The sequence below is a fragment of the Citreicella sp. C3M06 genome, assembly GCF_018860705.1.
In the GTDB taxonomy this organism is placed as follows: domain Bacteria; phylum Pseudomonadota; class Alphaproteobacteria; order Rhodobacterales; family Rhodobacteraceae; genus Salipiger.
Map to the genome: position 1 here is coordinate 5,504 of NZ_JAHKQA010000081.1, position 56,856 is coordinate 62,359.

Annotated in this window: 51 protein-coding genes and 3 pseudogenes; 27 read left to right on the top strand and 27 right to left on the bottom strand. The window is 64.1% G+C overall.

Annotated elements, in window-relative coordinates:
• The coding region (locus KO516_RS19575) for a calcium-binding protein (protein WP_371742116.1) at positions 1-1,436 on the top strand (1,436 nt) is incomplete at its 5' end.
• Here the strand turns inward: KO516_RS19575 and KO516_RS24420 are convergent.
• Positions 1,433-2,425 (bottom strand): annotated as a pseudogene (locus tag KO516_RS24420) (IS481 family transposase); the annotation flags it as partial. The gene KO516_RS19575 and the pseudogene KO516_RS24420 sit on opposite strands and share 4 nt — an antisense overlap.
• Before the next feature lie 197 nt (positions 2,426-2,622).
• On the opposite strand from KO516_RS24420, the pseudogene KO516_RS19580 reads away from it, so the two are divergent.
• Positions 2,623-2,953 (top strand): annotated as a pseudogene (locus KO516_RS19580) (transposase); the annotation flags it as partial.
• 301 nt (positions 2,954-3,254) lie between these two features.
• On the opposite strand, the gene KO516_RS19585 reads toward KO516_RS19580, so the two are convergent.
• From KO516_RS19585 to KO516_RS19595, 3 genes are all read right to left on the bottom strand, one after another.
• Entirely contained in the window at positions 3,255-3,623 is a 369-nt protein-coding gene (locus tag KO516_RS19585; RefSeq protein WP_216005482.1) for a hypothetical protein, read from the bottom strand.
• A 286-nt stretch (positions 3,624-3,909) separates the two neighbouring features.
• Positions 3,910-5,358, bottom strand: a complete 1,449-nt coding sequence (locus KO516_RS19590; RefSeq protein ID WP_216005483.1) for a carnitine 3-dehydrogenase — start codon at positions 5,356-5,358, stop codon at positions 3,910-3,912.
• Complete coding sequence (locus KO516_RS19595; RefSeq protein WP_216005484.1) at positions 5,355-6,278, bottom strand: 3-keto-5-aminohexanoate cleavage protein; 924 nt, start codon at positions 6,276-6,278, stop codon at positions 5,355-5,357. The genes KO516_RS19590 and KO516_RS19595 overlap by 4 nt, the downstream gene beginning before the upstream one ends.
• Positions 6,279-6,443: 165 nt before the next feature.
• Here KO516_RS19595 and KO516_RS19600 point away from each other — a divergent pair, with 165 nt between their 5' ends.
• Positions 6,444-7,379 (top strand): GlxA family transcriptional regulator, encoded by a 936-nt coding sequence (locus KO516_RS19600; RefSeq protein ID WP_216005485.1) that lies wholly within the window; start codon positions 6,444-6,446, stop codon positions 7,377-7,379.
• A 7-nt stretch (positions 7,380-7,386) separates the two neighbouring features.
• Here KO516_RS19600 and KO516_RS19605 read toward each other — a convergent pair whose 3' ends face one another.
• Positions 7,387-8,061, bottom strand: a complete 675-nt coding sequence (locus tag KO516_RS19605) for an alpha/beta hydrolase (protein ID WP_216005486.1) — start codon at positions 8,059-8,061, stop codon at positions 7,387-7,389.
• Between the two features lie 509 nt (positions 8,062-8,570).
• On the opposite strand from KO516_RS19605, the pseudogene KO516_RS19610 reads away from it, so the two are divergent.
• Positions 8,571-8,820, top strand: a pseudogene (locus KO516_RS19610) (transposase); the annotation flags it as partial.
• A gap of 303 nt (positions 8,821-9,123) precedes the next feature.
• Here KO516_RS19610 and KO516_RS19615 read toward each other — a convergent pair.
• On the bottom strand, positions 9,124-10,581 hold the full coding sequence (locus tag KO516_RS19615; RefSeq protein ID WP_216005487.1) for a calcium-binding protein: 1,458 nt from the start codon (positions 10,579-10,581) through the stop codon (positions 9,124-9,126).
• A 132-nt stretch (positions 10,582-10,713) separates the two neighbouring features.
• Between KO516_RS19615 and KO516_RS19620 the strand changes: the two genes are divergently transcribed.
• Positions 10,714-10,905 carry a hypothetical protein gene (locus KO516_RS19620; protein ID WP_216005488.1) on the top strand — a complete coding sequence of 64 codons (192 nt, stop codon included), beginning with the start codon at positions 10,714-10,716 and terminating at the stop codon, positions 10,903-10,905.
• 298 nt (positions 10,906-11,203) lie between these two features.
• Here KO516_RS19620 and KO516_RS19625 read toward each other — a convergent pair whose 3' ends face one another.
• Positions 11,204-11,833: a J domain-containing protein gene (locus KO516_RS19625; protein WP_216005489.1), complete on the bottom strand. Its 630-nt coding sequence runs from the start codon at positions 11,831-11,833 to the stop codon at positions 11,204-11,206.
• Positions 11,834-11,907: 74 nt separating this feature from the next.
• On the opposite strand from KO516_RS19625, the gene KO516_RS19630 reads away from it, so the two are divergent.
• Entirely contained in the window at positions 11,908-12,171 is a 264-nt protein-coding gene (locus KO516_RS19630; protein WP_216005490.1) for a BolA family transcriptional regulator, read from the top strand.
• Positions 12,172-12,199: 28 nt separating this feature from the next.
• Here KO516_RS19630 and KO516_RS19635 read toward each other — a convergent pair whose 3' ends face one another.
• The 6 genes from KO516_RS19635 to KO516_RS19660 form a co-directional block, all read right to left on the bottom strand.
• Positions 12,200-12,616 carry a DUF4177 domain-containing protein gene (locus KO516_RS19635; protein WP_216005491.1) on the bottom strand — a complete coding sequence of 139 codons (417 nt, stop codon included), beginning with the start codon at positions 12,614-12,616 and terminating at the stop codon, positions 12,200-12,202.
• Positions 12,617-12,861: 245 nt separating this feature from the next.
• Complete coding sequence (locus KO516_RS19640; protein ID WP_216005492.1) at positions 12,862-14,085, bottom strand: acetate/propionate family kinase; 1,224 nt, start codon at positions 14,083-14,085, stop codon at positions 12,862-12,864.
• A 14-nt stretch (positions 14,086-14,099) separates the two neighbouring features.
• Complete coding sequence (gene fabI, locus KO516_RS19645) at positions 14,100-14,864, bottom strand: enoyl-ACP reductase FabI (RefSeq protein WP_216005493.1); 765 nt, start codon at positions 14,862-14,864, stop codon at positions 14,100-14,102.
• Between the two features lie 129 nt (positions 14,865-14,993).
• Positions 14,994-15,692 (bottom strand): NYN domain-containing protein, encoded by a 699-nt coding sequence (locus KO516_RS19650; protein WP_216005494.1) that lies wholly within the window; start codon positions 15,690-15,692, stop codon positions 14,994-14,996.
• Positions 15,693-15,812: 120 nt separating this feature from the next.
• A complete protein-coding gene (locus tag KO516_RS19655; protein ID WP_216005495.1) occupies positions 15,813-15,977 on the bottom strand; it encodes a hypothetical protein in 165 nt (54 codons plus the stop codon).
• A gap of 15 nt (positions 15,978-15,992) precedes the next feature.
• On the bottom strand, positions 15,993-17,348 hold the full coding sequence (locus tag KO516_RS19660; RefSeq protein ID WP_216005496.1) for an ammonium transporter: 1,356 nt from the start codon (positions 17,346-17,348) through the stop codon (positions 15,993-15,995).
• Between the two features lie 330 nt (positions 17,349-17,678).
• Here KO516_RS19660 and KO516_RS19665 point away from each other — a divergent pair, with 330 nt between their 5' ends.
• Entirely contained in the window at positions 17,679-19,148 is a 1,470-nt protein-coding gene (locus KO516_RS19665) for a glutamine synthetase family protein (RefSeq protein ID WP_216005497.1), read from the top strand.
• A complete protein-coding gene (locus KO516_RS19670) occupies positions 19,145-20,347 on the top strand; it encodes a cytochrome P450 (protein ID WP_216005498.1) in 1,203 nt (400 codons plus the stop codon). The genes KO516_RS19665 and KO516_RS19670 overlap by 4 nt, the downstream gene beginning before the upstream one ends.
• 140 nt (positions 20,348-20,487) lie before the next feature.
• Here KO516_RS19670 and KO516_RS19675 read toward each other — a convergent pair whose 3' ends face one another.
• Together KO516_RS19675 and KO516_RS19680 are read right to left on the bottom strand one after the other, a co-directional pair.
• On the bottom strand, positions 20,488-22,017 hold the full coding sequence (locus KO516_RS19675) for a GMC family oxidoreductase (protein ID WP_216005499.1): 1,530 nt from the start codon (positions 22,015-22,017) through the stop codon (positions 20,488-20,490).
• Complete coding sequence (locus KO516_RS19680; protein WP_216005500.1) at positions 22,014-23,033, bottom strand: alpha/beta fold hydrolase; 1,020 nt, start codon at positions 23,031-23,033, stop codon at positions 22,014-22,016. The genes KO516_RS19675 and KO516_RS19680 overlap by 4 nt, the downstream gene beginning before the upstream one ends.
• Positions 23,034-23,085: 52 nt before the next feature.
• On the opposite strand from KO516_RS19680, the gene KO516_RS19685 reads away from it, so the two are divergent.
• The 15 genes from KO516_RS19685 to purU all read left to right on the top strand — a co-directional run bounded on the left by KO516_RS19685 (position 23,086) and on the right by purU (position 41,891).
• A complete protein-coding gene (locus tag KO516_RS19685; RefSeq protein WP_216005501.1) occupies positions 23,086-23,379 on the top strand; it encodes a hypothetical protein in 294 nt (97 codons plus the stop codon).
• A gap of 66 nt (positions 23,380-23,445) precedes the next feature.
• Positions 23,446-24,798, top strand: coding sequence for an NAD(P)-binding domain-containing protein (locus tag KO516_RS19690; protein ID WP_216005528.1), 1,353 nt, complete (start codon positions 23,446-23,448; stop codon positions 24,796-24,798).
• Positions 24,798-27,146: a DUF1989 domain-containing protein gene (locus tag KO516_RS19695; RefSeq protein WP_216005529.1), complete on the top strand. Its 2,349-nt coding sequence runs from the start codon at positions 24,798-24,800 to the stop codon at positions 27,144-27,146. Before KO516_RS19690 ends, KO516_RS19695 begins: the two co-directional genes overlap by 1 nt.
• Positions 27,143-28,015, top strand: coding sequence for a choline/ethanolamine kinase family protein (locus tag KO516_RS19700; protein ID WP_216005502.1), 873 nt, complete (start codon positions 27,143-27,145; stop codon positions 28,013-28,015). Before KO516_RS19695 ends, KO516_RS19700 begins: the two co-directional genes overlap by 4 nt.
• Positions 28,012-30,438 carry an FAD-dependent oxidoreductase gene (locus KO516_RS19705; protein ID WP_216005503.1) on the top strand — a complete coding sequence of 809 codons (2,427 nt, stop codon included), beginning with the start codon at positions 28,012-28,014 and terminating at the stop codon, positions 30,436-30,438. The genes KO516_RS19700 and KO516_RS19705 overlap by 4 nt, the downstream gene beginning before the upstream one ends.
• A 69-nt stretch (positions 30,439-30,507) precedes the next feature.
• Complete coding sequence (locus KO516_RS19710) at positions 30,508-31,146, top strand: XRE family transcriptional regulator (RefSeq protein ID WP_216005504.1); 639 nt, start codon at positions 30,508-30,510, stop codon at positions 31,144-31,146.
• A gap of 351 nt (positions 31,147-31,497) precedes the next feature.
• The gene (locus KO516_RS19715; protein WP_216005505.1) at positions 31,498-32,385 is read left to right on the top strand and encodes a glutamine amidotransferase family protein; all 888 of its coding nucleotides are present in this window, start codon (positions 31,498-31,500) and stop codon (positions 32,383-32,385) included.
• Positions 32,386-32,388: 3 nt separating this feature from the next.
• Complete coding sequence (locus KO516_RS19720) at positions 32,389-33,099, top strand: GXGXG domain-containing protein (RefSeq protein WP_252737723.1); 711 nt, start codon at positions 32,389-32,391, stop codon at positions 33,097-33,099.
• An 11-nt stretch (positions 33,100-33,110) separates the two neighbouring features.
• Positions 33,111-34,436 (top strand): FMN-binding glutamate synthase family protein, encoded by a 1,326-nt coding sequence (locus tag KO516_RS19725; RefSeq protein ID WP_216005506.1) that lies wholly within the window; start codon positions 33,111-33,113, stop codon positions 34,434-34,436.
• A gap of 135 nt (positions 34,437-34,571) precedes the next feature.
• Positions 34,572-35,876, top strand: a complete 1,305-nt coding sequence (glnT, locus tag KO516_RS19730) for a type III glutamate--ammonia ligase (RefSeq protein WP_216005507.1) — start codon at positions 34,572-34,574, stop codon at positions 35,874-35,876.
• Between the two features lie 118 nt (positions 35,877-35,994).
• Positions 35,995-37,245, top strand: coding sequence for a sarcosine oxidase subunit beta family protein (locus tag KO516_RS19735; protein WP_216005508.1), 1,251 nt, complete (start codon positions 35,995-35,997; stop codon positions 37,243-37,245).
• Between the two features lie 9 nt (positions 37,246-37,254).
• The gene (locus tag KO516_RS19740) at positions 37,255-37,533 is read left to right on the top strand and encodes a sarcosine oxidase subunit delta (RefSeq protein WP_216005509.1); all 279 of its coding nucleotides are present in this window, start codon (positions 37,255-37,257) and stop codon (positions 37,531-37,533) included.
• Positions 37,530-40,451, top strand: coding sequence for a sarcosine oxidase subunit alpha family protein (locus KO516_RS19745; protein ID WP_216005510.1), 2,922 nt, complete (start codon positions 37,530-37,532; stop codon positions 40,449-40,451). The genes KO516_RS19740 and KO516_RS19745 overlap by 4 nt, the downstream gene beginning before the upstream one ends.
• Positions 40,444-41,007 carry a sarcosine oxidase subunit gamma gene (locus KO516_RS19750; protein WP_216005511.1) on the top strand — a complete coding sequence of 188 codons (564 nt, stop codon included), beginning with the start codon at positions 40,444-40,446 and terminating at the stop codon, positions 41,005-41,007. Before KO516_RS19745 ends, KO516_RS19750 begins: the two co-directional genes overlap by 8 nt.
• Entirely contained in the window at positions 41,004-41,891 is an 888-nt protein-coding gene (gene purU, locus KO516_RS19755) for a formyltetrahydrofolate deformylase (protein WP_216005512.1), read from the top strand. The genes KO516_RS19750 and purU overlap by 4 nt, the downstream gene beginning before the upstream one ends.
• A gap of 470 nt (positions 41,892-42,361) precedes the next feature.
• On the opposite strand, the gene KO516_RS19760 is transcribed toward purU, so the two are convergent.
• Both KO516_RS19760 and KO516_RS19765 read right to left on the bottom strand, forming a co-directional pair.
• The gene (locus KO516_RS19760) at positions 42,362-42,562 is read right to left on the bottom strand and encodes a hypothetical protein (RefSeq protein ID WP_216005513.1); all 201 of its coding nucleotides are present in this window, start codon (positions 42,560-42,562) and stop codon (positions 42,362-42,364) included.
• Positions 42,552-42,884 carry a hypothetical protein gene (locus KO516_RS19765; RefSeq protein ID WP_216005514.1) on the bottom strand — a complete coding sequence of 111 codons (333 nt, stop codon included), beginning with the start codon at positions 42,882-42,884 and terminating at the stop codon, positions 42,552-42,554. The genes KO516_RS19760 and KO516_RS19765 overlap by 11 nt, the downstream gene beginning before the upstream one ends.
• A gap of 534 nt (positions 42,885-43,418) precedes the next feature.
• On the opposite strand from KO516_RS19765, the gene KO516_RS19770 reads away from it, so the two are divergent.
• Entirely contained in the window at positions 43,419-43,646 is a 228-nt protein-coding gene (locus KO516_RS19770) for a hypothetical protein (RefSeq protein ID WP_216005515.1), read from the top strand.
• 245 nt (positions 43,647-43,891) lie between these two features.
• Here the strand turns inward: KO516_RS19770 and KO516_RS19775 are convergent, their stop codons facing one another.
• A complete protein-coding gene (locus KO516_RS19775; RefSeq protein WP_216005516.1) occupies positions 43,892-44,845 on the bottom strand; it encodes a hydrogen peroxide-inducible genes activator in 954 nt (317 codons plus the stop codon).
• Between the two features lie 141 nt (positions 44,846-44,986).
• On the opposite strand from KO516_RS19775, the gene katG reads away from it, so the two are divergent.
• Complete coding sequence (gene katG, locus KO516_RS19780) at positions 44,987-47,188, top strand: catalase/peroxidase HPI (RefSeq protein ID WP_216005517.1); 2,202 nt, start codon at positions 44,987-44,989, stop codon at positions 47,186-47,188.
• A gap of 263 nt (positions 47,189-47,451) precedes the next feature.
• On the opposite strand, the gene KO516_RS19785 is transcribed toward katG, so the two are convergent.
• The 4 genes from KO516_RS19785 to ectA all read right to left on the bottom strand — a co-directional run bounded on the left by KO516_RS19785 (position 47,452) and on the right by ectA (position 51,174).
• The gene (locus KO516_RS19785; protein ID WP_216005518.1) at positions 47,452-48,876 is read right to left on the bottom strand and encodes an aspartate kinase; all 1,425 of its coding nucleotides are present in this window, start codon (positions 48,874-48,876) and stop codon (positions 47,452-47,454) included.
• Positions 48,877-48,879: 3 nt separating this feature from the next.
• On the bottom strand, positions 48,880-49,272 hold the full coding sequence (locus tag KO516_RS19790) for an ectoine synthase (protein WP_216005519.1): 393 nt from the start codon (positions 49,270-49,272) through the stop codon (positions 48,880-48,882).
• Between the two features lie 6 nt (positions 49,273-49,278).
• Complete coding sequence (gene ectB, locus KO516_RS19795; RefSeq protein WP_216005520.1) at positions 49,279-50,553, bottom strand: diaminobutyrate--2-oxoglutarate transaminase; 1,275 nt, start codon at positions 50,551-50,553, stop codon at positions 49,279-49,281.
• Positions 50,554-50,637: 84 nt separating this feature from the next.
• Positions 50,638-51,174: a diaminobutyrate acetyltransferase gene (gene ectA, locus KO516_RS19800; RefSeq protein WP_216005521.1), complete on the bottom strand. Its 537-nt coding sequence runs from the start codon at positions 51,172-51,174 to the stop codon at positions 50,638-50,640.
• Positions 51,175-51,452: 278 nt separating this feature from the next.
• Between ectA and KO516_RS19805 the strand changes: the two genes are divergently transcribed.
• On the top strand, positions 51,453-51,929 hold the full coding sequence (locus tag KO516_RS19805) for a MarR family winged helix-turn-helix transcriptional regulator (protein WP_216005522.1): 477 nt from the start codon (positions 51,453-51,455) through the stop codon (positions 51,927-51,929).
• Here KO516_RS19805 and KO516_RS19810 read toward each other — a convergent pair.
• Positions 51,926-53,527 carry a transcriptional regulator gene (locus tag KO516_RS19810; RefSeq protein ID WP_216005523.1) on the bottom strand — a complete coding sequence of 534 codons (1,602 nt, stop codon included), beginning with the start codon at positions 53,525-53,527 and terminating at the stop codon, positions 51,926-51,928. The two genes, KO516_RS19805 and KO516_RS19810, sit on opposite strands and share 4 nt — an antisense overlap.
• A 459-nt stretch (positions 53,528-53,986) precedes the next feature.
• Here KO516_RS19810 and KO516_RS19815 point away from each other — a divergent pair, with 459 nt between their 5' ends.
• Entirely contained in the window at positions 53,987-54,397 is a 411-nt protein-coding gene (locus KO516_RS19815; RefSeq protein WP_252737724.1) for a cytochrome c, read from the top strand.
• A gap of 1 nt (position 54,398) precedes the next feature.
• Here KO516_RS19815 and KO516_RS19820 read toward each other — a convergent pair whose 3' ends face one another.
• The 4 genes from KO516_RS19820 to KO516_RS19835 all read right to left on the bottom strand — a co-directional run.
• Positions 54,399-55,079, bottom strand: coding sequence for a hypothetical protein (locus KO516_RS19820; RefSeq protein WP_216005524.1), 681 nt, complete (start codon positions 55,077-55,079; stop codon positions 54,399-54,401).
• 36 nt (positions 55,080-55,115) lie between these two features.
• Positions 55,116-55,826, bottom strand: coding sequence for a DUF1194 domain-containing protein (locus tag KO516_RS19825; protein WP_216005525.1), 711 nt, complete (start codon positions 55,824-55,826; stop codon positions 55,116-55,118).
• A gap of 96 nt (positions 55,827-55,922) precedes the next feature.
• Positions 55,923-56,558, bottom strand: a complete 636-nt coding sequence (locus tag KO516_RS19830; RefSeq protein WP_216005526.1) for an adenosylcobinamide amidohydrolase — start codon at positions 56,556-56,558, stop codon at positions 55,923-55,925.
• A gap of 118 nt (positions 56,559-56,676) precedes the next feature.
• Positions 56,677-56,856, bottom strand: a 180-nt coding sequence (locus KO516_RS19835) for a hypothetical protein (protein WP_216005527.1), incomplete at its 5' end; no start/stop codon positions are given.

Genomic DNA, 56,856 nt, shown 5'->3' on the forward strand with positions numbered 1-56,856 from the left:
CTGCGATGTCTGTGCGGGTCAGCTATACCGACGGGTTCAACACCGCCGAGAGCCTTACCAGCGCGGCCACCGGAGCTGTGCAAAACGTCAACGATGCCCCGACCGGGGCCGTGACCATCAGCGGCACCCCGGAGCTGAACGAAATCCTCACCGCGCGAACCGGGACCATCGCCGATGCCGATGGGCTTGGCAGTTTCAGCTTTCAATGGCTTCGCGACGGCGCGCCGATCATCGGCGAAACGGCGCAGACCTACACGACCACGGCCTCAGATGCCGACGCCCAGCTGTCGGTCAGGGTGCAATATACCGATGGAGGCGGCACGGTTGAATCTCTGGTCAGCGCCGATGTCGCGGTGATCTCGAACAGGCCCACACCGGGCCCAGACGATCTGATCGGGACGGCTGGCGATGATTCAGTCGATCTGCTGGGTGGCGACGACAATTTCGTGGGGCTTGCCGGCAATGACACCGTCTTTGGGCGCGGCGGGAACGACACGATCGCTGGCAGCGAGGGCGACGATTCCCTGCGCGGAGACGGCCAGAACGATTCCCTGATCGGTGGCGCTGGCAATGACACGCTCGGCGGCGGCGGCGGGGCCGACACGATCCTCGGCGGCAACGGCAATGATCTGGCCTTTGGCGGCGGTCTGGGCGACCGGATCTTCGGCAATGGCGGCGGGGACACCTTAAGCGGCAATGGCGGCGACGACAGCGTGTTTGGCGGAAACGGTAATGACAGGGTCAACGGTCAGATCGGCAACGACCGGCTTCTTGGTGGCGCCGGCTCCGATATCCTTCGTGGCGGCACCGGGGATGACAATCTTTTCGGCGGTACGCAAAACGACCGGCTGTTCGGCGAGGCCGACAATGACACGCTGCAGGGCGAAGGCGGCAATGACAGCCTGTTCGGCGGCAACGGAGCCGACCTTCTGCTTGGCCTGATTGGCAATGACATTCTTGGCGGCGGGGCTGGCGCGGACACCCTGCGCGGCGGCACCGGCACAGACACCCTGGACGGCGGCACTCAGGCAGACCGGCTCTTTGGTGAAGGCGGCAATGATGTCATACGGGGCGGCGCCGGGAATGACCTTCTTGGCGGAGGCGTAGGCAATGACGAGCTTCGAGGTCAGGCCGGCAATGACACCCTGACGGGCGCGGGGGGAAACGACACGGTCCATGGTGGCTTTGGCGACGACACGCTGAATGGCGGGCAGGGCGAGGATACGTTCATCTACAATGCCGTGGATGGGCATGACATCATCCGGGATTTTCAGGACGACATCGACAGCATCCAGTTGGGCAATCGCGGATACACCCTGTCGCTCGACAACGGCAATGCCGTGCTGAGCTTTAGCGATGACAACAGCCTGACGATCGAGGGAAGTTTCACCAGCATCGCCCAAATCGAAACCGCGCTAGAGAACGATATCATCTAACTGTTCAGACCCGGCATTTGGTGGATCGGATCGCGAGTGAAACGATCTGACTCTGATGTCCGGATTTTGCAGATGTATTCGTAAGGCGTGAGCCCGTTGAGGGTCTTGTTCTGCGGGCAAAATTAGACGTCGGTGAGGTGCGTGCGCGGCTGGCCGAGTCTGGTCATGGCTGGCGTAATGATATCGTTTAACGGTCGTGTCTTTGTTCGTGCGGTTCATCCGCTCAACCTGGCCGCCCCTCGGGCAAACAGTCGCCGGGACTGTTTCCTGTTGCTCGCGGCTCCACGGATGGGTCGGCTTGGTGAGCCGATGCTCGATCCCGTTTGGCTTGCAGATCATATCAAACCGCAGCTGCCTGGATGATGCTGTGTTCCGATTGTGGGGCTGCTGTTCGAATTGGCTGCCGTTATCCATTGCCCGGCAGTTTATTGCGTAGCAATCAATGAGAGGGGGTGAGGATCGTATGGATGCGATAGGGAATGACCTTCAGCAGGTGCTCCAAGACCTGCCACGCTGTCTTGCGATCCGCTTTGTGCACCAGTTGCATGACCGCGAATTCGCTGGTCCTATCAATGCCTATGAAGAGATGAAGCTTACCCTCCACCGTCTGAACTTCTGCGATGCCTCCTCTCGTGCATGTGGAAGAAGCCGATGGGGTAACGCTTGAACCTTTGCCGCTTTGGCTTTTCCCCGTCGGCCTCCGGCAGGCGCGAGATCCCATGTCGCTGAAGACTGCGATGCAGCCCTGACCGTGTCTGATGCGGGATAGACGGCTGTAGGGCATACCGGCAATCATCCAGCGGCAGCAGCGTGTGCTGCGCGAATGCAACGATCATCGCTTCTTCTGTCGCAGTCAGGACAGGTGCGCGCGGCTCCTTCGGCCAGCGCTTGCGATCCTCGAGCGACTGCCGCTTCCGCCACTGCGCGACCGTCTTGGGTTTGATCCCAGGCTCTTCGCTCCGTTGGGCGAGCGACGCTTGCCCCTCTCGGGATCATGCTTGCGCATAACCCTGCCGGGCAGTGGATCGCTGTATAGCAGCTCTGACGGCGTGCGTGCCCTCTCATGGTTTGCTGTGCAAACCACTGCCGGGTGACAGTGCGTGGCGCTCCCGTGACGAACTTGTCCCATAATGCTTCCTTCCAAGCCTGAAAAAGGATCACACCATCAAACCGCGGGATCAAACAGGTCGTGGCAGAGGCCTTCCGCGAGAAGCAACCCAAGCTTGAGCCCTTGTCGGATGACTCGCGTGATGATGTTATGGCCCACATGTCGTTCGCGAGAGCACTGGACCCAGTTCGCCTCGACCAATCCGCTGGAAACGGTGAACCGAGAGGTGAAGCTGCGCGCCGCGGTCATTGGGATCTTTCCCAACGATGCTGCCATCGTCCGTTTGCTCGGCGCCCTAATGCTGGAGAGCAACGACGAATGGGCTGTGGCACGCCGATACATGAGCCTTGAAACCCTGGCTCGCGTCACGGACAATCCCACAGTCAGCTTGCCCGCCTTGGCTGCCTGAGAGACCCTGACCTCTCAGAAGGTCGGCGCTCCTACACCAAGCAGCGGGACGTCACCAAAGGCTCATCCGCCTTGCTTCTATCAGGAGGCTGGGACCAGGCCGCAGATACATAAATTCGGGAACTCTCGGCGGTGAAAGCGATTATTGTGGCCACCGGCGCGATCCGCCCACCCTCACGCAGTTTCTGACAAGGGGCGTCGTGCCAGACATGCGGCCAAGCCCGCAGCCCTTGTCATGCCAGTCTTGCGCAGAGCGATTTTAAGGGTGATTTGCGGCCACAGGGGCTTTCAGAGCCGTGGCCTCAGATCGCAGGCCCCTTGCTTGCGGCGATGTGGCTGGGCGCGCGGTGTCGCCAGATCGATGATATGTCCCGCTGCATACAGGCCTTCAGATATTTCCTCACGTTGACACGTTGACACGTCGCCGCGATGCGCTCCTCGCGTAGTCGATCCGCCGGGACAAAGCGGATGGTCTCCTGCGCCGCACTGGTCAGACGGGCTTGCGGCGGACGGAGTTGACCAGCGTGTCCGCCGTGTCCTTCGATGTTGCGGATGTCTTGGTCGTCCTCGCGCCCTGAAGGTTGCGAACAACCAGACATGTTCGATTTTTCAGATCCTCGAACCTGCCGCGCCCCTGTTGACTTCAGCTGCTCAACACGACGCTTGTTCATACGGATCCTCGGGACATTGTCGGGCATTGCGTTGCCGCGCGGTGCTCAGACGCGGCTGTGTCGCGGTGTCGCCGGGATCAGCGTGGGGGCAGACCAAGCATCTTGCAGACGAAAACTTTTGCCGGCGATCCCCGGCGCTTCAGCGCCGCGGTAACGTTCGATCAAGCCGTGGTTTTTTGCCTTGCCGGGGCGACTGCGCATATCGGCCAGCTGTCATGCTAAGGCAAATGCTGCCGGCGGTGCCATCGGCGTCGGATCACGGCGGCCGCGACCGCCGTGATCTGCATTAGGCGGTGGGGCGCTGCCCGACGAACCGTCCAGCGCCTTCGGCGGGCAGGGCGGCGTGATCGGCTGCAAGTTTCGAGAGGGCATCGGCAACATGCGCTTCGGGCTCGCAGGCACGGCGCGCCTCAAGATCAGTGTGCAGCAGCAAGGTCTCAATCGTCGCAGCCAGAGTGCCATCCCCCCGCCAGATCCGATGCAGCAGGTGAAGCTTCTTGCCAGCCCCGTTGAGCACCTGACTGGTGATGGTGATCCGGTCCCCTGCATGCACCTCTTCAAGATAGCGGACATGGGATTCGACGGTGAAATAGCTTTTGCCGCCCGCCACATAGGCGGCATCCGCGCCGATCAGTTCCATGAAGCGGTCAGTGGCCTTGGATGCGGCTTCCAGATAATGCGTCTCGTTCATATGGCCGTTGTAATCGGTCCAGCTGGAGGGCACCTGACGGCACGCCGTCACCGGCAGGCCTTCGCGCCGCTTCGGCGCGGCCAATGCCGCCTCATGCGCGCAGATCACCCCGGCGGCACCAGACCCCGAGCGTTTGAGCGCCCGCACCATGCCGACGATATTGTCATCGCGCAGGCGTTCCAGTTCCCGGATCGAAAGATGCCCCGATTGCGCATCCGATTGCCCCGCGATCAGGTCCACCAGCTCGGGGGTGAATTCGGGGACATCCATCAGCTTGGTCCAGGGCCAGCTGAGCGCGGGACCGAACTGCTTCATGAAATGCTTCATCCCGGCCTCGCCGCCCGCGATGCGGTAGGTCTCGAACAGGCCCATCTGCGCCCAGCGGATGCCAAAGCCCATGCGGATCGCTTCGTCGATCTCCTCGGTGGTTGCGACGCCGTCTTTCACCAGCCAGAGGCTCTCGCGCCACACCGCTTCGAGCAGACGATCTGCGATATGCGCATCGATTTCCTTGCGCAGGACAAGCGGGAACATCCCGATGCTGCGCAGGATCTCTGCCGCGGGCGCGGTGCGCTCCGCCGCACCAACCAGTTCCACCAGCGGCAAGAGATACACCGGATTGAACGGATGGGCGACGATTGCGCGCGCACCTTGCGCGTTCAGTTCCGAGGGCTTGAAACCCGATGTCGAGGAGGCAATCACCGCGTCTGCGGGCGCTGCCTCGGACAAGGCACCCAGAACCTTGTGCTTGAGTTCAAGCTGTTCCGGCACGCTTTCCTGCACCCAGTCGACATCCGCGAGTGCGTCGGCCAGATCGCTGTGGAAGGTCAACGTTCCTTCGCTGGGCAAGGCCTTGTCATACAGCGCCGGCAGGGCGATGCGGGCATTGGCGATCACCTCGTTGATCTTGCGCGTGGCGTCGGGGTCGGGGTCGAACACCGCCACATCCCAGCCGTTGAGCAAGAACCGCGCCGCCCAGCCGCCGCCGATCACGCCGCCGCCGACAATCGCCGCTTTCAGCCTCCGGCTCACCGGGGCGCTCATGCAGTCACCGCCTTCGGGGCGCGTTTGGTCAGGCCCAGTTTCGCGCGCACCTCTGCCGGGCCGATCACCTTGGCGCCAAGCGCCTCGATGATCCCGACAGAGCGCTCGACAAGCTGCGCATTGGTCGCGAGCTGCCCTTTGCCGAGCCAAAGGTTGTCCTCAAGCCCGACGCGCACATTGCCACCCGCCAGCACCGACGCTGCCACAAACGGCATCTGATCGCGGCCAAGGCTGAAGGCAGACCATGTCCAGTCGCCGGGCACCGCGTTCACCATCGCAAGGAAGGTGTTGAGATCATTGGGCGCGCCCCACGGCACCCCCATGCAAAGCTGCACCAGCGCCGGGGCGTCCAGCGTGCCTTCCTCGACCAGTTGCTTGGCGAACCACAGATGGCCGGTGTCAAACGCCTCGATTTCCGGTTTGACGCCCAGCTGCGTCATCATCGCGCCCATGGCCCGCAACATGCCGGGGGTGTTGGTCATCACGTAATCGGCTTCGGCGAAGTTCATCGTGCCGCAATCAAGCGTGCAGATCTCGGGCAGGCAGTCGGCAATATGCACCATCCGCTCACTCGCGCCGATCATGTCGGTTCCCGCCGCATTGACGGGAAGGGGCGCTTCGGTCGGGCCGAAAACAATATCGCCGCCCATGCCCGCCGTGAGGTTGAGGACCACATCGACCTCGGCGTCGCGGATCCGCTCGGTCACTTCCCGATACAGCGCCGGATCGCGCGAGGGGGCGCCGGTTTCAGGGTCGCGCACATGGCAATGCACGACAGCCGCGCCGGCTTTTGCCGCGTCAATCGCGCTGTCGGCGATCTGCTTGGGGCTGCGGGGCACATGCGGGGAGCGCTCTTGCGTCGCGCCCGAGCCGGTCACCGCGCAGGTGATGAAAACCTCTTTGTTCAATGTCAGTGGCATGGGGTCTCCTATGTCGCGGCGCCTGTTGTCTCAGCCTGTCGCGATGGCGGGCTGCGGCGGTTCCAGTGGTGTTCAAGGGTCAGGGTTTGCGGTGAACCTATGCTGGCCATCCCCACAATGATGGTTCTATCATGACGGCAGATTGCCAGATCAGGACAAAATTTGATGACCAATGTGACCTTTCTGCTGTTTGACGGGTTCTCGAACATGGTGCTGTCCTGCCTGCTCGAGCCGCTGCGCGCGGTGCGTGATCAGGGGCAGGCCGATCTGCACTGGCAGATCCTGAGCCCGGACAACGGGCCGGCTTGCAGTTCGAGCGGGCTGAGCATCACCCCTGATGGCCGCACCCACGCGCCGCAAGCCGGCGATCTGCTGATCGTTCTTGCGGGCTACGGGTTTCGCGCCCATGCCCAAGGCGACGGGCCAGCGGTGATCCGGCGCTTGTCGCGGCACGCGCAAGTGGTTGTGGGGGCCGATACCGGGGCATGGTTGCTGGCCAGCGCCGAGTTGATTTCGGACCACCCCGTCACGCTGCATTGGGCGGTGCTGAACGAATTCGCCGAGGCCTTCCCGCAGGCGCAGCTGCGCTATGAACGCTACCTGAAAACCGGCCGGATATGGAGCTGCGGCGGCGCATCGAGCGCGCTGGACCTGATGCTGGCCTTCATCGCCGAGAGGTTCGGCCCCGCGAGCGCCTTTTTCGCATCGACGATGTTCCTGCATGACGCCGAGCGCCAGCAAACCCATGGCCGCGGCCCGGGGCGATTGGCGGGTAAGGGCACGGCCAAGCTGCGCCAGACCGTCAATCTCATGGTGGAAACCATGGAAACACCGCTGACTCTCAAAGCCCTCGCAGACAAGGCGGGGCTGACTGTGCGGTCCTTGGACAGGTTGTTTCAGGCCGAATTGGGCATGGCGCCGGGGCGCTATTACCAGCTGATGCGCCTGTCACATGCGCGGGATCTGGCGGCGAGCACCGAGTTCGACCTGCGGGAGATCGCTTTGCGTTGCGGGTATTCGGATGCGTCGGCGCTGAGCAAGGCCTTCAGCCGCGCCTTCGGTCATCCGATCCGCAAATCGCGCGGCAATCGTCCGCGATAGGGGCGCGTTATCGGGCCAGATCGCGGATCGCCTCGACAATCTCGGTGAATTGCGCCGCCAGCTCCGGCGATCTGGCGCGCGCGCGCAGCCAGCCATGCACCGTGCCGATCTGCGTCACGCAGAGCACATCAGCGCCCGCCGTCTTTGCCGCCTCGGCATAGCGCGTCGCATCATCGCAGAGCGGATCGCATTGCGACGCAAACAGACGCGTCGAGGGCAGGGCGCGTAAATCGCCGCTTGCCGGCGTGGCGCGCGGATCGTCAGGATCGCCGCCCCGAGCCGCCGCGCAGACCGCCAGATCGTCACGACTGAGAAGCGGCGCGTCGGCATGAATGTCAAAGCTGCCGCCGCGCGGTTCATAGCCAAGCAGCGGATAGATCAGGACTTGGCCGCGTATCTGTGTCGCATCGATCGGCCAATCGGCGAGCGTTCCCAAAAGCGCGGCGCAAAGAGTGGCTCCGGCGCTGTCTCCGGCCAGAACGACAGGGCCTTGCGCGCAAACCGCCTGCACGACCGCAGCCAGATCGTTGTAGGCCGCAGGGTGCTGATGTTCTGGCGCAAGGCGGTAGTCGACTGAAATGACCCGCAATGCCGTCCGATCGGAAATCTCGGCACAGAGGTCATCGTGGCTGTCCAGATCCCCGACAACAAACCCGCCGCCATGGGCGTAAATCACCGTCACGGGCCGCACATCGGTCGGGGCATCCCCGTAAACGCGTACGCCAACGCCTGATATTTGCGTGTCGAAAACAACTAGATCCTTCGGCCGCCCCAAGTGCATCTGCGCTGCCATTCGATCATATGCGGCCCGCACGGCGGCCCAGTCGTCCGCAGCGAGCCCAGACGGCGTCAATGCTTCGGACTCTGCGATAAACGCGCGAAGTTCGGGGGATAACACCGCCGCATATTCCATTGAGGTCTCCTTTGGTATTTTCCGCGTGTCTAGCGTGGCCCAACCGGCGTGTTGAGGTGGCTGTTTTCGGTTTCATATCGGGGGTCCTGTCGCCGATACAGGGGCCGCACCCGTCATGCCGAACGATTTGCGCTTGATGGAGTCATTTTGTCGGGACCATGGTCAAGGAAAAACGGGTCGACAAGCGGCCTGTCCGGCGGTGTTGCACAAAGGCTGGCCGGGATTCAGATCACGAATCCCGTAGGTTAGATCGGTGGCCTTTCGAATCCGTCTTCCCCCGCTATCGAACCACGCACTGGTCCAGCTGCAACAAGTCGCCTCGGAGCCGGGGTTCGCTGCTGGTCTGACGGCGACATGACGTGGCTGGCGAAACGGGCCGACAAATGCGGGCGACCAAAGACAGACTCTGATGCTGCCATCCAGTTCTGCCTGAGCGTGAAGGTGTTTTTTGGTCTGCCATTGCGGCAAATATCGGGGCTGGTTGTCAGCCTGTTGGAAATGGCGGGGCTTGATGGATCGGTGCCAGACTAGAGCACGCTGCGTCGGCGCCAGAACCTTTCGGTTTGTGGAACTCCAGTCCGGGGAATGTGCTGTTTTGCCTGCGGGCTCGACTCCGGCCGTAGCGGCCCGGTGTCGTCTGCGATTATGAGGGCGCAGGGCATGGGGGGCGATGTTGCGGAACGGCACGGCGAAACGGGTCATCCCATCGGTGTTGGCTGATCGACGATGCCGCGTCGGGCAGGGCATACGCCGCCTAGCGCCGCCGCAGTCATGCAGGGCTGTGGCGGCGCCCGCACGCCGGATCTGAGCAGCTAAGTTGCGGCAGTCTCGTCAGGACGTCCATATCCATGACGTATCCTCGGGTGTGAGGCCGACAAGCAGTATGGAAAACTGATCCGTCACCAGCGTAACCCCAAGTTCACCCGGTATCTCGGAAATCTCGGAGAGGGGCGTGCCGTAGATCTCGATCGTGTCCTCATGAATGCTAAAATCCCGGATGGTATCGGATCCGCTGCCGCTGGAAAACACGAACCGATCGGCCCCTGTCCCACCCCAGAGCAGGTCGTCTCCGGCACCTCCGACAAGCATGTCCTCACCAGAGCTGCCATGCAGGGTGTCGTCGCCGCCGCCTCCGAAAATCGAGTCGTTCCCCGCGCCGCCCCAGACATAATCGGCGCCCTCAGGGCCAGGCTGGGCGCTGTCGGTGTACAAATCGTCGCCGCTGCCCAGCCATGCACGATCCGCGCCCTCGCCGCCGCGGAGGCTATCGTCGCCGTCGCCGCCCCAGAGCTCATCGTTTCCGACGCCCCCCATGATGCTGTCGTCGCCGTGATCGCCATAAAGCGTATCATCGCCTCCGCCCCCGTGCAGGGTGTCGTCTCCAGCCCCGCCCCAAGCCATGTCAGCCCCGTAAACGCCGCCCTGCTGCGTGTCGCTATAGAGATCGTCCCCATCTCCGAGCCAACTGCGATCTGCGCCGTTGCCCCCGCGCAGGGTGTCATCGCCAAGGCCTCCGTAAAGGCGATCCGATTGCGTGTTTCCCAAAAGCAGGTCGCGACCGGCGTTGCCAAGAAGGCTGTCCGCGCCTTCGCCGCCGACAAGGGTGTCATCGCCTTCGTTGCCCCAGACGAGGTCTGCGCCGGCCCCGGCCTCGACGAGGTCTGCCCTTGGGCCGCCGACAATGTGGTCGGCCGTATCGCTGGGCAGCGCCGCCTCGTACCAGCCGCGATCCGCCAGATCCTGCAGGATCAGCCGGGCCACAGACTCGGCGGCGGACTGGCTGATATGCCAAAGGTCCATCGGTGCGGCAACGTAGGTCTCTGCTGGCAACCTCTCTGCGTCCAGCGGCAGGGCTTGCGTCCAATCGATCACATGGCCGGGCCAGCGCGCAGCCATCTGCGAGGCGATGGTCGCAGCAAGACTGCCGGTCCCGGAGGATGTCGGGGAACCGTAGGGCAGGATCGGCGGCAGAATGACAAACCTGCTGTGCCCGATCGCATCAATCGCGCTCTGAAGTTCAGCCAGATAGCCATCAATATCATAGGCACCATTGCTGAAGCGCAGACCATTCCAGCTGCCATCCCAGATCACCGTCACACCCGACAGCAGGTCGCTGTCTTCGGGGCTGGTGATACGATCCGCGACGCCTTGCATGGTCGATGATCCCACGGCGGTGCTTACCACCCCGTAGGGTCCGACCAAGGCTGAAATCTCTGCGGCAAGGCTTACGCCGCTGGCCCCCGCCATCAGACTGTCGCCCTCTAGCCTGAGAAACTGTTGTGAGGGCATCGGCCATGTCCAAGCAATTCAAACCGTTGCGAGGAAATGTTTTTCGACGCGAGCTGTCAAGCAAAACAATGCCCTGCTGAATCGCGCTGGCGTGCCCCGAGGGCCGTCGCCTGTGCGAAAGACGCCGGGCGGATGATTGCCGATGAGGGGCTGGCGACTCGACGTCGAGTCCCTGATCGTTGCCAGCGTGGCCTGACGCCCGATGCCATCGACAGCCCCGGCCAGCAGGCCGAAGCCGCGCAGAGCCTTCATCAGGCGTTCAATGAAGAGGAAGTTTTCAGCGTTAAGAGGGCGGGGCAGCCACGCCCAGACATGATGCCGTGACCGGGCTGACCCCGGATGCGGCGGCTGGCTGCCTCATATCGACGCTTTTGATACAAGCCAGTCTTGCGATCTGACGCGGGGCAAACGTCGGGGCGGGACCCATCGCAACGTGACGCGGCGAAATGGCCTGTGCGTCCAGGGGAAAGACGCACAGGCCTCGTCGGTCCGTGAGTGCCGGAATTGCGAGGGACGGGTATGTCGCAGCATCACGATCCCGCCGTATCCAAACGCTAGCACAACCAATAAGAGTGTGACTATGGTAATTTTCGCGCATACGCGGATTTCCGCGCGGCGCAATTTACTTGAAGCTGCGGCTGTCCTTGATCTGATCCCAAGCCCAGACCACCTCTTGCAACTGTTCTTCCTGACTGCGATCGCCGCCGTTCATGTCCGGGTGCAGCACCTTGATCAGCGCCTTGTAGGCCTTGCGCACATCGGCCTTGGTCTCGGCCCGTTCGACATCGAGGATCTCCAGCGCCCTCTTTTCGGTCGGGGGCAGGCGGCGGCCACCGCCGGTCGGCGCATTGCGCCCCGGGTTGCGCGTGGCGTTGTCGCCCAGCACCTGATGCGGGTCTTCGATGCCAAGCCGGGCCCAGGCGCGGGCCTCGGGGTCGCGGTAATCCTTGGTCTTGCGCTCCCACACCTTGTCGGAGCTTTGCTGCGCGTTCATCTCGGCTTCGGTCTTGCCGTCAAAGAAGCTCCAGCGCGCGTTATACTCGCGCACGTGGTCCTTGCAGAACCAGAAGAAGTCATCCAGCACGTCGGGCGCCTTGGGGGCACGGAATTTGCCCGGCTCGTTGCAACCGTCATGGTCGCAGATGCGGGTAGAGGTCTCCTGCTCGCCGGTCATCCCGCGGCGGCCCCGCGGGTTCTTCTTCTTAGAAGACTTCACCGACATATCGAAACCGAAGGGGTCGCTTTTGCTCATGGTCTTACCTTTTCGACTCGGACGAGGGAGTTTAGACAATTGGACGACGGATTGAAGAGGGCAGGAGCCGAAAAGTGACGCGAGCCGAAGAAATCGAAACCCGCCTGCGGGCGGCGTTCACCCCGACAGAGCTGGTCATCCGCAACGACAGCGCGCAACACGCCGGACATGCCGGGGCGGATGGCGATCCCACCGGCGAAAGCCATTTCCACGTGCGCATGCGCGCCCCGGCCATGGCTGATCTGAACCGGCTGGCGCGCCATCGGGCGGTGCATGGCGCGCTTGGCCCGGATCTGACCCGAGATATCCACGCGCTGTCGCTCGATCTCGACGCCTGAAATACGGGGCATCGGTTCGCCCGCACATTCAGCTTGCGGGCGGGCGCTCTTCGGTTTTGGGCTCTGCGGGGGGCTCGCGCGATTGATCCTCGTCGGTGGACGGCGGGGTCGGCTCCAGCCGCAGCGGCCCGCTGACCGGCGGCGCATTTTCCGAGCCGCGCGCAAGGTCGGCGGCAGAGGCCAGCCTGCGCCCTTCAAGCGAGGCGGGCGCGGCGCGGGCGCGGCGGAACACCAGCAGATTGCGCCAGACGTTTGCGGTCGAGGTCAGGCCGCTGCGTTCCTCGCTGGGCAGGGTTTCGGCGCGCAGATATTCCCAGCCCTGCGCCGCCATGTCGTTCATCGCCCGTTCGATGGCATGGGCGAAGCGTCCTTCGGCGGATTTCACACCGCGCGCCTTCTCGCCCTTCTGGGGGGCGGGGACGACCTTGTACTCGTAGCTTGTCATGCTGGACCGCTCTTGTTTCGTCGCGCGCACCCTATCAGGGCCGCGCGGGGGCGTCACCCATGCGCCGCGCAAAAAGCGGGAAACGGCTTATGGGCCGCTTCCCGCCGAAGGTCTGAAATGTCATGGCAGCTAAGCAGTTTCGACCGCGCCCGATCAATTCTGGATGCGGCGCCGAGCGTCTCACGGACCCGGTAACACAAGCCTAACACCGGCGTGAGGCGCGGCGCAGTCAGGTTTTCCCTACGTCAGCGCTGATCGGGGCCCGGTATACCCGACCCGCCTTGGCGCATCTCGACAAAGGTCTTGGCGGCGCGGGCGATCACCAGCTCTTCGTTGGTGGGGATCACCATGATCCGCGCGCGGCTCAGATCGGTCGAGATCATCGTATCGCCCGCCGCGTTGCGCTCGCGGTCAAGCTCGAGCCCGATCCAGCCCATGCCCTCGCAGACGCGTTCGCGGATCAGGCGTGAATTTTCGCCGATGCCGCCGCAGAACACCAGCGCGTCAAGCCCGCCAAGCGCCGCCGCAAGCCCGCCCAGCTCGCGCCGGATGCGAAAGACGAAATAGTCGATGGCCTCGTTGGCCTGCGCCGTTCCAGCGGCTTCAAGCGCGCGCATGTCGTTGCTCAGCCCCGACAGGCCAAGCAGGCCGGATTTGCTGTAGAACATCTCGCGCACCTCGTCGATGCTCATGCCTTCCTGCTGCACGAGGTAAAAGATGACGCCGGGGTCGATCTGCCCGGTGCGCGTGCCCATCGGCAGCCCGTCCAGCGCGGTAAAGCCCATGGTCGAGGCCACCGAGCGGCCATTGATCATGCCGCACATCGACGCGCCATTGCCCAGATGGGCAACGATCACCCGCCCGTCGTGGATCAGCGGGGCGATGCGTTTCAGCTCGCCGCCGATGTAGTCATAGGACAGCCCGTGAAAGCCGTAACGGCGCACGCCCTTGTCGTAATACGCGCGGGGCAGGGCAAAGACGTCGTTGACCTTGGGGTGGGTGCGGTGAAAGGCGGTGTCGAAACAGGCGACCTGAAGCGCGTCGGGGAAGGCCTCGATGGCGGCCTCGATGCCCGCAAGGTTGTGTGGCTGGTGAATCGGCGCAAAGGGGGACAGGCGGCGCAGCTCTTCCATCACCTCGGGGGTGAGCCGCATCGGGCGGTCATAGCTTGGCCCGCCATGCACCACGCGGTGACCGACGGCCGTGGCCTTTGCCTCGGGGAAATGCTGGCGCAGCACGGCCAGCGCGGTGGCCAGCGCCGATTTGTGATCGCGGGCCTCGGCCGGGGTCAGATCGCGGCTGAGGGGCGGCATGCCGGGGCCGAAACTGGCCTTCAGCTTCGGGGTCTTGCCGATGGACTCGATCAGCCCGACGGCCATTTCGACCGGCGCGGCGCCAATCGAGAACAGCCCGAACTTGAGCGAGGAAGATCCGGCGTTGAGGGTCAGCGCCACGGGGGTGTTGGTCATCTGTCTGGCTCCGGTCAGGCGGTGATGGAATAGCCACCATCGATTTCGTGCACGCCGCCGGTGAGGTGGCTGGCCTCGGGCGCGGCGAGGAAGGCGGCCATGGCGCCGACGTCTTCGATGCTGGCAAGCAGGTGCATCGGGGCGCGGTCTGTGGCGTCGGCCAGCATCCGGTCGAATTCGCCGATGCCCGATGCGGCGCGCGTCTTCAGCGGCCCCGGCGACAGGGCGTGCACCGAAATGCCCTTGTCGCCCAGTTCGGCGGCGGCGTAGCGTACGGCGGATTCAAGCGCGGCCTTCACCGGCCCCATGATGTTGTAATTCTTGACCACCCGTGTCGAGCCGGAAAACGACACGGTCAGGCAGGTGCTCCCCCGGCCCATCAGCGGCTCGGCCAGCCGGATCATCCGCAGGAAACTGTGCACCGACACATCCATCGCCATGCCGAAGCCATCGGCGCTGGCGTCGATGACGCGCCCGTGCAGGTCGTCCATCGGGGCGAAGGCGATGGAATGCAGCAGCGTGTCGAGCTTGCCCCATTTTTCTGTAATCTGTGCCATCACCGCTTCGAGCTCGCCTGGTGCGCTGACGTTCATCGGCGCGATGATCTGCGCGCCAAGCTCTTCGGCCAGAGGGCGGACAAAGCGTTCGGCCTTGTCGTTGAGATAGGTGATGGCAAGGTCGGCGCCCTGCGCACGCAGCGCCTTGGCGCAGCCGTAGGCGATGGAATGCTCGTTGGCGATGCCGACGATCAGGGCCTTTTGCCCGGCAAGTGAGAACATCTGTCGATCCCTTTGAGTCGTTAGGCCGTTTTGTCCTCCCCAACGTGGCCCTTAGACCCGGCGCGTGGCGATTCTGCATTGCGACAAATCAAGTGAGACCGCTGATCGGGACCAATAATCAGGCACAGGTCAGGCGGAGGCGAAGCCAGACCGCAAAAACCGCACCCTTGCGCCCGTGCCTTTGGGGTCGATCCCGAACAGGCTTGGTCGTGCCTCGAAATAGCCGCGCCACGACCCTTCTGGCAGGTCCTTGAGCACGGTTCCCTGCAGGTGGTGAATCCGTCCGCCGAATTCTGACAAAAGCATACCTTTGCCTTGTTCACTGTGCTTGGCGATGAGCAGTTTTATGGCTTCGTCAAGTTGCGAGGGGCGTCGCGTCGGCGGCACCGGCTTTGCGCTCGCGTCAATTGCCGGCTGTGCTTCGGTCGGGAGCTCGAAGAAATCCGAGCAGGCCGCGCGAAACTGTTCCGGTGCCTTTCGCTCTCCGACACCGACGACCTTGGCGCCGCGCTCTCGCAGGCGCTGCGCAACATGGGTGAAATCGCTGTCCGATGTGGCAAGCACAAATGTCTCGATGCCGAGGGCCAGAGCCAGTTCCATCGCATCGATGCTCATCAGCAGATCGGTGGCGTTCTTGCCGCCGCCCGCATGGACGAACCGCCAGCCGGGGGCTTTCAGCCAATCCGAACCGCCAGCCATCACGCCATAGACCCGGGCAACGTCAAGCTGTCCGATGCTGCGGGCGGCCCGCAGAATGCGCGCGGCATGTTTCGGTGAGATATTATCGCCGTCGACAAGCGCGGCGGCGCGGGATGGAAGGGTGTTCATGACGAACATCTGATGCAGGGTTGCGGCGAAATTTCGGCAAATACCGGGAAGTTCCACGCCCATGAAAAAGGGGGCGAGCCTTGCGGCCCGCCCCCTTCGTTCTCGCGTGACCAAGGGATGTCAGTGCGAATTATAGGCGTGCTTCTCATGCACGGCAGCGATGACGACCGTGCCGAAGGTGATGACCGCAGCCAGCAGCAGGAACAACATCATGACTGCGGGCTTGTCGGCGAAGGTAAAGACCGCTTCGGCCCCGTCCCAGCTGGTGATCGGAGAGGTGTTCATAAGATCTGTCCTTTCTTATTCGGCAGGGGCGGCAGCAACGCCGGCCGGAGTGGCCACGTTGATCGGCCCGGTGACGTAGTTTTCGGGATAGGCCGAGACCGGCACCTTGACGATGTCCAGACCCTTTTCCTGAATGTGATCCGGCACGCGCAGCAATCCGACAGCGTTCAGCACGAAGGACACGACATAGCCGGGCAGGAAGCCCAGCACCGCCATGGTGGCCGCGCCGACGATCTGGCCCCAGAGCGAAACCGGGGGCATGCCGTCGATGTTGGGATAGCCGCCGGCAAAGATGCCGCAGGCCACCACGCCGATCAGGCCGCCGATGCCATGCACCGGGAAGGCGCCAACCGCATCGTCGATGCCCATCTTTTCAAGCCAGACCGCAACCATCGGCACGACGAAGCCTGCAAAGGTGCCCAGAACGAAGGCAACCGGCGGGTAGTAGACATCAAGACCGGAAGCCGCCGCAAAGATGCCGATCAGCGCGCCGGACATCATCCAGAACGGATCGCGGGTCTTGACCCATGCCCCGATGATGCCGCCAGCCATGCCCATCAGCGTGTTGAAGGCGAATGCCGACAGCGTGGTGGGCTGGCCGTAGATGTTGATCCACTGCTCGCCGGGCATGTAGATGATGCAGCCGCCAAGAAAGCCGAAGAAGCCGACGATGATCAGCATCAGGCCGGTGATGGTGAAGGGCACGTTATGCGCAAAGATCGCATTGGCGCTGCCGTCCGAGTTGAATTTTCCGACGCGCGGCCCAAGGTTCAGCAGCACGCCAAGCGCAAAGAAGCCCGCGACCATGTGCACGACGCCCGCCGCACCCACGTCATGATAGCCGAACTTGACGGTCAGCCAGCCCTGCGGGTGCCAGCCCCATGCGCCGCCAAGGATCCAGACCACCGATCCCAGCAGGATGGCAAGGATCAGGAAGCCCGCGGTCTGGATGCGCTCGATCACCGCGCCCGAGAAAATCGAGGCGGTGGTGGCGGCAAACAGCGTGAAGGCCGCCCAGAAGATGCCGGTGGCGTTGTCGGTCAGGTTCGGACCCATCGACAATTCCCACGGCAGGCCCGCCGCGTCATCGGCCGGCAGCAGGCCGTTGTAGAACGACAGGTAGATGTACCAGCCGAAGAAATAGAAGGTCGGCACCATGAAGGCGAAGGCGAGGATGTTCTTGATCCCCGATGCCAGCACGTTCTTGACCCGGCTTGCGCCCATCTCGTAGGCCAGAAAGCCTGCGTGGATGGCGATCATCAGCGCGGTACACCACCAGTAGAAGATTTCCGAATTGATCGTGCCCGACATCGCGGTGCTGCTTTCTAGCGCAGCAAGCCGTTCTGTCAGGGCGGCGAGTTCCTGTTCCATTGTCCTATTGTCCCCATTGGTCTGTTTGCGGGATGTATCTTTTGACAGGGCTTGTGCTCGCCCCTGCGCCCCACAGTGAAGAAAGTTTCCTGTCGGCAAATCTCGGCATGGGGCGGGGGTAGAGGAATCCCCAGTATTGTTCGATCCAAGGCAAAATCGCCGTGTGTTTGCGCAATTTGGCGGCGCTGTGCAAATCATGCCTGCCTGTTGGGCAGGCGAATCTACCCATGAGAATAAAAATTTCCCGTTAGGAATAACTTTCACTGGACAGAATGCGAGTCGCCAAGGCTGTCTTTGGGTCAGACAAGGACACAGCAGGGACGCGAATTCATGGATATCGAAAGCTTCGTCGAAGAACCGGGACGCGATGAAAAGATCAAGGCGGTGCGCGCAAGGATCGACGCGCTGGGCATCGAATACCTTTATCTTCAGTTCGTGTCGGTCACCGGCAAGATCATGGGCAAGGGCATTCCCGCCGACCATTGGGAAAGCGTCGCCAAGAAGGGCTTTCAGCTGGTCTATGGCTCGACCGTGAACCTGTTCACCAACCGCGAGGGCAATTATCTGGGCTATGGCCCCGAGGCGGCCGAGCTGGTGGGCATCCCCGAGCCCGAGACCTTTATGCAGCTGCCATGGGCGCCGGAAATCGGCCGGATGTTCTGTACCCTGTTTCGCAACCGCGAGGAAAAGATCGACCCGGGCGCTTATCTGACTGCGGACAGCCGCGGCAACCTGCGCCGCCTGCACAAGGAGTTCCAGAAAAAGCACGGGCTGCAGCTGCGTATGGGCACCGAGCCCGAAATGATGTGGCTCAAGTACGACGAGAACGGCAAGCCGTCCGAGGGTGTCTCGAAACCCTATTGCTACCACATCCACCAATTCGAGGCGCTGCGCCCGGTGTCGATGCAGGTGATCCGCTATGCCCGCAAGATGGGGCTCGACATGATTCAGGGCGATCACGAAGATGCGCCCGGCCAGCTGGAACTGAACTGGGCCTTCGACGACGTGCTGCGCAACGCCGACCGTCTGACCACCTATCGCCAGCTTTGCGCGCAGGTGGCGCGGGAGAACGGCATCTTTGCCTGTTTCATGACCAAGCCGTTCATGGGCGTGTCGGCGTCTGGCTGCCATCACAATATGTCGCTGTGGTCTGCCGGAGAGGATGAGTTCCGCCGCACCGGCAACGATCCCGACAACCTGCCGGGAATGGCGGAAAACTACATGTACGTCAAAGGCGGCGACAACACCTTCATGCCCGATACCGACGATCCGCAGATGCCGGGCAAGACCGGTCTCAAGGCGATCGGCGGGGTGGTGCAGCATCTTCAGGCGCTGACCGCGATCGGGGCCTCGACCGTCAACAGCTATCGTCGGCTGTGGGATACCGGGTTCTGGGCGCCGGTGTTTTCCGACTGGGGCTTTCAGAACCGCACCACCGGCTTGCGGGTCTCGGCGCCGGGGCGGTTTGAATATCGCTCGGTGGATTCCATGGTGAACCCGTATCTGATGGGGACAACCCTGCTGGCGGCGATGGATGACGGGCTCGACAACAACCTCGATCCGGGCGAGCCCGAAGAGCGTAACATCTACGAGGCCATCGAACAGGGCAAGAAGGTCAAGAAGCTGCCGATGAGCCTTGGCGAGGCGCTGATCCATCTGGAAAACGACGAGGTGGTGCAGCGCGGGCTTCCGGGCGAGATGTTCCGCCTGTACCATGAATACAAGAGCGATGAGTGGGCGCGGTTCATGTCGACCGTGACCGACTGGGACAAGGACACCTATATGGAATGCCTGCCATGAGCCTTGAAACGCAATTCCCGGACGCGCCGTTTCTCGACGTGGCCAATCCGGGGTTTTCCCTGCGCTCCGCGCCGGTGCGCGCGGCGCGCAGCAAAAGCTGGTACGCCCGCACGCCCTATGGGCTTGCGGTGCTGCGCCACAAGGAAATGGGCCAGTTGCTGACCCACAAGTCGCTGATTCAGGGCAGCCATGCGTGGCCGGCGCTGAACGGGGTGACCTCGGGTGTCTTTGCCGATTGGTGGAACAACACCATCCTCGTGCGCGAGGGCGACGATCACTGGCGGCTGCGCAAGCTGGTGAACCCGGCGTTTTCGCCGAAGATCGTCAAGGCGCTGATGCCGGAGTTCGAGCGTATCGCCAATGATCTGGCGGATGGGTTCATCGCGCGCGGCTGCTGCGATTTCATGGCCGAATTCGCAGACCCTTATGCGGCGCGGGTGCTGTGCCTGCTGCTGGGTCTGCCGGAATCCGAGGCGCCGTTCATCCTGCGCACCTCGGCCACCATGGGGCTGGCGCTGGGGGTGAATTTCCCCGATCTGGTCGACGAGATCGAGGCGGCGACGGTCGAGCTTGGGGCCTATATCTCGGACGTGCTGAAGCAGCGCGAGGCGTCGCCCGGCGATGACATCCTCTCGGTCATGGTGCAGGCCCGCGAGGATGGCGACCGGCTGAGCCATGACGAGCTGTGGAACCTTGCGCTGATGCTGGCTTTCGCCGGGGTCGACACGACGCGCAACCAGCTGGGGCTTGGCTTGTCGATGTTCGCGGCGCATCCAGATCAATGGGAGGCGCTGGCGCATGATCCGTCGCTGGACATGGCGGCGGCAACCGAGGTGATGCGGATGCGGCCCACCATCACATGGGTGTCGCGTGAGGCCATCGAGGATTTCGAATACGGCGGCATCACGGTGCCCAAGGGCACGGTGCTGCATCTGTATTCCGAGAGTGCGGGAACCGACCCTGAGGTGATGGGCGACGCCGGGTTCGATATCACCGCGAAGCGGGCGCGCAACTTTGGCTTTGGCGGCGGGGTGCATCACTGCCTTGGCAATCTTGTGGCGCGCAACGACATGGCGGTGGCGTTCCGGGTGCTGTCAGCGCGTATGGGCGCGCCTGTCATCGGCGAGGGTGCAACTTGGTTGGCGGACAGTGGCAACACCGGGCCGATTGCCTTGCCGCTGAGCTTTTCGCCGCGCTGAGAGGCTTGGATATTCGGGAAGGGGCGTGCCGGAGATAGCGCGCCCCTTTTGCGTTTGTCGCGCCTTGGGGAGGGCTTGGCGTGGGGGCCAGCCCCCACACCCCCGGAGTTTAAGGGCAAGATGAAGAGGGGGGCTGCGCGTTAGAGGCTGGCGGCGATTTTGGCGGCGCCGAGCGCGCCGATCAGGATGGCGGCGGCGTTGGTATTGCCCGAGACGATGCGGGGTATGACGCTGGCATCGGCGATGGAGAGGTTCTCGATGCCGTGCACCGCCATGGTTTGCGGGTCGGTGGCAGATTGCGGATCGCTGCCCATGCGGGCGGTGCCGACGGGGTGGTAGATGCTGTCGGCGGTGGCGCGAATGGTGGCGTCGAGCTGGGCGTCGGTGGTGATTTGCGGGCCGGGGCGGAGCTCTGCGCCGGTGAAGGCGGCAAGGGCGGGCTGGCGGCAAAGCTCGCGCAGCAGTTTGAGCCCGTCGCGCAGCAGTTTGCGGTCGGTGTCTTCGGCGAGGTAGTTGGGATCGATCAGCGGCTTGGTGGCCGGATCGGCGGAGGCGAGGCGTAGGGTGCCTCGGCTTTGCGGTTGCAGCTGGGTGACGTCGATGGCGAAGCCGTGGCCCTTGTCAGCGGCAGTGGCGCCGTCGAAGGCCAGCGCATTGATGAAATGCAGCTGGGTGTCCGGGGCGGCGTTTGCCGGATCGAGGGACAGGAAGGCGCCGGCCTCGAGCCCTTGCTGGCAGCCTGCGCCCTGTTTCGTCAGCAGCCATCTTGCGCCGGTGGCGAGGTTGTTGGGGAATTTTGCGGCATCCCATAGCGACAGCGGCCGGGTCATGCGGTGCTTGACCTTGACCTCGAGGTGGTCGTGCAGGTTTTCACCGACGCCGGGCAGGTCTGCGGCGACGCTGATGCCATGGGCGCGCAGGTGATCTGCCGGGCCGATACCGGAGAGCATCAGCAGATGCGGGGTGCCGATGGCGCCGGTGCACAGGAGGATATGCCCGGCCTTGAGGGTTTCGTCTGCAAGCTGCACGCCGGTGGTACGTGGGCCGGACATATGCAGGCCGGTGATCTGGGCGCCGGTGCGGATGGTCAGGTTGGGGCGGGCTTTGGCGAGGCTGAGGAAGGCATGCGCGGCGCTGCGGCGGCGGCCATTGGCGGTGTTGAGCCGGAAGAGGCCGAAGCCGTGTTCTTGGCCGTCGATAGCGCCCTGGACCGGGTGGCCCAACTGGCGGCCCGCTGCGATGAAACCGTCATAGGCGGGGCCGGAGGCGGGCAGGGATGGGGCCATGATGGCGGTGATCTCGTCCAGCGTTGGCTGTACATCGGCCCAGCCCCAGCCGGGCGCGCCGTTCGCCGCCCACCAGTCGTAATCCGACGCATGGCCCGTCACCCAGACCATAGCGTTGATGCCGGACGAGCCGCCCAGCAACTTGCCGCGCGGCACGTAGAGGCGGCGGTTGTCCATATGGGTTTGCGGCACTGTCTCGTAATGCCAGTTGAAGCGGGGGTGGGCGATGGCCTTGGCGACGCCAGCGGGCATCTGCACAAAGGGGTGGTGGCCGGGTGGTCCGGCCTCGAGCAGCAGCACTTTGCAGGAGGCATCGCGCGACAGCCGCTCCGCGGCCGCGCAACCGGCGCTGCCTGCGCCGACGACGATGACATCCCAGCTCATGCCAGCAACTCGCGCAGGGCGTTGTCGATGACGGCGGTGTCGGCGGCGTTGCGCCCGCCGCCGGCGTAATGGCCCCAGACGCTGTCGATCACGCGCAGTTCGGCGTTGGGCATCTGCGCCACCTCGGCGGCGTTGTCCTCGGGCGGGAAGTAGAGATCGGTCCGGCAGGGCAGGATGATCGAACGTGCGGTGATCGCCGCAAGTGCCGCCTTGCGATCGCCGTTGTAAACCGGATTGGCGGCGATGTCGCACAGCTGCCAGGTGCGGATCATCGACAGCATGTCATTCGCATCCAGCCCATAATACATCGAATCCCATGTGTTCTTCAGGTAATCCTCGACGCTGATGAAGCCCATGTCGCGCCACAGTTCGGCGCGGAACCATTCCTGCGAAAGCACCCAGCCCGCCCAGACCCGGCCCTTGGCGGTCAGACCGCGCCAAGGCTGCTGCGTGTAGCGGCCCTGCTGCCATTCGGGATTGGTGATCAGCGCGTGCTTGACGCCTTCGAGGAACACATAGGTGTGCCCGGCGGTGATCGCCTGACCGCAAAAACAGGCCATGGCGGCGACGCGCTCGGGGAACAGGGCCGCCCAAGCGTAGGCCTGCTGGCCGCCCATAGACCAGCCACAGACCAGCCGGATCTGCTCGATGCCGAACAGCTCGCGTAGCATGCGTTCCTGAAGCATGACATTGTCATATTGCGTGATGGTCGGGAAATCCGGCCCGTGTAGCGGGATCGGCGTGTTGGACGGCGACGACGACACGCCGTTGCCCAGCATGTTGGGCACGACGATGAAATATTTCGACGGGTCCAGCGCCATGTCTGTGCCGATGAGGAACTCATTGTCGGCGTGGCTGCCACCGTAGCGCGTCGGGTAGACAATGACATTGTCCCGCGCCGCGTTCAGCGTGCCATAGGTGCTGTAGGCAAGCTTTGCCCCCTTCAGCGTGATGCCGCATTGCAGGGCGACATCGCCCGCCTCGAAGATTTCGAAAGGGGTCAGTTCCGCGCTCATTTCAGATGGTCCTTGACGTCAGGTTGCGATGCCGAAGGGGCGGCACCCGTAGTTGAAGATCTGCCGCGCCGCTGCGGTGACGGCATCTGCGCGCCTTGCGAGCGCCGTCTGGAGCCGGGCCTGCGCGCGTGGCCAGGTTCGGCTGCACGGTCGCGCAAGCGAGCGCTGCTTTGGCAAGCATAGCGTGAGAACCCGCCGGGTGTTCGATCCGCTCGTGTTTATGAACCGGGAACCGCATGTGCCGAGCCTCGTGAAAACCGGTTGCCTCATCAATGTGCAGCCCGGGCTGCAACGCTTGCAGATTTTCAGTCAGCAGTCGCCACGACAAGAAGAATGGTTGATCTGAGGGAAATTTTTGTAACCATCAGGAAAAATATGCCTAGTGCGATTGCACATGAACAGGGAGACGGAAATGCGGATTTGCGTGATCGGCGCGGGGCCTTCGGGGCTGGCGCAACTGCGGGCCTTTCAGTCGGCCAAAGCGGCGGGCGGCGAGAGTCCCGAGATTGTCTGCTATGAAAAGCAACCCGACTGGGGCGGTCTTTGGCGCTATGACTGGCGCACCGGGGTCGATGAATACGGCAACCCGGTGCATGGATCGATGTATCGCTACCTGTGGTCCAACGGCCCCAAGGAGGGGCTGGAATTCGCCGATTACACCTTTGACGAGCATTTCGGCAAGCCAATCGCCAGCTATCCTCCGCGTGCGGTGCTGTTCGATTACATCGAAGGCCGGGTGAAACAGGCTGGCGTGCGCGACTGGATCCAGTTTTCGACCGTGGTGCGCGATGTGACCTTTGACGAGGCGTCGGGCCTGTTCACCGTCAAGGCGCGCAATTGCGAAACCGACAGCGAAAGCGCCGAAGAGTTCGACCATGTCATCGTGGCCTCGGGGCATTTCAGCTTTCCCAACGTGCCCTATTATCCGGGCTTCGAGAGCTTCAACGGCCGCATTCTGCACGCCCATGATTTTCGCGATGCGCGCGAGTTCGAAGACCGCGATCTGCTGATCCTCGGCACCTCGTATTCCGCCGAGGACATCGGCTCGCAATGCTGGAAATACGGTGCGAAGTCGATCACCGTGGCGCATCGCACCGCACCGATGGGCTATGAGTGGCCCGAGAACTGGGCCGAGGTTCCGGCGCTGGAAAAGGTCGAGGGCAAGACCGTCACCTTCAAGGATGGCACGAGCAAAAAGGTCGATGCGATCATCCTTTGCACCGGCTACAAGCACCATTTCCCCTTCCTTGGGGATGATCTGCGGCTCAAGACCGCGAACCGGCTGGCGGCGAGCGATCTGTACAAGGGCGTGGTCTATACCGGCAATCCCAAGCTGTTCTATCTGGGGATGCAGGACCAGTGGTACACGTTCAACATGTTCGACGCGCAGGCGTGGTGGGTGCGCGACTGTATCCTTGGCAAGATCGCCCTGCCGGATGCCGCAGCCATGGAGGCCGACTGGACCCAGCGTCAGGCCGATGAAGACTTGGTGGGCGATGATCACGACGCCATCGTCTATCAGGGCGAGTACGTCAAAGAGTTGATCGCCGAGACCGATTACCCCAGTTTCAACGTCGAGGGCGCCAACGAGGCGTTCTTCCAATGGAAGAAACACAAGAAGAAAGCCATCATGGCGTTCCGCGACAATGGCTATGTCTCGCCGATGACCGGCACCATGGCGCCGCCGCATCACACCCCGTGGCGGCACGCGCTGGATGACAGTCTGGAAAGCTATCTTCAGACCGGGGCAGAGGCCGCCGAGTGATGGAGCTTGCCGTGCCAAAGCGGGGGGTGCTGACGCCGGGCCTGTCCCTGCCGCCGGGCACAGAGCGGCACCCGGTGCCGGGGGGCGGCTCGCGGGCGGTGGAAATCCACGCGGGCGACGTCATCACCGTGGAGGACCGCGAGGGCGGGCAGGTGGCCGAACTGGTCGCCTTCACGCCAGCGGGGGTGGGCGATCCGGGGCTGATCGGGGCGGTGGGCAATTGCGGCCCCGAGGGGCTGAAGGCGACGCTGCTGGAAACGGCCTCCGGGCGCGGCGTGGCGCGGGCGCTGGGCGCGGCGGGCTTCGATCTTGGCGGCGCGCGCGCGGTGCGGGTGTTTGCCGAGGGCTCGCGCCCCGGTGACACTGCGCGCTTTGTCGCGCAGGGCGGCGGGCTGCTGGTGGTGGGCGCGCCGGGCGGGCCGATGACCCCCGATGCGCAGGACACCGTCACCGACCTGCTGCTGTGGATCAACCGCGCCGATCCGGCGTTCAAGCGCCCGCACTGCGCCCCCGATCCGCTGGCCGACCCGGTGATCGACCGCAACATCGCCCCCGGCGAGGCGTTCATCTACGAGGTGCCCAAGGGGGCCTTCATTCAGGTGCTCGACGTGCAGGGCCGCGAATGTTCGGATTTTCAGGCCTTCAGCGCGCGCAGCCTTGATGCGGGCCACCCGCGTGAGATCGACCCGACCGCCACCCGCTCGATGACCGGGCGCATCTACCCCAAGCCGGGCCTCGCGGCGAAATACTGGACCGTCGATTTCGAACCGCTGGTCGAGATCGTACAGGACACCTGCGGGCGGCACGACACCTTCGGGCTGGCCTGTACCGCGCGATATTACGACGACATGGGCTATTTCGGGCATGTGAACTGTACTGACAACATCAACCTGTCGTTGGGCCCCTACGGCGTGCGCCCACGGGCCGGCTGGCCCGCCATCAACTTCTTTTTCAACACGCTGCTGGACGCCGATCATGGCATCGTCACCGATGAGCCATGGTCGCGCCCCGGCGATTACGTGCTGCTGCGGGCGCTGAGCGATCTGGTCTGCGTCTCGACGGCCTGCCCCGACGATATCGACCCGGCCAATGGCTGGACCCCAACCGACATTCAGCTGCGCACCTATGGCGCGGCGGAGGATTTCCGCCGCTCGATCGGCTGGCGCAAGCGCCCGGAGGACGACGCGATTCATACGCAAGAGACGGGCTTTCACGCCAGCTTTGCCGCGCATACCCGCGATTTCATCGAATATAATGGCTATTGGCTGGCCAACAGCTTTCCCGGCACCGGCACGCTGGGCGAATACTGGGCCTGCCGCGAGCGGGCCGCGATCATGGATCTCTCGCCGCTGCGCAAGTTCGAAATCACCGGCCCGGATGCGCTGGCACTGATGAACGCCTGCGTCACCCGCAATATCGAAAAGCTCAGCGTCGGGCAGGTGGTCTATACCGCCGTTTGCGCGCAGCATGGCGGCATGATCGACGATGGCACGGTGTTCCGGCTGGGCGATCACAATTTCCGCTGGATCGGCGGCAGCGATCATTCCGGCATGTTCCTGCGCGAACAGGCCGCGGCGCTGGGCCTTGACGCCCATGTGCGCAGCTCGACCGACCAGTTGCACAATGTTGCGCTGCAGGGGCGGCACGCGCGCGCGATCCTGTCGCAGATCTTCTGGACCCCGCCGGATCGTGCGAGCGTCGAAGACCTCGGCTGGTTCCGCTTTACCATCGCCCGGCTGGGGGATTTTTCCGGCACGCCGGTGATGATCTCGCGCACCGGCTATACCGGCGAGCTGGGCTACGAGATCTTCTGCCACCCCAAGGACGCGCCCGAGGTGTTCGATGCGATCTGGAAGGCGGGGCAGGCCTATGGGCTGAAACCGCTCGGCATGGCGGCGCTGGACATGCTGCGCATCGAGGCCGGGCTGGCCTTTGCCGGCCATGAATTCGATGATCAGACCGACCCGTTCGAGGCGGGCATCGGCTTTACCGTGCCGCTGAAAAGCAAGGAAGCCGATTTCTCGGGGCGCGAAGCATTGCTGGAACGCAAGGCGCATCCGCAGCGCAAGCTGGTCGGGCTGGAGGTCGATGCAACCACCGTTCCGACCCATGGTGATTGCGTGCGGCTGGGGCGCGTGCAGGTCGGGGTGATCACCAGCGCCACCCGCTCGCCGATCCTTGGCAAGACCATCGCTCTGGCGCGTGTGGAAGAAATTCACGCGACCCCCGGCACCGAGCTGCAGATCGGGCAGCTCGATGGGCATCAGAAACGCCTGACGGCGCGCGTCGTTCCGTTTCCGCATTTCGACCCGAGCAAATCCCGCGCCAAGGGTGATTACGACGCATGACCCCCGAAGATCGCGTAAAGGCGTTGGCGTTCTGGTCCGGCCCGATCGAGATCGCGCCGCTGACCGGGGGCATCACCAACCTCAACTATGTGGTGAGCTGCGCGGGGCGGCAATACGTGGTGCGCCTAGGGCAGGATATCCCCGAACATCTGGTGATGCGCTGGAACGAACAGGCGCTGACGCAGGCGGCGGCAGAGGCGGGGATTTCCCCGGCCTTGCGCCATGCCGAGCCGGGGGTGATGATCACCGATTTCATCACCTCGACCGCCCTCAGCGAGGCCGATCTGCACGACCCCGCCACCTTGCGCGCCGCGGTGGATCTGGTTGCCCGCGTGCACCGCGATCTGACCCGCCGTGTCACCGGCCCGGTGCTGACCTTCTGGGTCTTTCACGTGCTGCGCAGCTATGCCAGCTATCTTGCTCGCCACGGATCGCCCCACCTGTCCCTGATCCCGCAGCTGATGAGCGAGGCGATGCAGCTGGAAGAGGCGGTGCAGCCCATCGACATGGTACTGGGGCACAACGATTTGCTGCCGCAGAACATCCTGCGCGCCGAAGACCGGCTGTGGCTGGTGGATTGGGAATATGGCGGGTTCAATGCGCCGCTGTTCGATCTGGGCGGGCTGGCGTCGAATGCGGGCCTTCCCGATGGGGCAGAGCAAGAGATGCTCGGCCTGTATCTTGGCCATACCCCCGATGCCGCCTACCTGCGCCGCTACGGGGCGATGAAATGCGCCTCGCTGCTGCGCGAGGCGATGTGGTCGATGGTGTCCGAGCTTACCTCGCAGATCGAGTTTGATTATGTGGCCTATACCGGCGAGAACCTCGCCCGCTATCGCGCCGCCCTTGAGACATGGACCGCCCGATGACCTTCCCGAACCAAGCCCGCGCCGTCATCGTCGGCGGCGGCATCATTGGCTGCTCGACCGCCTATCACCTTGCCAGTCTCGGCTGGGAGGTGGTGCTGCTCGAGGCGCACAAGCTGACCTCGGGCACCACCTTTCACGCGGCGGGGCTGGTGGGGCAGCTGCGCAGCTCGGCCAATATCACCGAACTGCTGGGCTATTCGGTGAAACTCTATGACACGCTCGAGGCCCAGACCGGGCAGGCGACCGGGTGGAAGCGCAATGGCGGTCTGCGCCTTGCCTGCAATGCCGAGCGCTGGACGGAGGTGAAACGTCAGGCCACCACCGCCCGCAGCTTCGGCCTTGATATGCAGCTGCTGACGCCGCTTGAGGCGCAATCGCTATGGCCGCTGATGGATGTGTCCGACGTGATCGGCGCGGCTTATCTGCCGACCGACGGGCAGGCCAACCCGTCGGACATCACCCTGTCGCTGGCCAAGGGCGCGCGCATGGCCGGGGCGCAGATCATCGAGGATTGCAAGGCGCTGTCGGTCACGCGCGAAAACGGCGTCATCACCGGGGTGCAGACGGCGCAGGGCTTTATCAAGACCGGCATCGTCATCGCCTGCTGCGGCCAGTGGACCCGCGATTTAGCCGCGCCGCTGGGGGTCACCGTGCCGCTGGTGTCGATGGAACATCAGTACATGGTGACCGAACCGATCGAGGGCGTCACCCGCGATCTGCCGACCCTACGCGACCCAGACCGGCTGACCTACTGGAAGGAAGAGGTTGGCGGGCTGGTGATGGGCGGCTACGAGCCAAACCCCAAGCCTTGGGCGGTTTCGGGCATTCCCGAGGGCTTTCACTACACGCTGCTAAGCAGCGACTATGATCATTTCGAACAGATCATGGAACTGGCGCTGGGCCGTGTCCCGGCGCTGCAAACCGCCGGCATCAAGACGCTGACCAACGGGCCGGAAAGCTTTACCCCCGATGGCAACTTCATCCTTGGCGAGGCGCCAGAGCAGCCGGGATTCTTTGTCGGGGCGGGGTTCAACGCCTTTGGCATCGCCTCGGGCGGGGGTGCGGGCATGGCGTTGGCGGAATGGGTGGCCAAGGGCGAGCCGCCGATGGATCTGTGGCCCGTCGACATCCGCCGCTTTGGCCGTCCGCATTTCGATACCGACTGGGTGCGCACCCGGACCGTCGAAGCCTATGGCAAGCATTACACCATGGCCTGGCCCTCCGAGGAACATGACAGCGCCCGACCGACCCGCCGCTCGCCGCTCTACGACCGGCTTGCCGGGCGCGGCGCGGTGTTCGGCGAAAAGATGGGCTGGGAGCGCCCCAACTGGTTCGCCGCCCCCGGCGAGGTGGCCAAGGACATCTATACCTATGAGCGCCCCAACTGGTTCGCTGCCGTGGCCCGCGAACACCGCGCCGCGCGCGAGGCGGCGGTGCTGATCGACCAGACCTCCTTTGCCAAGTTCTGGCTGCAAGGCCCGGATGCTGAATCCGCCCTGCAACGGATCTGCGCCAATGACGTGGGGGGGCCGGTGGGCGCGCTGACCTATACCCAGATGCTCAACGATCGCGGCGGCATTGAGGCGGACCTGACGGTGGTGCGCACCGGCCCCGAGGCGTTTTACATCGTCACCGGCACCGGCTTTGCCACCCGCGATTTCGACTGGATCCAGCGCGGGCTGGCAGGCGCGAACGCACAGCTGATCGACGTGACCTCGGGCACCGCGGTGCTGTCGCTGATGGGGCCAAAGGCGCGCGACATCCTGTCGGCGGTGACGCGGGCGGATGTGTCGAACGCCGCGTTCCCCTTTGGCACGGCGCAGATGATCGCCATCGCGGGCGCGCCGGTGCGGGCGCTGCGGGTCAGCTATGTCGGAGAGCTGGGCTGGGAACTGCACCTGCCAGTCGAATATGCCGCCAGCGTGTTCGATGCGCTGCACATGACGGGCGCGGCGCATGGGCTGGTCGATGCAGGCTACCGCGCCATCGAGAGCCTGCGGCTGGAAAAGGGCTACCGCGCATGGGGCAGCGACATTGGCCCCGACAGCACGCCCTACGAGGCTGGGCTCGGCTTCGCTGTGGCGCAGGGCAAGGCGTTTCGCGGCCAGCCCGCGCTGCTGGCGCAAAAGCCACGCGTCTTGACCCGGCGCCTTGCCACCTTTACCGCCGCGCCAGAGGTCATCCTGCTGGGGCGCGAAACGGTGTTCCGCAACGGCGAGCGGGTCGGCTATCTCAGCTCGGGCGGCTTCGGCCACACGCTGGGCAAGGCGATTGGCATGGGCTATCTGAAACACCCCGGCGGCGTGACCAAGGACTGGATCGCCTCGGGCAGCTACGAGCTGGAGGTGGCGATGCAGCGCGTGCCCTGCGAGGTGACGCTGTCGCCGCTCTACGATCCCGCCGGGACGCGGCTGAAATCGTGAACCGTCTGGAGGATTGACATGACCGGCGCTCCGCCTGCACCACAGGGTACCCTCAAGGACGGATCCCCCATGAAAAGCGCATCGCCCTCAAAACTGACCCAGAACCCGCACGCGGTGCGCGAGCTGCGGGAAAAGAACCTCGAGGTGGCGATTGGCCGACAGGTGCGCGAGCTGCGCAAGCGCCAGCGCATGACCGGCTCGGAACTGGCGCAGCAGACCGGGCTGTCGGTTGGGATGCTGTCCAAGATCGAGAACGGGGTGATCTCGCCCTCGCTCACGACGCTTCAGGCGCTGGCCAATGCGCTGCGGGTGCCACTGGTGCAGCTGTTCTCGGGCTTCGAAGAGCCGCGCGGGGCGATGCATGTGAAGGCCGGGCAGGGGGCCGAGATCGAACGCGCAGGCACCCGCGCCGGGCATCAGTACAACCTGCTGGGCCATATCGGGTCGAATAATTCCGGCGTTGTGGTCGAACCGTACCTGATCACGCTCGATTCAGCCTCGGACCGGTTCCCGGCCTTCCAGCATGAGGGGATCGAGCTGATCTACATGCTGGACGGGGTGATCGATTATCGCCACGGCGATCAGCTGTACCTGCTGGAACCCGGCGATTCCCTGCTGTTCGATTCTGATGCGCCGCACGGGCCCGAAGTACTGGTCGAAATCCCGGCGCGCTACCTGTCGATCATCACCTATCCGCAGGCGCGGTAAAGACGCAGCTTTGGCGCTGGCAAGGTCTTCCGCGCAGCTTTGTCTGTCGGCAAAGCAAGCCTCTCGCCAAGGCGCGGCGCGTCGGGCTGAAACCCGTTGTCGGCGGTGGCGGCGCCAGACAAGCAGGGAACGCGGCGAAGCGATGCGCGCAACAAATGTCCTTGTGCGGATCTGCCGGGTATCTGGCGTTGGCTTTGCAAAACCCGGCGGTTGCCTATTCGGAATGCATCTGCAGCGCTGCATCAAAATCTTTTCCTGAAGTAAAATAATATTCTTGTAAGGAAATCTGCGCCAGCGTATCCCGAGTGGCGAAACCGGGGCGCAGACCCCTCAGGAACGGAGAGAAATCCCATGTGTGGCATTGTCGGACTCTTCCTCAAGAAGGAAGACCTGCGCCCAAAGCTTGGCGACATGCTGACGGACATGCTGATCACCATGACCGACCGCGGCCCGGACAGCGCGGGCATCGCGATCTATGGCGCCGATGCGGGCGGCCACAAGATCACCGTCCAGTCGGACAGCCCGGCGAGCGATTTCGCCGGCCTTGACGTGGCGCTCGGCGAGGCGCTGGGCACCCCCGTCGCGATGAAGCAGGCAGATACCCATGCGGTTCTGACCGTTGCCGAAGACGCGCTGAAGCCAGCCGTGGCCTTCCTCGAGGCGCGCGGCCTGCGCATCATGGGCGTGGGCGAGGCGATGGAGATCTACAAGGAAACCGGCCTGCCGCGCGATGTCGCGGCCCGGTTCAACCTGCGCGCCATGGGCGGCAGCCATGGCATCGGCCACACCCGCATGGCGACGGAATCGGCGGTGACGACGCTGGGCGCGCACCCCTTCAGCACCGATGCCGACCAGTGCCTTGTGCACAATGGCTCGCTGTCGAACCACAACACCATGCGCCGCATCCTCAGCGAAAAGGGCTTTGCCCCGAAAACCGAAAACGACACCGAGGTTGCCGCCTGCTACATCTCCTCCCGCATCGCCGAGGGCGCCAACCTCGGTCAGGCGCTCGAAGGCACGCTCGATGATCTCGACGGGTTCTTCACCTTCGTCATGGGCACGAAAAACGGCTTCGGCGTGGTGCGCGACCCGATCGCCTGCAAGCCCGCGGTGATGGCCGAAACCGACGATTACGTCGCCTTTGGCAGCGAATACCGCGCCTTCGCCAATCTTCCGGGGATCGACACCGCCCGCGTCTGGGAACCCGAACCCGCCACCGTCTATTTCTGGGAGCGTTGAGCCATGGCCGCGACCAAACAAGCCGTCTCTGACGTGCAGACCCTCGACATGGGGCAGATCGAACTGCGCGAGGTCAACGCGACGCTGCAAGCCGCGCCCTCGACCAATTACACCCAATTCGAGATCCTCAACACCCGCGGCAGCCATGCCATCGCGGTGGGGCTCGATGCCGAGATAGAGGTCACGGTGATAGGGTCCACCGGCTATTACTGCGCCGGGATGAACAAGCTGGCGACGGTGCATGTCACCGGCTCTGTCGGGCCGGGGGTGGCGGAAAACATGATGTCCGGCACGGTGATCGTCGATGGCGATGCCTCGCAATATGCCGGGGCCACCGCCCATGGCGGGCTGCTGGTGATCAAGGGCAATGCCAGCTCGCGCTGCGGTATCTCGATGAAGGGCATCGACATCGTGGTGCATGGCAACATCGGCCACATGTCCGCCTTCATGGCGCAAAGCGGCAACCTCGTGGTGCTGGGCGATGCCGGCGATGCGCTGGGGGATTCGCTGTATGAGGCGCGGCTCTTCGTGCGCGGCTCGGTGAAATCTCTGGGCGCGGATTGCATCGAAAAAGACATGCGCCCCGAACATATCGAGATACTCGCCGATCTGCTGACCCGCGCTGGCGCAGATGCAAAGCCCGAGGAATTCAAACGCTACGGCTCGGCCCGCAAGCTGTATCATTTCAACGTCGACCACGCAGACGAATACTGAAGGACATGGGCATGAACGACACTCCGCAGACCCTGCCGCGCCAGTCCTGGACGTTCTCCAACGAGGTGAACGCCGAGATCCGCCGCGCCGCCCATACCGGCATCTACGACATCCGCGGCGGCGGCGCCAAACGCCGGGTGCCGCATTTCGACGACCTGCTGTTCCTTGGCGCGTCGATGTCGCGCTACCCGCTCGAAGGCTACCGCGAGAAATGCGAAACCGGGGTCACCCTTGGCACCCGCTTTGCCAAGAAACCCATCGAGCTGAAGATCCCGATCACCATCGCCGGCATGTCCTTTGGCTCGCTCTCTGGCCCCGCCAAAGAGGCGCTCGGGCGCGGCGCGTCGCTGGCAGGCACCTCGACCACCACCGGCGACGGCGGCATGACCGAAGAAGAGCGCGGCCATAGCGAAAAGCTGGTCTATCAATACCTGCCGAGCCGCTACGGCATGAACCCCGACGATCTGCGCCGCGCCGATGCCATCGAGGTGGTCGTGGGGCAGGGCGCCAAACCCGGCGGCGGCGGTATGCTGCTGGGGCAGAAGATCACCGAACGCGTTGCGGGCATGCGCAATCTGCCCGTGGGCATCGACCAGCGCTCCGCCTGCCGCCACCCCGACTGGACAGGCCCGGACGATCTGGAAATCAAGATCCTCGAACTGCGCGAGATCACCAACTGGGAAAAACCGATTTATATCAAGGTCGGCGGCGCGCGCCCCTATTACGACGTTGCGCTCAGCGTCAAGGCGGGCGCCGATGTGATCGTGCTTGATGGCATGCAGGGCGGCACTGCGGCGACGCAGGATGTGTTCATCGAAAACGTCGGCACTCCGACGTTGGCCTGCATCCGCCCGGCGGTCAAGGCGCTGCAGGATCTGGGCATGCACCGCAAGGTGCAGCTGGTGGTCTCGGGCGGTATCCGCACCGGGGCCGATGTCGCCAAGGCGCTGGCTCTGGGCGCGGATGCGGTCTCCATCGGCACCGCGGCGCTGGTCGCTCTGGGCGACAACGACCCGAAATGGGAACAGGACTACCGGGCGCTTGGCACCACCACGGGCGCCTATGACGACTGGCACGAAGGGCGCGACCCGGCGGGCATCACCACACAGGACCCAGAGCTGATGGCCCGGCTTGACCCGATCGAGGCAGGCCGCCGCCTGCGCAATTACCTCAACGTGTTGACGCTGGAATGCCAGACCCTCGCCCGCGCCTGCGGCAAGAGCCATGTTCACAATCTCGAACCCGAGGATCTCGTGGCCCTGACCATCGAAGCCGCCGCCATGGCGCAGGTCCCGCTGGCCGGAACCGACTGGATTCCGGGCAAAGGCGGTTTCTGACCCCGCCTGCCACCCCGCCAGAGCTTCCAGCTTCTTCTGGCTCCAAATATCCTGGGGGTGTGGGGGTGAAACCCCCACCCGACCGGATCGCCGCACAGGCGATCCGAAACAAGAAAAGAACGACAGGGAAAACCCATGACCGACCTCGCCGCCTTCGCCCGCGAAAAGGGCGTGAAATATTTCATGATCTCTTACACCGATCTGTTTGGCGGGCAGCGGGCAAAGCTCGTCCCGGCGCAGGCCATCGAGGGCATGGTGCAGGATGGCGCGGGCTTCGCGGGCTTTGCCACATGGCTCGATATGACGCCCGCCCATGCCGACATGCTGGCCATGCCCGACCCGGACACCGTCATCCAGCTGCCGTGGAAACCCGAGGTCGCCTGGGTTGCGGCCAATCTGGTGATGGAAGGGCAGGAGGTCGCGCAGGCGCCCCGCAACGTGCTGCGCAGGCTGGTGGCCGAGGCCGCCGAACAGGGCTTGCGGGTCAAGACCGGCATCGAGGCGGAATTCTTCCTGCTCACCCCCGAGGGCGACGCCATCTCGGATGCTGCCGATACCGCCGAAAAGCCCTGCTACGACCAGCAGGCGGTGATGCGCCGCTACGATGTGATCTCGGAAATCTGCGATTACATGCTCGATCTCGGCTGGGGCCCGTATCAGAACGACCACGAGGACGCCAACGGCCAGTTCGAGATGAACTGGGATTTCGACGATGCGCTGGTCACCGCCGACCGCCACAGCTTTTTCAAGTTCATGGTGAAATCGGTCGCAGAAAACCATGGCTTGCGCGCCACCTTCATGCCCAAGCCGATCGAGGGGCTGACCGGCAACGGCTGCCACGCCCATATTTCGGTCTGGAATGCGGACGGCACCAGCAATGCCTTTGCCGATGACAGCAAAGAGCTTGGCCTGTCGGATCAGGGGCGCGCTTTTCTTGGCGGCATCATGAAGCACGCCACCGGCATGGCAGCGATCACCAACCCGACGGTGAACAGCTACAAGCGCATCAACGCCCCGCGCACCGTTTCCGGCGCGACATGGGCCCCCAACACCGTGACATGGACGGGCAACAACCGCACCCATATGGTGCGCGTGCCCGGCCCGGGCCGCTTCGAATTGCGCCTGCCGGACGGGGCGGCCAACCCCTACCTGCTGCAGGCGGTGATCATCGCCACCGGCCTGTCGGGCCTTGCCAGCAACGCCGATCCGGGCCCGCGCTACGATATCGACATGTATGCCGAAGGCCACAAGATCACCGATGCGCCGAAGCTACCGCTCAACATGCTCGATGCGATCCGCGCCTTCGACGAGGACGGCGAGTTGAAGACCAGACTTGGCGGCGAGTTCTCCAAGGCGTTCATCACCCTCAAGCGCCGCGAATGGGACAGCTTCGTGTCGCATTTCTCGGCTTGGGAACGGGCGAACACGCTTGACATCTGAGGCACGAAGAGTCTGAGTTAGCAGGATTTTTCGCCCTACGCCTATTGCGTCGGCCAGCGCTTTCAGTCCCGAAAGTTCTGGCCTCGCATGACCATATGTTCAGGAGATCGACAGCACCATGCAGTTCAACGGGTTTCGCGTGATCTGGGAAGGGCTGACCGGCCACAAGGGCTGGAAGCCGCTCTGGCGCGATCCAGAGCCGCAGCCCGAATATGACATCATCATTGTCGGCGGCGGCGGGCACGGGCTGGCCACTGCCTATTACCTTGCCAACACCTTCAATGAATTGAAGGTCGCGGTGCTGGAAAAGGGCTGGCTCGGGTCTGGCAACATCGGGCGCAACACCACGATCATCCGCAGCAACTACCTGCTGCCCGGCAACGAGCCGTTCTATGAATTCTCGATGAAGCTCTGGGAAGGGCTGGAGCAGGAATTCAACTTCAATGCCATGGTCAGCCAGCGCGGCATCCTGAACCTGTGCCATTCCGACGGGCAGCGAGACGCCTTTCGCCGCCGGGGCAACGCCATGCGGCTGGCGGGCGCCGATGCCGAACTGCTGGATCAGGATGCGGTGCGCGCCATGTACCCGGCGCTCAACATCGACAACGCCCGCTTCCCGATCAAGGGCGGGTTGCTGCAACGCCGCGCCGGCACCGCGCGGCACGATGGTGTCGCATGGGGCTATGCGCGCGGGGCCGACCGCAAGGGCGTCGATCTGATCCAGAATTGCGAGGTCACCGGCTTTCGCATCGACGCGGGCCGCATCAAGGGCGTCGAGACCTCGCGCGGCTATATCGGGGCCAAGAAGGTCGGCGTCGCTGTTGCCGGATCGTCGGGGCGCGTCATGGCCCATGCGGGCATGCGCCTGCCGATCGAAAGCCACGTGCTGCAAGCCTTCGTTTCCGAAGGGCTCAAGCCGGTCATCGACGGGGTCATCACCTTTGGCGCGGGGCATTTCTATGTCAGCCAGTCCGACAAGGGTGGGCTGGTGTTTGGCGGCGACATCGACGGCTACAACTCCTACGCCCAGCGGGGCAATCTGCCGGTGATCGAAGACGTGGCCGAAGGCGGCATGGCGATCCTACCCATGCTGGGCCGTGCCCGGCTGTTGCGCGCCTGGGGTGGGGTGATGGACATGTCGATGGACGGCTCTCCGATCATCGACAAGACCCATATCGACGGGCTCTACCTGAACGCGGGCTGGTGCTACGGCGGCTTCAAGGCCACCCCGGCCAGCGGCTATGCCTTTGCCCATTTGCTCAGCACCGGGCGCCCGCACGAGACCGCCACGCAGATGCGCCTTGATCGCTTTGCGCGTGGCTATCCCATTGACGAAAAGGGCGCTGGCGCCCAGCCGAACCTGCACTGAGGCGCTCATATGCTGATCCCCCATCCGCTTCTTGGCCTTCGCGACGCGCAGGAATTCACCTATCTCGGCGATGCATCGCTGCTGAACCGGCCAGACACCGGCACCGATGCCGATCCCGAGGCGTTCTTTGCCTACACCCATCTGCGCGACAACCCGGCGGGGGTGCACCGCGAACTGTGGTTCCACGAGCAGGGCGACCGGTCTTGGCTGGTCGTGACCCGCAACACCCTCACGCATGAGATTCTAGGGGCCGAATTGGCCTCGGACGTGAAACGAGGCCTCGCATGACCCGCATTTCCGGCGGCCTGATCGACCGCAGCCGCACGCTGTCCTTCACCTTTGAGGGCAAGCGCTACGAAGGCCACCCCGGCGATACGCTGGCCTCGGCGCTGATGGCCAATGGCGTGCGTCTTGTCGGGCGCAGCTTCAAGTATCACCGCCCGCGCGGCATCTTTGCCGCTGGCAGCGAAGAGCCGAACGCGCTGGTTACCCTGCGCAGCGGCGCGCGGGCAGAGCCCAACACCCGCGCCACGACCATCGAGCTTTATGACGGGCTGGAGGCGGTCAGCCAGAACCGCTGGCCGTCGCTGGCCTTCGACGCGCTCGGGGTCAACGATCTGGCCTCGCCGTTCTTTGCTGCCGGGTTTTACTACAAGACCTTCATGTGGCCCAAAGCCTTCTGGGAAAAGCTCTACGAGCCGCTGATCCGCCGCGCGGCGGGGCTTGGAGCGCTTGGCGGCGAGCCCGACCCCGACGCCTATGACAAGGGCTTCCTGCATTGCGATCTGCTGATCATCGGCGGCGGCGCGACTGGGCTTGCGGCGGCGCTGACGGCGGGGCGCGCCGGGGCAAGCGTGATCCTTGCAGATGAGGATATGCGCCTTGGCGGGCGGCTGCTGATGGAAAGCCACGCGCTGAACGACGCGCCCGCCGTTGATTGGGTGCAAGGGATCGAGGCCGAGCTGGAGTCGCTGCCCAATGTGCGCATCCTGCGCCGCACGACGATCTTCGGCAGCTTCGATCATGGCATCTTTGGTGCGCTGGAACGGGTGGGCGACCATCTTCTGCGCCCCGAGACGGTGCGCCAGACGCTGTGGCGGATCACCGCGAAACGCTCGATCCTTGCCGCTGGTGCGACCGAGCGGCACATTCCCTTTGCGAGCAACGACCGCCCCGGCATCCTGCTGGGCGGCGCGCTGCGGGCCTATGTCAACCGCTGGGGTGTCACGCCGCAGGCCAAGGACAGCGACCGCATCGCCATCTTCACCGACAATGACGATGGCCACCGCACCGCCATCGACCTTGTGGCAAAGGGCATCCCGGTGCTGGCCGTCATCGATGCGCGTGAGGATGCGCAACGCCTTGGCGAGTACCAGCTGTACAAGGGCGCAACGGTGACCGGTACGCAGGGGCGGCTGGGCCTGTCCTCCATCGACATCACGCAGAATGGCCTTACCCGCACGCTGGAATGCGCGGTGCTGGGCGTCTCCGGGGGCTGGAACCCCAACCTGCATCTTGCCTCGCATCATCGGGGTCGCCCGGTCTGGTCGCAGGCGCATAGCGCCTTCCTTCCGCCAGAGGATCTGCCCCAAGGCATGGCTGTTGCAGGCGCCGCTGCCGGTCATGGCAGCACCCATGCCGCGCTGCGCAGCGGCGCGCAGATCGCCGCGCAGCTGTCGGAGTGCAAACCCGCCGAGCTGCCGCTGGCCGAAGACGCCCCGCATCGGCAGACCCCGCTGTGGCATGTGCCCGGCAAGACCCGCGCCTGGGTCGATTTCCAGAATGATGTCACCGTCAAGGATATCGCGCTGGCGCATCGCGAAAACATGCGCCCGGTCGAGCATCTCAAGCGTTGGACGACGCTTGGCATGGCGACCGATCAGGGCAAGACCGCGAATGTCACCGCGCTGGCGGTGATGGCCGAGCTGACGGGCAAGACCATCGCCCAGACCGGCACCACGATCTTTCGCCCGCCCTATACGCCGGTGGCGCTTGGCGCGCTTGGCGGCGGCGACAGTGGCGTGCATTTCCGCCCGACACGGCTGACGCCCACGCATCCCTTCGCGGTGCAACGCGGCGCGCCCTTCGTCGAGGTCGGGCAATGGCTGCGCGCGCAGTACTTCCCGCTCAAAGGGGAAACCCACTGGCGCGAAAGCGTCGACCGCGAAGTTCTGGCGGTGCGCAGCGGCGTCGGGCTGTGCGATGTCACCACGCTGGGCAAGATCGACGTGCAGGGTACCGATGCGGGCGACTTCCTGAACCGCATCTACTGCAACGCCATGGCCTCGCTCAAGGTCGGCAAGGTGCGCTATGGGCTGATGCTGCGAGAGGACGGATTCGCCTATGACGATGGCACCTGCGCCCGGCTTGGCGAGCAGCACTATGTCGTGACCACCACCACCGCCAACGCTGGGCTGGTCTATCGGCAGATGGAATTCGCCCGGCAATGCCTGTGGCCGGATCTGGATGTGCAGCTGATTTCCACCACCGACGCATGGGCGCAGATCGCCGTCGCCGGGCCGAAATCGCGCGAATTGCTGTCGCGCGTGGTCGAGGCGGATCTGTCCAACGAGGCCTTCCCCTTCATGGCCTGCGCCGAAACTCGTGTCTGCGGGCTGCGCGCACGGCTGTTCCGCATCTCTTTCTCGGGCGAGCTGGCCTATGAGATCGCCGTGCCGACCCGCTATGGCAACGCGCTGATGGCGCGACTGATGGAGGTCGGGGCTGATCTTGGCGTTACCCCCTATGGCACCGAGGCGCTCGGCGTGCTGCGCATCGAAAAGGGCCATGCGACCGGGGCGGAGCTGAACGGGCAGGCCTCGGCGCAGATGCTGGGCATGGGGCGGATGGTCAGCACCAAGAAGGACAGCATCGGCGCGGTGATGTCCCGGCGCGAGGGGCTGATGGCCGACACCCGCCGCCTTGTCGGGCTGATGCCGCAGGACCCGCAGGCGCGCATTCTTGCGGGGGGGCACCTGTTCGCACCAGAGGCCGAGCGCAAGACCGAGACCGATCTTGGCTGGGTCACCTCGGCCTGCTGGTCGCCGCATTTGAACAGCTACATCGCGCTGGGCTTTCTGACGGATGGCGAGGCGCGTCTGGGCGAGACCGTGATCGTCGCCAACCCGCTGGAGGGTGATGAGGCCCCCTGCAAGATCGTCTCGCCGCATTTCATCGACCCCGAAGGAGGCCGCCTGCGTGACTGACCTGACCCCGCTGTGCGCCCTTGGCGCGCCCGAGCCGCGGCGCACCGCCCGCGGCGCGCTGAGCCTGACAGAAAACCCCGACCTTGCGCTGGCGTCGCTGGCGCTACGGGCAGGGGGGGCGCAGCCCGCACCCTTTGGCCTGACGCTGCCGGGCCCGGGGGCGTTTAACGCCTCGGGCGAGGTGCTTGCCCTCTGGACAGGGCCCGGCCAATGGATGCTGGCGGCAGAGCGCAGCCCCGATGCCGATTTCGCCGCCGAGCTGCGCGCGCAGGCCCCCGGCTGCTCGATCACCGAACAGACCGGCGGCTGGTGCTGCGTCGAGATCGCCTCGGCCACAGGCGCTGCCCCGCTGGACCGGCTTCTGGAAAAACTGGTGAACCTGCCGCCGGCAGCACTTTGCCCGGGACGCGCTGCGCGCACGGGCTTGCATCACCTGAGCGTCTTCGTCATTCGTCGCAGCACGGACCGGCTGGCGGTGCTGGGCATGAGCTCGGCGGCGGGCAGCCTGTGGCACGCCCTCGACGCGGCGGCCCTCAGACTGGAGAGCTTTGCATGAGCAAGAGATTTGCGCTTACCGTGACCTGCCCCTCAACGCGGGGCATCGTCGCCGCCATCGCCGCCTTTCTGTCAGAGCAAGGCTGCAACATCACCGACAGCTCGCAATTCGACGATTTCGAGACGGGCAATTTCTTCATGCGCGTCAGCGTGATTTCCGAAACCGGCGCGACGCTGGACGAGCTGACGGCGCGCTTTGCCGATGTCGCCAGAACCCTCGGGATGACCTACGAATTCCACGACGAGGCGGTGAAGATGAAAGTCGTCATCATGGTCAGCCGCTTCGGCCATTGCCTGAACGATCTGCTGTACCGGGTGCGTATCGGCGCGCTGCCTATCGACATCGTGGCGGTGATCTCCAATCACATGGATTACCAGAAGGTCGTGGTGAACCATGATATCCCCTTCCATTGCATCCGCGTCACCAAGGAAAACAAGCCCGAGGCGGAAGCCCGCATCATGGAGGTGGTCGAGGAAGCCGGGGCCGAACTGATCGTGCTGGCGCGCTACATGCAGATCCTGTCGGATCAGATGTGCAAGGCGATGTCGGGGCGGATCATCAATATCCATCACTCCTTCCTGCCGTCGTTCAAGGGGGCCAATCCCTACAAGCAGGCGTTCGAACGCGGTGTGAAACTGATCGGGGCAACGTCGCATTACGTCACCGCCGATCTGGACGAAGGCCCGATCATCGAACAGGACACGGTGCGCGTGACCCATGCCCAATCGCCCGAGGATTACGTCTCCCTTGGCCGCGACGTCGAAGCGCAGGTGCTGGCGCGTGCCATTCACGCGCATATCCATCGCCGCGTATTCCTCAACGGCAACAAGACGGTGGTCTTCCCGGCCTCGCCCGGAAGTTACGCATCGGAACGGATGGGCTGAAGAAGGGGGCGCTGCCCCCGCCGCGCAAGCGCGACTCCCCCGGGATATTTTAGGCCAGAAGAAACCCGGCGCGCGGCGCGTTTGTCTTCTTCTGGCTCTAAGTATCCCGGGGGAAGGCCGCAAGGCCGTGGGGGCAGCGCCCCCATCCGACCCTGCGATCAGGCGCGGCTTCAGTCTGTCTCAGGTAGCATGCGCATAAGTCCAGTCAGGCATTCCTGCGCATAGCCCGCAGTCCTTGCAGTAATTTAGATTAAATAGGTAGTGTGAGCCGTCGGCTGCCAGCACTCGGGTCTCGATTGCCACGCTGTTGGTATAGAAGGTCTGGCAATTGCCGCAGTTGCGGCCTCTTTGTGCTTCTGCGGGGGAGGCAGCGCGACCAATATCGCCCTCGATCTCGATGTATAAATCGCGCGCTGTGATGGGCGGTTTGGGCGGATTCTGGCGCTCATCGGTGCCTTAAGAGCGAGGGTTCAGGCATTCTCTGCCTGCGGTGCCACGCAGATCGAGGGAGGCGCGAATCCGGCGACGCGCAGCGCGAGCGCCTCCGCCGTGCGGCGGCTGTCGGCTATGGCGGCGGCGACAGGGCCGCTTTGGCCAGTTGTATCGCAGATCGCGTAGGCATTGCCCATGGTGCCTGAGGTATCCGTCAGGCGCAGATAATCATGGGTCAACCCGCCCTCGAGCCTTTCCGGGGAGACTGCCTCGCCGATGCAGGGGACGACCATGTCGGCTGGCAGGGTCTTCTAAGGCGATCAGCGTCTTGTGCCCGTCCGACCTTGCGATCTTGCGCAGCGCGATGACTTCGACACCGGTGACCTTCGAGCCCTTCATGATCAGCCAGCTCACGGTGGCGTGGTCGATGATCTCGATGCCTTCTTCCAAGGCTTCCTCCAGCTTTCGCCGCACCGCGCGGATCAGATCGCCTGCTTCGGCTTGCGGTCCCGGAAGGCCGGAGGCGGTGAAAAAGTCACCCGTCTTGCTCCAGCGCTTCATCAGGCGGCACAGGTCTATCGTAGGTGAACGACGACGTCCTGCGCTTCGGGAAAGCGCCCGTGATTGATGAATTCGTGCAGCAGCGCCAGCCTCTCGCGGTAAGGCGATGGCGCTGCGCGTGCAACATCCCATGCCTTGCCGGGCTGACAGCCCGGAATAAGCAGGGCTGGTACATAACGCGTCTTGAAGTGACGCAGCGTCACTTTGCGCCCGAGCCTCTGGGGCCGGCGCCGAAGAGGGCCACCGTCGGCGCGTCCTTGGCGGGAACCGGCGCAGGATAGACCCAGCCTCGGGGCGCCGCCCCGTCACCAAGCCAGCGCGCCGTTGATCTCGGCATGGCTACAGGCCCTTTCGCAGGGGAGTGGAAAGACGCAAGGGGGATGCCGACACCAAGGATTTCCCTGCCTGCTTCCCGCATCAGCACGAACAATGCCTGCTGGTGCTCGCCTGCCGGGCAGGCAGCTTGACGTGCACATGTGCGAACCATTCGGTCGAGCGCCGGCTGCCGGTGTGAAAATCAAGCGATGCCCCGACATGGCCCGAGGCCCCGCGTGTCTGTTGATCGGCGATGTCAGCCCCTTCCTGCCGCTTGCCACCGCCGCGGTGTTCGCGAACAACGAATGGATTCGCGGAACCCGGAATGCCGATTGCGGCCATGAGGTGGTGAACATCTCGGGGCAGCCGGTGGCGTTGGCGACCCTCACATCCGGTCTGGCGCTTTCCATGGCCTGCCGGGCGGCCAGCGCCTCGCGGCAGCCCTGACAGGCGCGCAGCGCGAAGGGGGCACGTCGGTCCGCATGACCGGGGCGCCGCGCCTTTCGGCCCCAAAAGACGGAAAGGTTTGGCACATCAACCCGGTCTCGAAGGCGCCCGACGTCAGAAGATAGGCTGCGCTGACCTTTGCGCCCGTGATGCGATACTCTCTCCTGCGGTCACGCTGCGCAGAACCATATGCCCACATCAAGCCTTTGGCGTGACATTAGCGGCGATGCGCCGGGTGCATGCGGCTATCGACCCGCGAGGTCATCCCGGGGCGCCGTGCTGGCGGGGGCGAACCTTGCCTTTGCATGGGCGGCGATGCCCGCCGTGCTGAGGGTGGCCGAAATCCGCGACAGCTGCGGGCCAAGCGGGTTGGAGCGCCGCCAGACCATGCCGATGGTGCGGCGCGGCCTTGGCTCGGGCAGCTGCGCCACCGACACCTGCGCCGAGCGGGTTTCGATCGGCAGCGCAATCTCGGGCACCAGCGTCACGCCGATGCCCGCACCGACCATTTGCACGAGGGTGCTCAGCGACGAACCTTCCATCAGATCGCGCGCCACCGAGGGCGAGAGCTTGCAGAACGACAGCGCCTGATCGCGAAAGCAATGCCCTTCTTCGAGCAGCAGCAGGCGCATCTGTCTCAGCTCGGCCGGGTCGGGCACCGGCTTGCCGGCGTCTTCGGGGGCGCGCACCAGCACGAAATCCTCGTCGAACAGCGCCACTTCTTCCAGTGAGGGTTCCGAAATCGGCAGCGCCACGATGGCGGTGTCCAGCCGACCCGCCAGAAGGTCTTCGATCAGCCGCCCGGTGACGGCTTCGCGCGGCCGCAGATCGAGGCCGGGGTGCGCCTCGCCAAGGGCGGTGATGATGCCGGGCAGCAGATAGGGCGCAACCGTCGGGATCACGCCGATGCGCAGCCGCCCGGTCAGGCGCTGTTGCGAGGCGCGGGCAAGGTCGGCCAGATCGTCGACCGCGCTGAGAATGTCGCGCACGCGGGCGGCGAAATCCTCGCCCAGCCCGGTCAGCCGCATCTGCCGGGCGCCGCGTTCGACCAGCGGCGCGCCGACCAGCTCTTCGAGCTCTTTGATCTGCATCGACAGCGCGGGCTGGCTGATCGCGCAGCTTTCCGCCGCGCGGCCGAAATGACCCAAACGGGCGAGGGCGTCGAAATATTTCAGGTGGCGCATGGACAGGCTTATCATAAGCCCTGCTTATCGCGATGGTCAGAAAATGCAATTGGCTTTTATGGAGATGGCTTGCTAGAACGATTCCAGACAGTGACAGCCCGCGTGATCCGCGGCAGTTGCCATCTTACGAAGCAGACAGGACACGGGAGCGAGTTCATGAACAAGACCGTCGAAGGACAGATCAACGAAAGCGGACGCGGTGGCGGCAAATGCCCGGTGGCGCATGGTGGCATGACGGCCAGCGGCACCTCGGTGATGGACTGGTGGCCCAACGCGCTCAACCTCGACATCCTGCACCAGCAGGACAGCAAGACCAACCCGATGGGCGCGGATTACAACTATCGCGAGGCGCTCAAGGGTCTCGATTTCGATGCGTTCGAAGCGGATGTGCGCAAGTGTCTCGAGGAAAGCGTCGAGTGGTGGCCCGGTGACTGGGGCAGCTATCTTGGCATGATGGCGCGCGTGGCGTGGCACTCTGCCGGGTCCTACCGCCTCGCAGATGGCCGCGGTGGTGCCGGGACCGGCAACCAGCGCTTTGCGCCGCTCAACAGCTGGCCCGACAACGCCAACACCGACAAGGGCCGCCGCATCCTCTGGCCGGTCAAGAAGAAATACGGCAACAAGATCTCTTGGGCCGACCTGATGGTCTATGCCGGGACGGTCGCCTACCAGATGGCCGGTCTCAAGACCTTTGGCTTCGCCTTTGGCCGCGAAGACATCTGGCACCCCGAGAAAGACACCTACTGGGGTTCGGAAAAGGAATGGCTCGCGCCGTCCGACAACCGCTATGGCAGCGTCGACAAGCCCGATACGCTGGCCAACCCGCTGGCCGCCGTGCAGATGGGCCTGATCTACGTCAACCCCGAGGGCGTCAACGGCAATCCCGACCCGCTGGCCACCGCGCAGCACATGCGCGAGACCTTCGCCCGCATGGCGATGAACGACGAGGAAACCGTGGCGCTGACCGCGGGTGGCCACACCATCGGCAAATGCCATGGCGCCGCCAGCCCGGACAACATCGGTGCCGAGCCCGAAGCGGCCGGTCTCGAGGATCAGGGCCTTGGCTGGATGCCCAAGAAGGGCCGCGGCATTGGCCGTGACGTTCTGGCCGGCGGCCCCGAGGGCGCCTGGACTACGAACCCGACCCAGTGGGACATGGGCTATTTCGACATGCTCTTCGGCCATGAGTGGGAGCTGACCAAATCCCCCGCCGGTGCGCTGCAGTGGAAGCCGGTTGAGATCGCCGAAGAAGACATGCCGGTTGATGTCGAGGATGCCTCGATCAAGACCATGCCGATGATGACCGACGCCGACATGGCGCTGAAGATGGATCCGTCCTACCGTGCCATCTGCGAGCGGTTCATCGCCGACCCGGCGTATTTCTCGGACACGTTCGCCCGCGCCTGGTTCAAGCTGACGCACCGCGATCTTGGCCCGAAGTCGGTGTATTTCGGCCCCGATGTCCCGTCCGAAGATCTGATCTGGCAGGATCCGATCCCCGCAGGATCGACCGGCTATGACGTCGATGCGCTCAAGGCAAAGATCGCCGCGACCGGCATCCCGGCAGCAGAGCTGATCGCGACCGCATGGGACAGCGCGCGCACCTTCCGTGGCTCTGACCGTCGCGGCGGCGCCAACGGCGCGCGCATCCGGCTGGCCCCGCAAAAGGACTGGGCGGGCAACGAGCCGGCGCGTCTGGCCAAGGTTCTCGCGGCGCTCGAGCCCATCGCGGCCGAGGCTGGCGCATCGGTGGCGGATACCATCGTTCTGGCGGGCAACGTCGGTCTGGAACAGGCGCTCAAGGCCGGTGGCAATGACATTGCCGTGCCCTTCACGCCGGGCCGGGGCGATGCCACGCAAGAGCAGACCGACGCCGAAAGCTTCGAGCCGATGGAGCCGCTCGCCGACGGGTTCCGCAACTGGCAGAAGGAAGAGTATGTCGTCTCTCCCGAAGAGATGATGCTCGACCGGGCGCAGCTAATGGGTCTGACCGCGTCCGAGATGACGGTTCTGGTTGGGGGCATGCGCGTCATGAACACCAACCACGGTGGCAGCGCGCATGGCGTGTTCACCCAGACGCCCGGTGCGCTGACGCCGGACTTCTTCGATGTGATCACCGACATGGCCTACAGCTGGCATCCGGTTGCGGATGGCAGCTACGAGATCCGCAACCGCAAGAGCGGCGAGCGGGTCTACACCGCGACCCGCGCCGACCTTGTGTTCGGGTCGAACTCGGTGCTGCGCTCTTATGCAGAGGTCTACGCGCAAGATGACAACAAGGCGAAATTCGCCAGCGATTTCGTCGCCGCCTGGACCAAGGTGATGGATGCCGACCGGTTCGACGTGAAATACGCCTGATCCGGCAGGGCCGGGCGCTGCCCGGTCCCGTCCACGCCAGCCCCGTCCGTCCCCACCGGCGGGCGGGGCTTTTGTATCGCCGCCCTCAGCCAAGGCGCACGCCCTGCGTTTCTTCTGGCGACAAATATCCCCGCCGGAGGCATCCGACGGCATCACCCCGCACAGCAGTCGCACGGCGCGAGACGCCCGCGCCACGGGCGCGACGCAAAACGGCCCGCCCCACGGAAAATGGGGCGGGCCGAAACTGTTGACGTTGCAAGAATTCAGGCGGCGGCGCGGATCGCCGGAACCTCTTCGATGAATGTCCTGTGCAGCGCCTTGATCACCGGCTGCAGCAACTCGCGCTCCATGATGAACTGAACGTCGACGTTGCGCGGACCCTGGCTGGCGCCAAGCGCCTCCAGCCCTTCCTCGGCGATGGCCACGAGGCCGCGCTGCAGGCAGGACAAGCCGGCGAGGTCGCGCCCGATCACCGCCGCCATCGCCAGCGTCCGCGAGCCGATCCGGGCCGACGGGTAGATCTTGCGCAGATCTTTTTCGACCTTGCGCATCGCCGACAGCGAGCTGTCGACATAATGGGTGATGGTGTTGGCATTCGACACTTTCGACACGATGCGCACGTCATGGCGCGTCAGCACCTCAAGGATCGCGGCGTCGTATCCCTTGACCCCAACCATGTCCTGCTCGAACAGCTCAAGGGCGATGATATCAAGGCCGGTGACCATCTCGACAGCGGGCGTTTCCGCCGCTTCGTCGTCGATCAGCGTGCCGGGGTCCTGCGGCTCAAAGGCATTGGTGACGCGCAGCGGCACATCGGCCTGGCGCAGCGTCTTGGCGGCCTTGGGGTGGATGGCCTCCATGCCCATGTTCGACATCTGGTCGGCCACGTCGTAATTGGTCCGGCCCAGCTTGCGGGCGGCGCCATGGCCGACAAGGTTCGGGTCTGCCGAGGACAGGTGGAATTCCTTGTGGATGATCGCTTCACGCGCCTGCGTCAGCGACGCCAGCATCGAAAAGGTCACCTCGGAATAGCCCCGGTCGAATTCGCGCATCAGCCCTTCGGCGCATTGCGCATAACCCGTCACAATGGGCATTTCGAGCATCGGGTCGATGCCCTCCATCGCGCCAAGGATGCGCTGCTCGAGCGAGACATCGCCCTCGCCGCGCCAGCCGCTCAGGTCGACGAAACGGGCATTCACCCCGGCGCGCTGAAGCATCAGCACGGTGACGAACGCCGAATGCGCTTCGCCCATGCCCGACAGCAGCTCGCGCGTCTGAAGCATGTGCTCCGACAGGCGGAAATGGCCATACGAACAGACCCGCGCCAGATCGATCAGGCAGTTGCGCGCCCCGTCGATGCGGGTGCGCACGAAATCGGTCGCCTGCTCGATATCGGCGGGATGATCCAGCACTCTGGTATGCGCCTCGATCATCGCATCGCCAACGCGGTTGAGCGCGTCGTGCCAGCCATGGCTGTTGTCGGACGCGGCGAACTGGCCAAAGACGCCCGGCTCCCCGGTCTTCTTGTGTTCGAGCAGCAGGTTGGTGATACCGCCGAAGGCAGAGACCACGAAAATACGCCCGTAAAGGTCCGCACCTGTGCGCTCGCCGATCAGCAGGGTGTCCCGCAGCTCATGAACGCGGGACATGGATGTCCCGCCGATCTTTTCAACGGTATGCAATGCCATGGCTTACGCCACCTCCTCGGCCGGGGCGTAAGAGCCATCCTCGCGGTGCACCTCGGTGCCGGTCACCGGCGGGTTGAAGCAGCAGGCCATGTGCAGCTCTTCTTCGGCGCGCAGGATGTGCTTGTCGTGCAGGTTCAGCGCATACATGACGCCGGGCTTGATCTCGTGGGTCTCGCCGGTGGCGATGTCGGTGATCGAACCCTTGCCCGCCATGCAATACACCGATTCAAAGTGGTGCTTGTAATGGAAGGTATGTTCCGAGCCAGCCTCGAGCACGGTGATATGGAACGAAAAGCCCATGCCGTCCTGTGCCAGCAGCATCCGGGTGGATGTCCACTGGGCGTCGGCCACGTGCTTGTCGGTGTCTTTGAGCTTGTTGAAGTCGCGTACGATCATGATGAATTACTCCGCTGCGATTTTCATTGTGTCGGTAAGGGCGGCGCGGGTGGCGTCGCGCAGGATCTCGAACCCTGCCGCAAACTGCTCATCCGTGGTGGTCAGCGGTGCCAGCACCTTGACCACCTCGTCATGCGCGCCCGATGTTTCGATGATCAGGCCGCGCTTGAACGCCTCGGCGCAGATCGTTCCGGCCAGATCGCCCGAGCCGACGTCGACGCCGCGCATCAGGCCGCGACCCTTGAGGAACGCCCCGTCGATCATGTCGGCGATCGAGGTCAGGCCGGTTTCCACGGTGCGGGTCTTGTCCGTGAGGCTGTCCTGAAAGGCGCTGTCCTTCCAGAATTTCTCCAGCGCCACGCGGGCGGTGACAAAGGCATGGGTGTTGCCCCGGAAGGTGCCGTTATGCTCGGCGGGCTTCCAGATATCGTGCTGCGGTTTGACCAGCAGCGCGGCAAACGGCAGGCCAAAGCCGGACAGCGATTTCGCCAGCGGGATCAGGTCCGGCTCGATACCCATTTCCTCGAAGGAAAAGAACGTGCCGGTGCGGCCGATCCCGGCCTGAATGTCATCGAGGATCAGCAGCGCGCCATGCTTTTTCGCCAGCGCCGCGATGCCGCGCAGCCAGTCGGCAGAGGCAGCATTCAGGCCGCCTTCGCCCTGCACCGGCTCGATCAGGAATGCGGCGGGCGCATCAAGACCCGACGACGGGTTGTCGAGCATGAATTCGATCTGCTTGAGCGTATCGACATCGGGGCCGAAGGCGCCTTCGAAGGGCAGGTGGGTAACGCCCTGAAGCGGCATCCCGCCGCCGCCGCGCTTGCCGCTGTTGCCGGTTGCGGCCAGCGCGCCCATGGTCATGCCATGAAAGCCATTGGTGAAGGCGACGATGTTGTGACGGCCGGTGACCTTGCGGGCCAGCTTCATCGCCGCCTCGACGGCGTTGGTGCCGGTCGGGCCGACCATCATCACCTTGTGGTCCATGTTGCGCGGACGCAGGATGATCTCTTCGAAGGCGGTCAGAAAGGCTTCTTTCTGATCGGTGTGCATGTCGAGCCCGTGGGTCACGCCATCGGCCATCAGATGGTCGATCAACGCGGCCTTCATGTCGGGGTCGTTGTGGCCGTAGTTCAGCGACGAGCAACCGGCGAGAAAGTCGATGTACTCGCGGCCGGTATCATCGGTCAGGATCGAACCCTGCGCCTTGACGAAGCTGGTGGGGAACGAACGGCAGTAGGAGCGCGCTTCGCTTTCGCGGCGCGTATAGATATCGCGTGTCATGTCTTACGTCCTTTCGGGACTTGGGATCAGATAAATTTGGTCAACGGTGAGCGGCCCGCAGGGGCGTCCGGCGGGCGCTGGCGCTCAGGCGGCGCGCAGTTTGGCGGCCTGCTTGCGGGGCAACGTGACCGTCACCAGATGTTCGGTGTCGTGATGACCACCGAAGTGGTCTTCCTTGTGGTAATGCGGCGCGTCACTCAGATCGCCGCCAATGGTGCGGGCAAAGCTGCGGAACAGCCCCCACGAGGCAGCGTTGTCCTTGGTGATGGTGGTCTTGAGGGCGCGCGCCTCGGTGGTCTCGTCGCGGTTCACCAGATGCAGCAGCATCTGCTTGCCAAGACCAAGACCACGGGCCTGTTCACCGACCGCCACCTGCCAGACAAAGAACGTGTCTTCGTTGGGGATCATGTGACCCGAGATCCAGCCGACCACCTCGCCGTCAAGCTCGGCCACGACGCAGGTGTCGCGAAAGTGCTCTGCCTGTACGAGATTGCAGTACATCGAATTCTCGTCGAGCGGCTTGCACGCGCGCACGAGCTCCCAGATGGCGGCGCCATCGGTCTTCTCGGGCTTGCGGAGCGTCAGAGCATCCGCCGGGGCGGTGAAGCTGTCTTTCGGCATCGGTGTGCGTCCTCTCGTTTTCCTTTGATCAGTAAACTAATCGAGCGGCAGCAAAGTTTCAACCACCTAAGCATTTTTAGGCGAAATCCTGCATTGGCCCTTATTTTTATGGGGATATTGGGTGAAAATTCCACAATCTATTGAAAGTTTCTGCAATTAAATTATATTTAGGATCGTGAAATATTCAGTAGATGCTTAGCCACTTGAAGTATCCCGAACCATCAGGCACAAGGCAGCCTTCCCGCTTCAGGCCCGGCAATGGCAAGGTAACAGGTCCAATGGACAGAACGGATGACAGTTTGATCGCCCTCAGGCGCATTTTGCGCGCAACCGAGCTTTACGAACGCGACCTTGCAAGCGCTGCCGGGGTGACCCCGGCAAAGCTGCGGGTGATGCAGATCGTGCAGATGAAGGGCGGGCGCACCACGCCAAAGGCGCTGGCGCTGCAGATGGGCGTCAGTCAGGCCACGGTCACCGGGCTGGTCGACAAGCTGGTCAAGGATGGCATGGTCCGCCGCGCCCAGTCGGAAACCGACCGCAGGCAGATCAATGTCATGCTGGTGCCGGCGGGCGAGGCGGCGCTTGAAAAGGCGCCGGACGCCCTGCAGCAACGGTTCGTGCGCGAATTCGAGCGGCTCGAAGACTGGGAGCAGGCGCAGCTTCTGTCGTCGCTGGAACGGGTCGCAGCCATGCTGGATGCGCGCGACATCGACGCTTCGCCCGTGCTGACGGTCGGGGCCATCGGCGCGGCCTAAAGCAGCGCGCGGATCGGGGTCAGCAAATCCTTTTCGCGCAGCACGGGCACCGGGTAGGCCGGATCGTTGACCAGCAGCTCGAGCGTAAAGCCCGGTTCGATCTCGCCAAGCCGCTTGGCGGCACGCATCGCATCGTCGAGCCGTTCGCTGCGCGTGTACAACGCGATCAGACTGCGCAGCGCGGGGCGCGATTTCGGGCTGCCCCTCAGCGTCGTTTCGGCTGCGGCGATGGCATCGTCATAGCGCTCGCAGGACAGATTGATCAGCGCATGGCTGATATCCCACCAATGCCGGAACGGCGAGTACCGCACGATTTCAAGCGCATTGGATGACGCAGACAGCGCCGCCACCGGATCGCCGCAGGCCATATGCGCTTCTGCCAGCGCCTTCCAAGCGTAGGGGGAATGCGGGTTGCCCGCCACGGATCGGCGCGCAAGATCCATTCCCCCGCTGACATCGCCGCCAATTGTCGAGACCGTCTTCGACACCAGTGCCTGAACCAGCGGGTTGGACGCATCGCTGCGCAAGGCCTGCAGGCTCAGCTCGGTGATCTGTTCTTGCAGGGCCTTGGTGTCGGGCTCAAGTTTTTCGATCAGCTGGGTCAGGCGGGCCATGCCGTGCCACGCGAGGTAGACGCCGCTGTGATCCAGCCGGTACGCCTTTTCGAACAAGGCACAGGCCTTGCGCGTCTCGTCGCGCTCAAAGCCGAAAAGCCGTTTCAACGCCAGCCGGGACAATGCCGTGGCCCGCGCTTCGGGCCGGTTCAGGCCAAGCGCTTGCGGCAACCGCGACAGCACGCGCTCGGCGCTTTGATAGATCAGACGCGACAGCTCGGGCGTGGATTGCCGCAACTGGTCATCGTCGCTTAGCGGATGGGTTTCGCTCAGCAGGATCTCACCGGTGCGCAGGTCTATCGCCCGGACAAAGGCCGCGCGAGTATAATCGGCACGCGACAGGTTGCACGACAGCAGCACGTCGCAATCTGGTAGCGGTTTGCCGACACTGCCGGTGTCGGCCTGTCGCCAGGCGCGCACCTGTTCGATGATGCTGCCTGCGATCCCGTCGGCGGTATACTCGGCAAGCAGCCTGTCGCTCGGCGCGGTCGACTGATCAAACACGCAGCGGATGGCAACGCCGCGCTCTGACTGTCGCACCGCAAGCAGGCCGCGGTCACGCCATGTGGCGCGTTCCTGCTGCAGCCATGCCGAGAATGCCGGGTCGCGCGGCTCGAGCCCCGGCAGCAGTTCCATCCCAGACCCGTTCGGCTGCGCGGCGTCGAACAGATCGACCGTCACGCGTGAGGAATCCAGCGCCACCTCTTCGCCGTCGCATAGTAGGATGCCGGAGCAGGGGCCAAGCATCTTTCGCAGCTTGCGCAGCGCCTGGCGCAGGTTGGCCGAGGCCTGTTCGTCGCGGAAAGTGCTCCACAGGTGGCGCGCCAGCCAGCGGCGCGAGCGGCGTTGATCCGGGGCAAGGGCAAGCATCGCGATGATGCCCTGATTTTTTGCGCCGGTCAGGGTCAATTCCTGACCGTCGGCGCAGGTTATACGAAATTTTCCAAGAAGTTCGATTCGAATGGTCGCAGCGGGGTCGCGCATGGCTTTGGTCCCGTCATCAGAAAACATGATACTATCTGGACTCTGCAATCAGAATAATATCGCACACAGTCAAAAAGCCGCATATAATTATACAGCGCACGACCAAAGGTTGACGTGAAGCAGCTTGAAGCTCAAGCTGTATTCGGAGGAGGAGCGGACGATTCACTCAAAATAGCAAAAAGGCCTCGGCGACGAGACCTTCCGGCGCAACTGGCGGTTGTTTTCGCCAAGGCTGCGTGGGCCGCTCTGGATCGTCCTCATTTGTCTCAACGCGCCGTCATTGTCGATCCGTCGGCAAGGACCACAGGGTAACGAGTAGGGCAGACGGTCGTCTGCCTTTTGGTGACAAGTGCGCCGGGGTCCGCGTGGCCCCGGCTACTTTTTTGGCTCCGGATGACAGGGATCAAGGCGCAGGAAAACTCGCCGCGCCATGCTCTCCCAAAGCTTCGGGAGGAAATCATGCTGTGCCGTTTCATGCTTGCCGTGGTGCTTGGCGTCACGGCGTCTGTTGCCACCGCGCAGGACGCCGATATTGGTCGGGCGCTGTACCAGCGTCATTGCGCCACCTGCCACGGGCTTGAGGGGCGCGGCGAAGGCCCGATGGCCGGGGCGATGGTCATCAAGCCGGTCAACCTGACCGAGCTGTTGATCCGCAACGGCGGAGTGTTCCCGATGGAGCGGGTCGTGATGCGCATCGACGGGCGCGATCCGCTGGTCAGCCACGGCTCGCCCATGCCGGTCTATGGCGATTATTTCGAGCGCGCTTTTGACGTTCCGATCAAGACACCCTCCGGCCAGCCGCTGCTGGCCTCGCGCGCGGTGATCGATCTTGTGGCTTATCTCTACGAGCTTCAGCGCATCGAAGAGTGATCTAGCGGCAGATTCCCTCGCGCTGGATGCCGCGCCACGGCACGATCACTTCGGGGGCGTCGAGCGCCGCATCGAGCCGGGCAATCGGCATCTCCGCCCCGATCATCGCCCGCAGCCTCTGTGTGCGCGGCGCGCCCGGATCAAGCACGTGGCAGCAGACGTATTCCTCGACGATGGCGCCTTGCTGCTCGTAGCCATGATCGAGAAAACGCGACATCTCGCCCGTGTCGAACAGGTAGGGATCGCGGGATTGGCCATGTTCGGTAATTGCCTTCAGCGGGGTGTAGCCGGTGCGTTTCCGGTTTTGCCATTGCCAGACATGCGTCGCCTCATGCGCCAGCAGCATGGCATCCAGCAGGTCGATCCGTTTCGGATAGTCGGGCATGAAATCGCGCCGATACAGATCCTTGCGATAAAACACCCGCTGGAACACGGTCATCGCACCGGGAGAAACCGTCACGGTTTCGCCCTGCGAAGGGGGCCAGATCCGTTCCATGCAGGTCAGGCGCGGGCGGATGGGCCGCTGATAGGTCACCGATCCCAGCGCCAGCCCGTCGTGAAACCTGATTCGCGAGGTGTCGAGCCTGTCGCCCTGAATGGCGTTCAGAAATGCGGTTTCGTTCGGCGTCAGGGTGCGGCCGCAGGCAGCAAGGAACAGCAGGGCAAAAAGGATCAGTCGCATCCGCGCAGCAAAGCCTGCCCGCCGCCGGTGTGCAAGTCACCGCAGCGTGACGACATCGGTGGTCGGCATCGTTCCCGAGATTTCGAGGATCAGCTTGCGTTTTACCGCCTCGGCGAAATGCTCGCGGCTCGAGGCGGTGACGACAAAAGCTCCCATGCCGCCGATGATGCGATCCTCGTAGATCTGCGCAAGGTTGGAATCGAGACTGCCTTCGCGCAGAATCGGCAGGGCGTTGATGGTGATGCCGCTGGCAAGCACCTCGTCGCGGGCCTCTTCGATGCCAGGGCCGCTGAAATTGCCGATGCTGTCACCCGAGAAATCGATGACCTTGCGCCAGCCGTCGATGTCATTGCGCTCGATCAGCGCCTTGCCGGTCAGCAGCGCGTGGCCGATGGCATTGCGGCCAAAGGCCATGCGCGGGCTGTCGAGCAATTGCGCGGCAAAGCTTGCGGCATCCTCGGGGCCCCGGATCCGCATCCATGTCACCACCTGTCCCTGATTGGCGGCCCATTCCACATAGGTCACGGCGATCTCGCCATAGGCGGTTCTGGAGATGGCGCCCAGCACCTCGGGATCCTGCATCGCTTGCGCATAGCCTTCGCGCTGGAACATCAGCTCGCTCTGGGTGATCGAGCCGGAAGCATCGGCCAGCAACACCAGTTCAAGGTCGGTGTCCTGCGCCTGCGCGGCGCTGGACAGAACGGCACTGGTCAGAAGGGCAAGGGCGAGGACAAAGGCAAGGCGCATGGTCGATCTCCGGGCTGCTTGACCAAGGCTAACCGGCCCGGCCCGCTGCCCGCATCGCTTCTGTGCCGTACTGACGCGAACGTGAGCGGTTTTTGCCTACCACGCCTCGCTCTCGAGCAGCCAGTGGTGCACCGCCTCGGCGGTGGCGTCATAGGCCGCGCGGCCAAGCGCCTCTCCGGCGGCGGTGTGCTTGCCGACAAAGGCGTGTTCTCCGGGCGGGGCGGCGACAGCGATGCAATCGGTGCCCGTGCCGGTGGCGCGCCCGGTTGGCAGTTCCACGCCCGCGTCGAGCACGGCAGCGGTGCGCGCCTCGGCGACAAGGCTGAGCGCTTCGATCAGGGCAACGTCTGACAGCGGCTGGCTGAGACGCAGGGCGATGTTGATGGTACCCCAATCCTTCCACGTTCGCGGCAGGCGGGTGCCGATGCGCTCGGCATTGCTAAGCCCGGCGGTGACCATGGCCGTGGCGGTGGTGTCTTCGACCGTTGCCTTGCGGCGCACATGGGCCGAGAGCTTGCGCGAGGTGAGAAAACACACCTCATCCTGCGCCCCGATGGCCGTCAGCTCTCCGCGCAGCCACGCAAATGCATCCAGCTCGGGCGTCAGATCGGCATCGCGCACCTCACGCCAGAGGATCCTTTGCGCATCCCGGAAGCCGCCGTTATGCGGCGCAAAGCTGAGAACGCGGTGCGGGGCGCCGAGGGGAAAGGTGAGCCAGGGAGGAGGGAGCATGACGGCCCTTATCTGAGCGATGTTCCGGCGGGTATCGCTGTGAATATACAGACGGGCCCCGAGGATCGAGGCATAAATCGCCGAGTCGGTCTTTGCGCCGGAAGTGCGCTCACAGCCATTATTCAGCCCTGCCAACTGTATTGCGGGCGATACGATTCTTATCCTGCGAAGCGGTCGCACCCTGTGGATCGCCGCCGCCGATGCGTTCGGTATCGTCAAGGCCCATGCCCTTGTCGAAGGCAACAAGTGCACAGCCTTCATGAGGGCGGTGACGTTCCTGAGGACGTTGTTGCACATA

Coding starts and splice junctions, on each gene's coding strand:
- KO516_RS19655 (WP_216005495.1), bottom strand. CDS start 15,977: ATGAACACCTCTCCGATCACCAGCTGGGACGGGGCCGAAGCGGTCTTT.
- KO516_RS19650 (WP_216005494.1), bottom strand. CDS start 15,692: ATGAACACCCTTCCATCCCGCGCCGCCGCGCTTGTCGACGGCGATAAT.
- glnT (WP_216005507.1), top strand. CDS start 34,572: ATGACCGACCTCGCCGCCTTCGCCCGCGAAAAGGGCGTGAAATATTTC.
- KO516_RS19620 (WP_216005488.1), top strand. CDS start 10,714: ATGATTGCCGATGAGGGGCTGGCGACTCGACGTCGAGTCCCTGATCGT.
- KO516_RS19695 (WP_216005529.1), top strand. CDS start 24,798: ATGGAGCTTGCCGTGCCAAAGCGGGGGGTGCTGACGCCGGGCCTGTCC.
- KO516_RS19640 (WP_216005492.1), bottom strand. CDS start 14,085: ATGACCAACACCCCCGTGGCGCTGACCCTCAACGCCGGATCTTCCTCG.
- KO516_RS19740 (WP_216005509.1), top strand. CDS start 37,255: ATGCTGATCCCCCATCCGCTTCTTGGCCTTCGCGACGCGCAGGAATTC.
- KO516_RS19670 (WP_216005498.1), top strand. CDS start 19,145: ATGAGCCTTGAAACGCAATTCCCGGACGCGCCGTTTCTCGACGTGGCC.
- KO516_RS19775 (WP_216005516.1), bottom strand. CDS start 44,845: ATGATAAGCCTGTCCATGCGCCACCTGAAATATTTCGACGCCCTCGCC.
- KO516_RS19615 (WP_216005487.1), bottom strand. CDS start 10,581: ATGCCCTCACAACAGTTTCTCAGGCTAGAGGGCGACAGTCTGATGGCG.
- KO516_RS19665 (WP_216005497.1), top strand. CDS start 17,679: ATGGATATCGAAAGCTTCGTCGAAGAACCGGGACGCGATGAAAAGATC.
- ectA (WP_216005521.1), bottom strand. CDS start 51,174: ATGCCGAAAGACAGCTTCACCGCCCCGGCGGATGCTCTGACGCTCCGC.
- KO516_RS19715 (WP_216005505.1), top strand. CDS start 31,498: ATGTGTGGCATTGTCGGACTCTTCCTCAAGAAGGAAGACCTGCGCCCA.
- KO516_RS19600 (WP_216005485.1), top strand. CDS start 6,444: ATGACCAATGTGACCTTTCTGCTGTTTGACGGGTTCTCGAACATGGTG.
- KO516_RS19675 (WP_216005499.1), bottom strand. CDS start 22,017: ATGAGCTGGGATGTCATCGTCGTCGGCGCAGGCAGCGCCGGTTGCGCG.
- KO516_RS19735 (WP_216005508.1), top strand. CDS start 35,995: ATGCAGTTCAACGGGTTTCGCGTGATCTGGGAAGGGCTGACCGGCCAC.
- KO516_RS19770 (WP_216005515.1), top strand. CDS start 43,419: ATGGCCCGAGGCCCCGCGTGTCTGTTGATCGGCGATGTCAGCCCCTTC.
- KO516_RS19765 (WP_216005514.1), bottom strand. CDS start 42,884: ATGAAGCGCTGGAGCAAGACGGGTGACTTTTTCACCGCCTCCGGCCTT.
- fabI (WP_216005493.1), bottom strand. CDS start 14,864: ATGTTCTCACTTGCCGGGCAAAAGGCCCTGATCGTCGGCATCGCCAAC.
- KO516_RS19625 (WP_216005489.1), bottom strand. CDS start 11,833: ATGAGCAAAAGCGACCCCTTCGGTTTCGATATGTCGGTGAAGTCTTCT.
- KO516_RS19635 (WP_216005491.1), bottom strand. CDS start 12,616: ATGACAAGCTACGAGTACAAGGTCGTCCCCGCCCCCCAGAAGGGCGAG.
- KO516_RS19725 (WP_216005506.1), top strand. CDS start 33,111: ATGAACGACACTCCGCAGACCCTGCCGCGCCAGTCCTGGACGTTCTCC.
- KO516_RS19745 (WP_216005510.1), top strand. CDS start 37,530: ATGACCCGCATTTCCGGCGGCCTGATCGACCGCAGCCGCACGCTGTCC.
- KO516_RS19805 (WP_216005522.1), top strand. CDS start 51,453: ATGGACAGAACGGATGACAGTTTGATCGCCCTCAGGCGCATTTTGCGC.
- katG (WP_216005517.1), top strand. CDS start 44,987: ATGAACAAGACCGTCGAAGGACAGATCAACGAAAGCGGACGCGGTGGC.
- KO516_RS19820 (WP_216005524.1), bottom strand. CDS start 55,079: ATGCGACTGATCCTTTTTGCCCTGCTGTTCCTTGCTGCCTGCGGCCGC.
- KO516_RS19785 (WP_216005518.1), bottom strand. CDS start 48,876: ATGGCATTGCATACCGTTGAAAAGATCGGCGGGACATCCATGTCCCGC.
- KO516_RS19595 (WP_216005484.1), bottom strand. CDS start 6,278: ATGCCACTGACATTGAACAAAGAGGTTTTCATCACCTGCGCGGTGACC.
- KO516_RS19720 (WP_252737723.1), top strand. CDS start 32,389: ATGGCCGCGACCAAACAAGCCGTCTCTGACGTGCAGACCCTCGACATG.
- KO516_RS19680 (WP_216005500.1), bottom strand. CDS start 23,033: ATGAGCGCGGAACTGACCCCTTTCGAAATCTTCGAGGCGGGCGATGTC.
- KO516_RS19585 (WP_216005482.1), bottom strand. CDS start 3,623: ATGAACAAGCGTCGTGTTGAGCAGCTGAAGTCAACAGGGGCGCGGCAG.
- KO516_RS19700 (WP_216005502.1), top strand. CDS start 27,143: ATGACCCCCGAAGATCGCGTAAAGGCGTTGGCGTTCTGGTCCGGCCCG.
- KO516_RS19590 (WP_216005483.1), bottom strand. CDS start 5,358: ATGAGCGCCCCGGTGAGCCGGAGGCTGAAAGCGGCGATTGTCGGCGGC.
- KO516_RS19825 (WP_216005525.1), bottom strand. CDS start 55,826: ATGCGCCTTGCCTTTGTCCTCGCCCTTGCCCTTCTGACCAGTGCCGTT.
- purU (WP_216005512.1), top strand. CDS start 41,004: ATGAGCAAGAGATTTGCGCTTACCGTGACCTGCCCCTCAACGCGGGGC.
- KO516_RS19830 (WP_216005526.1), bottom strand. CDS start 56,558: ATGCTCCCTCCTCCCTGGCTCACCTTTCCCCTCGGCGCCCCGCACCGC.
- KO516_RS19790 (WP_216005519.1), bottom strand. CDS start 49,272: ATGATCGTACGCGACTTCAACAAGCTCAAAGACACCGACAAGCACGTG.
- KO516_RS19660 (WP_216005496.1), bottom strand. CDS start 17,348: ATGGAACAGGAACTCGCCGCCCTGACAGAACGGCTTGCTGCGCTAGAA.
- KO516_RS19710 (WP_216005504.1), top strand. CDS start 30,508: ATGAAAAGCGCATCGCCCTCAAAACTGACCCAGAACCCGCACGCGGTG.
- KO516_RS19815 (WP_252737724.1), top strand. CDS start 53,987: ATGCTGTGCCGTTTCATGCTTGCCGTGGTGCTTGGCGTCACGGCGTCT.
- KO516_RS19690 (WP_216005528.1), top strand. CDS start 23,446: ATGCGGATTTGCGTGATCGGCGCGGGGCCTTCGGGGCTGGCGCAACTG.
- KO516_RS19810 (WP_216005523.1), bottom strand. CDS start 53,527: ATGCGCGACCCCGCTGCGACCATTCGAATCGAACTTCTTGGAAAATTT.
- KO516_RS19705 (WP_216005503.1), top strand. CDS start 28,012: ATGACCTTCCCGAACCAAGCCCGCGCCGTCATCGTCGGCGGCGGCATC.
- ectB (WP_216005520.1), bottom strand. CDS start 50,553: ATGACACGCGATATCTATACGCGCCGCGAAAGCGAAGCGCGCTCCTAC.